The 56695-nt window shown below is 62.0% G+C and carries 51 protein-coding genes and 2 CRISPR repeat arrays (2 of these 53 only partly in view); of the genes, 30 read left to right on the top strand and 21 right to left on the bottom strand.

What is annotated here, in order from left to right; genetic code table 11:
- From SALLO_RS0104110 to folP, 3 genes are all read right to left on the bottom strand, one after another.
- Positions 1–272, bottom strand: the 5' portion of a protein-coding gene (locus SALLO_RS0104110; RefSeq protein ID WP_022835051.1) for a twin-arginine translocation signal domain-containing protein. The gene continues 43 nt to the left of window position 1, outside the view; only the first 272 of its 315 coding nucleotides appear in the window; it begins with the start codon at positions 270–272; its stop codon lies off the left edge, out of view.
- Positions 269–595, bottom strand: coding sequence for a DUF3784 domain-containing protein (locus SALLO_RS0104105; RefSeq protein WP_022835050.1), 327 nt, complete (start codon positions 593–595; stop codon positions 269–271). The genes SALLO_RS0104110 and SALLO_RS0104105 overlap by 4 nt, the downstream gene beginning before the upstream one ends.
- A gap of 300 nt (positions 596–895) precedes the next feature.
- Positions 896–1789, bottom strand: coding sequence for a dihydropteroate synthase (gene folP / locus SALLO_RS0104100; RefSeq protein WP_028566879.1), 894 nt, complete (start codon positions 1787–1789; stop codon positions 896–898).
- 134 nt (positions 1790–1923) lie between these two features.
- On the opposite strand from folP, the gene SALLO_RS15120 reads away from it, so the two are divergent.
- The 12 genes from SALLO_RS15120 (at position 1924) to SALLO_RS0104040 (ending at position 15039) form a co-directional block, all read left to right on the top strand.
- Positions 1924–3492, top strand: a complete 1569-nt coding sequence (locus SALLO_RS15120) for a GH3 auxin-responsive promoter family protein (protein ID WP_022835048.1) — start codon at positions 1924–1926, stop codon at positions 3490–3492.
- 226 nt (positions 3493–3718) lie between these two features.
- A complete protein-coding gene (locus SALLO_RS0104090) occupies positions 3719–4555 on the top strand; it encodes a sigma-70 family RNA polymerase sigma factor (RefSeq protein ID WP_022835047.1) in 837 nt (278 codons plus the stop codon).
- Positions 4556–4572: 17 nt separating this feature from the next.
- Positions 4573–4794, top strand: a complete 222-nt coding sequence (locus SALLO_RS18870; protein ID WP_022835046.1) for a sigma factor-like helix-turn-helix DNA-binding protein — start codon at positions 4573–4575, stop codon at positions 4792–4794.
- A gap of 171 nt (positions 4795–4965) precedes the next feature.
- Positions 4966–5232 (top strand): hypothetical protein, encoded by a 267-nt coding sequence (locus SALLO_RS15115; RefSeq protein WP_022835045.1) that lies wholly within the window; start codon positions 4966–4968, stop codon positions 5230–5232.
- A complete protein-coding gene (locus SALLO_RS15110) occupies positions 5229–5807 on the top strand; it encodes a TlpA family protein disulfide reductase (RefSeq protein WP_051141289.1) in 579 nt (192 codons plus the stop codon). Before SALLO_RS15115 ends, SALLO_RS15110 begins: the two co-directional genes overlap by 4 nt.
- On the top strand, positions 5797–7314 hold the full coding sequence (lnt, locus tag SALLO_RS15105; protein WP_084696147.1) for an apolipoprotein N-acyltransferase: 1518 nt from the start codon (positions 5797–5799) through the stop codon (positions 7312–7314). Before SALLO_RS15110 ends, lnt begins: the two co-directional genes overlap by 11 nt.
- 66 nt (positions 7315–7380) lie before the next feature.
- On the top strand, positions 7381–7974 hold the full coding sequence (locus tag SALLO_RS0104065) for a Maf family protein (protein WP_028566878.1): 594 nt from the start codon (positions 7381–7383) through the stop codon (positions 7972–7974).
- A gap of 104 nt (positions 7975–8078) precedes the next feature.
- Positions 8079–9275, top strand: a complete 1197-nt coding sequence (locus SALLO_RS0104060; protein ID WP_022835041.1) for a pyridoxal phosphate-dependent aminotransferase — start codon at positions 8079–8081, stop codon at positions 9273–9275.
- Between the two features lie 26 nt (positions 9276–9301).
- Positions 9302–9658, top strand: a complete 357-nt coding sequence (locus SALLO_RS0104055; RefSeq protein ID WP_022835040.1) for a hypothetical protein — start codon at positions 9302–9304, stop codon at positions 9656–9658.
- A 27-nt stretch (positions 9659–9685) separates the two neighbouring features.
- Positions 9686–10832, top strand: a protein-coding gene (gene prfB, locus SALLO_RS0104050; RefSeq protein WP_157621235.1) for a peptide chain release factor 2 whose coding sequence is annotated in 2 segments (ribosomal slippage) — positions 9686–9754 and positions 9756–10832 — 1146 coding nt in all. Because the reading frame shifts where the segments join, the coding sequence is not laid out codon by codon here.
- A gap of 73 nt (positions 10833–10905) precedes the next feature.
- The gene (locus tag SALLO_RS0104045; protein ID WP_169577881.1) at positions 10906–13956 is read left to right on the top strand and encodes an AAA family ATPase; all 3051 of its coding nucleotides are present in this window, start codon (positions 10906–10908) and stop codon (positions 13954–13956) included.
- 96 nt (positions 13957–14052) lie between these two features.
- A complete protein-coding gene (locus SALLO_RS0104040) occupies positions 14053–15039 on the top strand; it encodes a helix-turn-helix transcriptional regulator (protein ID WP_022835038.1) in 987 nt (328 codons plus the stop codon).
- Positions 15040–15065: 26 nt separating this feature from the next.
- Here the strand turns inward: SALLO_RS0104040 and SALLO_RS18395 are convergent, their stop codons facing one another.
- Entirely contained in the window at positions 15066–15863 is a 798-nt protein-coding gene (locus tag SALLO_RS18395; RefSeq protein ID WP_157621229.1) for a hypothetical protein, read from the bottom strand.
- A gap of 180 nt (positions 15864–16043) precedes the next feature.
- On the opposite strand from SALLO_RS18395, the gene SALLO_RS0104030 reads away from it, so the two are divergent.
- The 6 genes from SALLO_RS0104030 to SALLO_RS0104005 all read left to right on the top strand — a co-directional run bounded on the left by SALLO_RS0104030 (position 16044) and on the right by SALLO_RS0104005 (position 22100).
- Positions 16044–16550, top strand: coding sequence for a GIY-YIG nuclease family protein (locus SALLO_RS0104030; protein WP_022835036.1), 507 nt, complete (start codon positions 16044–16046; stop codon positions 16548–16550).
- Positions 16551–16776: 226 nt separating this feature from the next.
- A complete protein-coding gene (locus tag SALLO_RS0104025) occupies positions 16777–17295 on the top strand; it encodes a hypothetical protein (RefSeq protein WP_022835035.1) in 519 nt (172 codons plus the stop codon).
- A 96-nt stretch (positions 17296–17391) separates the two neighbouring features.
- Positions 17392–17991 (top strand): hypothetical protein, encoded by a 600-nt coding sequence (locus SALLO_RS0104020; RefSeq protein WP_022835034.1) that lies wholly within the window; start codon positions 17392–17394, stop codon positions 17989–17991.
- A gap of 166 nt (positions 17992–18157) precedes the next feature.
- A complete protein-coding gene (locus SALLO_RS0104015) occupies positions 18158–19759 on the top strand; it encodes a long-chain-fatty-acid--CoA ligase (RefSeq protein ID WP_022835033.1) in 1602 nt (533 codons plus the stop codon).
- Between the two features lie 1035 nt (positions 19760–20794).
- On the top strand, positions 20795–21115 hold the full coding sequence (locus tag SALLO_RS18390; protein WP_157621226.1) for a hypothetical protein: 321 nt from the start codon (positions 20795–20797) through the stop codon (positions 21113–21115).
- 40 nt (positions 21116–21155) lie between these two features.
- Entirely contained in the window at positions 21156–22100 is a 945-nt protein-coding gene (locus tag SALLO_RS0104005; protein WP_022835031.1) for a TolB-like translocation protein, read from the top strand.
- Positions 22101–22229: 129 nt separating this feature from the next.
- Here the strand turns inward: SALLO_RS0104005 and SALLO_RS18385 are convergent, their stop codons facing one another.
- A complete protein-coding gene (locus SALLO_RS18385) occupies positions 22230–22820 on the bottom strand; it encodes a BamA/TamA family outer membrane protein (protein ID WP_157621223.1) in 591 nt (196 codons plus the stop codon).
- 295 nt (positions 22821–23115) lie between these two features.
- On the opposite strand from SALLO_RS18385, the gene SALLO_RS0103995 reads away from it, so the two are divergent.
- The 4 genes from SALLO_RS0103995 to SALLO_RS0103980 all read left to right on the top strand — a co-directional run bounded on the left by SALLO_RS0103995 (position 23116) and on the right by SALLO_RS0103980 (position 28258).
- A complete protein-coding gene (locus SALLO_RS0103995; protein ID WP_022835029.1) occupies positions 23116–24171 on the top strand; it encodes a CNNM domain-containing protein in 1056 nt (351 codons plus the stop codon).
- A gap of 584 nt (positions 24172–24755) precedes the next feature.
- Positions 24756–25409, top strand: coding sequence for a hypothetical protein (locus SALLO_RS0103990; RefSeq protein ID WP_022835028.1), 654 nt, complete (start codon positions 24756–24758; stop codon positions 25407–25409).
- 288 nt (positions 25410–25697) lie between these two features.
- The gene (locus SALLO_RS0103985) at positions 25698–27317 is read left to right on the top strand and encodes a BspA family leucine-rich repeat surface protein (RefSeq protein WP_022835027.1); all 1620 of its coding nucleotides are present in this window, start codon (positions 25698–25700) and stop codon (positions 27315–27317) included.
- A 305-nt stretch (positions 27318–27622) separates the two neighbouring features.
- The gene (locus SALLO_RS0103980) at positions 27623–28258 is read left to right on the top strand and encodes an EcsC family protein (protein ID WP_022835026.1); all 636 of its coding nucleotides are present in this window, start codon (positions 27623–27625) and stop codon (positions 28256–28258) included.
- 54 nt (positions 28259–28312) lie between these two features.
- On the opposite strand, the gene SALLO_RS0103975 is transcribed toward SALLO_RS0103980, so the two are convergent.
- Entirely contained in the window at positions 28313–29407 is a 1095-nt protein-coding gene (locus SALLO_RS0103975; protein WP_022835025.1) for a hypothetical protein, read from the bottom strand.
- Between the two features lie 234 nt (positions 29408–29641).
- Here SALLO_RS0103975 and csm6 point away from each other — a divergent pair, with 234 nt between their 5' ends.
- A complete protein-coding gene (gene csm6, locus SALLO_RS17635) occupies positions 29642–30844 on the top strand; it encodes a CRISPR-associated ring nuclease Csm6 (RefSeq protein WP_022835024.1) in 1203 nt (400 codons plus the stop codon).
- Positions 30845–30872: 28 nt separating this feature from the next.
- On the opposite strand, the gene SALLO_RS0103965 is transcribed toward csm6, so the two are convergent.
- Complete coding sequence (locus tag SALLO_RS0103965; RefSeq protein ID WP_022835023.1) at positions 30873–31190, bottom strand: DUF4258 domain-containing protein; 318 nt, start codon at positions 31188–31190, stop codon at positions 30873–30875.
- A gap of 221 nt (positions 31191–31411) precedes the next feature.
- Here SALLO_RS0103965 and SALLO_RS0103960 point away from each other — a divergent pair, with 221 nt between their 5' ends.
- From SALLO_RS0103960 to SALLO_RS0103935, 6 genes are all read left to right on the top strand, one after another.
- Positions 31412–33460 (top strand): nuclease-related domain-containing DEAD/DEAH box helicase, encoded by a 2049-nt coding sequence (locus SALLO_RS0103960; RefSeq protein WP_022835022.1) that lies wholly within the window; start codon positions 31412–31414, stop codon positions 33458–33460.
- Positions 33461–34036: 576 nt separating this feature from the next.
- A CRISPR array of direct repeats spans positions 34037–34389; the repeat unit is 37 nt; unit sequence GTCGGAAGTCTTGCCTCCATTCCAAGAGGATTGAAAC.
- Positions 34390–34912: 523 nt separating this feature from the next.
- Positions 34913–36022 (top strand): CRISPR-associated endonuclease Cas1, encoded by a 1110-nt coding sequence (gene cas1, locus SALLO_RS15095; protein WP_022835021.1) that lies wholly within the window; start codon positions 34913–34915, stop codon positions 36020–36022.
- A gap of 43 nt (positions 36023–36065) precedes the next feature.
- Complete coding sequence (gene cas2, locus SALLO_RS15090) at positions 36066–36344, top strand: CRISPR-associated endonuclease Cas2 (RefSeq protein WP_022835020.1); 279 nt, start codon at positions 36066–36068, stop codon at positions 36342–36344.
- A 1035-nt stretch (positions 36345–37379) separates the two neighbouring features.
- Positions 37380–38363, top strand: a complete 984-nt coding sequence (locus SALLO_RS0103945) for a hypothetical protein (RefSeq protein WP_157621220.1) — start codon at positions 37380–37382, stop codon at positions 38361–38363.
- Between the two features lie 158 nt (positions 38364–38521).
- On the top strand, positions 38522–39391 hold the full coding sequence (locus tag SALLO_RS0103940) for an adenylate/guanylate cyclase domain-containing protein (protein WP_022835018.1): 870 nt from the start codon (positions 38522–38524) through the stop codon (positions 39389–39391).
- A gap of 153 nt (positions 39392–39544) precedes the next feature.
- Positions 39545–39820 carry a hypothetical protein gene (locus SALLO_RS0103935; RefSeq protein ID WP_157621217.1) on the top strand — a complete coding sequence of 92 codons (276 nt, stop codon included), beginning with the start codon at positions 39545–39547 and terminating at the stop codon, positions 39818–39820.
- A 69-nt stretch (positions 39821–39889) separates the two neighbouring features.
- On the opposite strand, the gene csx2 is transcribed toward SALLO_RS0103935, so the two are convergent.
- From csx2 to SALLO_RS0103875, 14 genes are all read right to left on the bottom strand, one after another.
- Positions 39890–41194: a TIGR02221 family CRISPR-associated protein gene (csx2, locus tag SALLO_RS0103930; protein ID WP_040605718.1), complete on the bottom strand. Its 1305-nt coding sequence runs from the start codon at positions 41192–41194 to the stop codon at positions 39890–39892.
- A 41-nt stretch (positions 41195–41235) separates the two neighbouring features.
- A complete protein-coding gene (locus SALLO_RS0103925; protein WP_028566874.1) occupies positions 41236–42444 on the bottom strand; it encodes a TM1812 family CRISPR-associated protein in 1209 nt (402 codons plus the stop codon).
- 99 nt (positions 42445–42543) lie between these two features.
- Entirely contained in the window at positions 42544–43575 is a 1032-nt protein-coding gene (locus SALLO_RS18090) for an RAMP superfamily CRISPR-associated protein (protein ID WP_084696144.1), read from the bottom strand.
- 48 nt (positions 43576–43623) lie between these two features.
- Positions 43624–44181 (bottom strand): calponin homology domain-containing protein, encoded by a 558-nt coding sequence (locus SALLO_RS18380; protein WP_157621214.1) that lies wholly within the window; start codon positions 44179–44181, stop codon positions 43624–43626.
- 47 nt (positions 44182–44228) lie between these two features.
- On the bottom strand, positions 44229–45152 hold the full coding sequence (locus SALLO_RS15085) for an RAMP superfamily CRISPR-associated protein (protein ID WP_022835013.1): 924 nt from the start codon (positions 45150–45152) through the stop codon (positions 44229–44231).
- Positions 45153–45197: 45 nt separating this feature from the next.
- Positions 45198–46058, bottom strand: a complete 861-nt coding sequence (gene csx7 / locus SALLO_RS0103910) for a type III CRISPR-associated RAMP protein Csx7 (RefSeq protein WP_084696143.1) — start codon at positions 46056–46058, stop codon at positions 45198–45200.
- Between the two features lie 38 nt (positions 46059–46096).
- The gene (locus SALLO_RS18375; protein ID WP_157621211.1) at positions 46097–46522 is read right to left on the bottom strand and encodes a hypothetical protein; all 426 of its coding nucleotides are present in this window, start codon (positions 46520–46522) and stop codon (positions 46097–46099) included.
- A gap of 38 nt (positions 46523–46560) precedes the next feature.
- The gene (locus SALLO_RS0103905; protein WP_022835011.1) at positions 46561–47115 is read right to left on the bottom strand and encodes a hypothetical protein; all 555 of its coding nucleotides are present in this window, start codon (positions 47113–47115) and stop codon (positions 46561–46563) included.
- 43 nt (positions 47116–47158) lie between these two features.
- A complete protein-coding gene (locus SALLO_RS0103900) occupies positions 47159–48184 on the bottom strand; it encodes a type III-B CRISPR module-associated Cmr3 family protein (protein ID WP_169577880.1) in 1026 nt (341 codons plus the stop codon).
- Between the two features lie 300 nt (positions 48185–48484).
- On the bottom strand, positions 48485–49309 hold the full coding sequence (locus tag SALLO_RS0103895; RefSeq protein ID WP_022835009.1) for an RAMP superfamily CRISPR-associated protein: 825 nt from the start codon (positions 49307–49309) through the stop codon (positions 48485–48487).
- Between the two features lie 46 nt (positions 49310–49355).
- Complete coding sequence (locus SALLO_RS0103890; RefSeq protein ID WP_022835008.1) at positions 49356–50993, bottom strand: Cas10/Cmr2 second palm domain-containing protein; 1638 nt, start codon at positions 50991–50993, stop codon at positions 49356–49358.
- A gap of 192 nt (positions 50994–51185) precedes the next feature.
- Entirely contained in the window at positions 51186–51989 is an 804-nt protein-coding gene (locus SALLO_RS17630) for a hypothetical protein (protein WP_157621205.1), read from the bottom strand.
- A 55-nt stretch (positions 51990–52044) separates the two neighbouring features.
- On the bottom strand, positions 52045–53670 hold the full coding sequence (locus SALLO_RS17625) for a hypothetical protein (RefSeq protein ID WP_022835006.1): 1626 nt from the start codon (positions 53668–53670) through the stop codon (positions 52045–52047).
- Entirely contained in the window at positions 53654–54730 is a 1077-nt protein-coding gene (locus tag SALLO_RS0103875) for a hypothetical protein (RefSeq protein ID WP_028566873.1), read from the bottom strand. Before SALLO_RS0103875 ends, SALLO_RS17625 begins: the two co-directional genes overlap by 17 nt.
- 986 nt (positions 54731–55716) lie before the next feature.
- A CRISPR array of direct repeats spans positions 55717–56229; the repeat unit is 37 nt; unit sequence GTCGGAAGTCTTGCCTCCATTCCAAGAGGATTGAAAC.
- Positions 56230–56412: 183 nt separating this feature from the next.
- Between SALLO_RS0103875 and SALLO_RS0103870 the strand changes: the two genes are divergently transcribed.
- Positions 56413–56695: the start of a D-alanine--D-alanine ligase family protein gene (locus SALLO_RS0103870; RefSeq protein WP_022835004.1), read on the top strand. 965 nt of this gene lie beyond the right edge of the window; the window shows 283 of its 1248 coding nt (coding positions 1–283); its start codon is at positions 56413–56415; the stop codon falls past the right edge of the window.

Raw genomic sequence — 56695 nt, 5'->3', positions numbered from 1 at the left:
TCGGTTACGTAGAGGCCGTTCAGGTTCACCAGGCGCCCCGCGGCCCGATCCGCGGCATGGCGGCGCCGGAGGTACGCGGCCGGCGGGTGGGCCTGGCCGTGTAGGGCACGTACCACGGAGGCGTGTGTGTGGCCGGTCTGGCGGACGTAGGCCGCACCCAGCGACTGCAGCGCGGGCGACGCGGCGGCCCGAGCCTCGCGGACTCCAGCAGCGCCGAGCACGGCGCCTCCGGCCGCAGCACACAGCATGTGGAGAAACGAGCGTCGGGTCATGGTGCCTCCGTCGGTTGTCGGGGGCCCGACGCCCGCGGCACCGGCGCAACGGTAGAGGGCATGTGGTCGCCCGAAGGCTCCGGGGCGGCGGATGACGCATCAGCCGAGCGGTCGTGGGCTGTCGCTTCTTGGAGCAAGCACAGTACGCGGCTCAGGGTGTACAGGAGTCCGAAACTGATCCAGGCACCGAGGAGGACCAGAATCCCCAAAAAGATGCTAATGCTGGCACTGAGCAGGCTCGCAGTCAAAAATGCACTGCCCATGAAGAGGACGATCCATCCAGACCACAGCAGCAGGCGTTCGATAATTGCATCAGTCGTCATGGGTAGGGGGCGGTACGGTGCTACAAGGGGAGGCGCGCATTCACCAAGGGGAATGAAGCGCACCTACACTATACCCATCCCGCATCCGTCGTAACATCGTCTTTTGCTGATGGAGCGGCAGAGGTTTGGCGCATTTACTGCGCCAGGATAAGCCAATGGAAGAGATGGAAGGGGGCGACGAGCAGTGGAAGGCGCTCGTGTAGAACATCAATTGGAGAGGCGCCTGCGTTCTAGAAAGTGCTGAGGCGTTTGCATCCACGGTGCCTGAGGGTGGGAAGCACCCCCAGCGCGTCTACGCCGTCAGGCCTCGCCAGACACCAGCGTTTGCCCCAGCACGCGCAGAAAGTCGACGGTTGCCGCCACGTCGTGGGTACGCACGAGGCCCGCGCCCCGCTGAACGGCAACGGCCGTAGCGCCCAAGGTGCCAAAGAGCCGCTCGGCAACGGGTACCGGCTCGTCCTCAGTCCCAAGCGCCTTCCCGATGCTGCTCTTGCGCGAGACGCCCACCAGCACCGGCCGTCCCAAGGCTACAAAGGTATCCACGGCGTGCATCAGGCGGAGGTTGTCGCGCGTGGTTTTTCCAAACCCAAAGCCAGGGTCGATGGCGATGTGCTGCACCCCGGCCGCGTCGGCCCGCGCAATGGCCGACGCCAAGCCGTCGCGGACGGCGTCTACCACGTCGTCGTAGCGCTGCGGAGCCGTCAGCCCGCCGGGCGTGCCCACCGAGTGCATGACGATGAGCGCGGCATCGTGGGCCGCCACCACCGCGGCCATTTCGGGGTGCAGCCGCAGGCCCGTCACGTCGTTGATGATGTGTGCGCCGGCCTCCAGGGCCGCCGCCGCCACGGACGGCTTGTAGGTGTCAATGGATAAGCGGGCGTCGGGGAAGCGTTCGTGCAGCGCCTCCACCACCGGCACCACGCGGTCGGCCTCTTCGCCGGCGGATACCGGGTCGGCCCCGGGCCGCGTCGATTCGCCGCCGATATCGATGATCGCAGCGCCGTTGCTGAGCATCGCCGCCGCCCGCGACACGGCCGCCTCAACCGAAACGTAGCGCCCGCCATCGGAGAACGAATCGGGCGTGACGTTGAGGATGCCCATCACGTGGGCGCCGTGCGCTTGGCCCGGTCGTGCATCAAGGCCACCGGCGCGTCCGCCCAGCACAAACGACGGCGCTGCGTAAGAATCTGACATGGCTTTGCAGTAAATCAACAAAAAGGCCGAACAATCAACTTGCATAAGGTATACACGTCGCGTGCTTTCCAACAGATCGCCGGGCACTTTTGGCACAATCTTTCCCGCGCCGTTCCATCTGCTCCATTGCGCATATGAAGGATTTCTTGCGGTCTCTGATTCGTCGCCTCGGTCCGCTGCGGCGCGTCGATCGCTTTCTGCAGCACCCGGTAACAACGCAGGAGCGCCTGCTGCGCCGGTTGCTCACCACGGCCGCCGATACGGAATGGGGGCAGCGCTACGACTTTCGCGCTATCGCGCAGGCTAGCGACGTGGTGGGGGCCTATCAAGAGCGCGTACCCCTGCACACCTACGACGACCTGCGGGACGATGCCAAACGCATCCGGGCCGGCGCCCCCGACGTGACGTGGCCGGGCCGCATCGACAAGTTCGCGGTGTCTAGCGGCACCGTGTCCGAGGGCAAGGTCATTCCGGTCAGCGACGAGATCATTGCGTGCGATCGGGCCTTCAGCATGGGCACCGGATTCAACTACATTGCCGAGACGCTGAATTGGCGGCTTCTGCTGGGCAAGCACCTGACGCTTCCGGGCCGCATCGAGGAGGATCCGAACTACCCTGGCACCATGGTTGGGGAAATTAGCGGGCTGTTGGCCGAGGCCGCCCCCGGCTATTTCCGCCGCTTGCTGCAGGCAGTGCCCAACGACGTTGCGTTCCTTCCGAACTGGGAGCAGAAACTCCGCGCCATTGCCGAGCGCACCGTCGATGAGGACATTCGCCTCCTCGTGATGGCCCCCACGTGGGCGCTCGTGCTGTTTGACGTGCTCCTGGAGGTGTACAACGAGCAACATGCCGACACGGCCCATACCGTTGCCGACGTGTGGCCCAACCTGCAGCTTTTCATTTCGGGCGGCGTTGCGCTGCGGTCGTATCGCACGTTGCTGGAAGCCCAAATTGGCACGCCCATCGACTTCATCGAGACGTACGGCGCTTCGGAGGGCTTTTTCTCGTTCCAAAACACCGTCGACGATCCGTCGATGCTCTTGCACCTCGACAATGGGCTCTTCTACGAGTTTGTGCCCATGGACGAGAAAGACGACGAGGAGCCCACCCGCCACACCATTGCGACCGTGGAGCCCGGCGTGCGGTATGCGCTTTACATCACCTCGTGCAGCGGGCTGTGGAGCTACGACGTGGGCGACGTGGTGCGCTTCACGTCCACCCAGCCGCACAAGATTCAGGTGGCTGGGCGTACCAGCGAGATGATCGACAAATACGGCGAAGCGGTGTACGGCGACGAAGCCCGCGCGGCTTTGCGGGCGGCATGCGAAGCCACCGGCGCCCACATGAAAGACTACCACATTGCCCCGCAACGAACGCAAGAAGGCACGCTGCCCGGGCTGGAATGGATCATCGAGTTTAAGCAGCCCCCTGCCGATGGGGCGGCCTTTGCCAAGCAGATCGACGCCTACCTGCAAGAGGTGAACCGGCACTACCAAATCCGGCGCGAGGCCCAAGCCTTTGCGCCGCCCGAAGTGACCGCAGTTCCCGAGGGTACGTTCTACGCCTGGTTAAAAAAGACCAAAGATAGTGTAAGCGGACAAACCAAAGTGCCGCGCATGAGCGAAGAACGCAATATCGCCACGGGCATTCTGGAGATTCCCGCGTCAACTATTGACTTTGATCGGCAGAAAGTCGTTGATTAGTAGGTTTACCCTGGAACAAGGGTTAAGCTCTGCCGTGAGGAAAGGCGGTAATGACAATTGCAAGCCCGACGCGCACTTATAACAGTTGCGTAACCACGTTGCTTCCACTGTCTGTTGCCGCCTTCGCCATATGCAACACACCCTGTGCGTAAACGGCGCACCGTGCATGTAGCGTGGCGCTCATCTTTATCGCTTTCCGCTGCCATCACCAATCGTTCGGAGTCTTATGTACGTTCCCCGCGAACAACGCATGCTCGACCAGTATCTTCAAGAAATCGGCAAGGTCGACCTTCTAGAACCCGAAGAGGAGGTAGAGCTGGCGCAACGCATCAAGGAGGGCGACGAGGAAGCCCTGCACGATCTCTGCGAAGCAAACCTGCGATTCGTCGTCTCGGTCGCCAAAAAGTATCAGGGCCAGGGCCTGTCGCTCTCCGATCTCATCAACGAGGGCAACTACGGCCTCATCAAAGCCGCCAAGCGCTTCGACGAAACCCGCGGCTTCCGGTTTATCTCGTACGCCGTGTGGTGGATCCGCCAGGCCATCTTGCAGGCCCTTGCCGAGCAGAGTCGCGTGGTGCGCCTCCCGCTGAACCGCATCGGCACCATCAGCAAAATCCGCAAAGCCAGCGCGCGCTTGCAGCAGGAGCATGAACGCAAGCCCAACATTGAGGAGCTGGCCGAGGAGCTCGAAATCGACGTGCAGAAGGTGCGCGAAGCGATGCAGCACACCTCGCGTCACCTCTCGGTTGATGCGCCGTTTAGCGAGGATGAGGACAATAGCCTCCTCGATGTTCTCCCCGACGACGAAGTTGAAACGCCCGATAACGAAATGATGGGCGAGTCGGTGAAGATTGATATTGAGCGGGCGCTGAGCACGCTGCAAGACCGTGAGGCCGAGATCACGCGGCTGTACTACGGGCTGGGCCGCGAGCACCGGCTAACCCTCGAAGAAATTGGCAAGCGTTTCGACCTGACACGTGAGCGGGTGCGGCAAATCAAGGAGAAGGCCCTGCGCAAACTGCGGCAGCGCCACCGCCGCGAAGACCTCGAAACGCACATCTAACACAACGCCCAGAGGATATGAGAGAGGTTACGCTTCAGAAGCAAGTTAAGAAAGAGATTGATCACAGGCTGAGCACGCTGCAAGACCGCGAGGCCGAGGTCATGCGGCTGTACTACGGACTGGGCTACAAACGCAGGCGGAGCATCAGAGAAATTGGCAGGCGGCTTGAGATTGCAAGCCAGCGTGTGCGGCAAATCAAAAAACAAGCCATGCACAAGCTCAGACGTAGCGCCACGTGAGTGTGCGCGACCAACACCAATCGCTGCCGTCGGTCTGTGAAACACACTCCAACCAAACCCTGCGTCTAAAGGCTGCATGATCCGCGCCACTCATTCGTGACTGATGTGCCTTGAGGCTGCTCGGCGACGGGCAGCCTCAACTCGTTTCGTTTTCCCAATCGTTGTGCCCGTATGGCCAATCGTCTTACCCTTGCGCAGCGCAAGCGCGTTGCCCGTCACCTCAACACGCGTGCTAGCGCGCCCCGATGTCCCATGTGCAACGCCTCGTCGTTTCGCGTGCGCCCCGAGGTGTCGGTGTTGGGGCCGTCGGACGCCGCCGATGACGCGCCCCTGCGCGCCGCAAACGTCGTTTGCGGATACTGCGGGTTCGTGGTGCAGCTCGATTGCGATGTGATTGGACTGTTCGATGCGTCTGATACTTCCGCCGCTGCCTCATGAGTACACCCGCATCTGATGCACCGTCAGGGGGGAAGCGCGTGTGGCGCGCCGTTCGTGCGTACTGGCATTGGCCGGTGCTGCTGGGCGCCCTGATCTACCTGTACTTTCAGGTCCTTCCACCCATCGACGTTACGCAGAAAGGCCGGGCCGTGCCCGATGTGCAGGCGACAACGCTGGCCGGCACCACGCTGCGGCTTAGCGACTATCGCGGGCAGGTGGTGGTGGTCAATGTGTGGGCCACGTGGTGCGCGCCCTGCCGCGTGGAGCTGCCGGGCTTCGTGGCGACACAGCAAGCGTTTGCGGATCGCGGGGTGCAATTTGTCGGCCTGTCGGTCGACCACGCAGCTTCGGTCGTTCGGCCGTTTGTGGACGAATACGGCCTCAACTATCCGCAGATTGTGAGTCCGCAGCTGGCGCAGCGCGCGTTTCCGGGGCGCGTGGTGCCGCGCACCTACATCATTGGGCCGGAGGGCCACGTGCGCTACCGGCACACGGGCGTGTTGCTTGGGCCGGCGCTACGCGACGCGCTGGAGGAGCTCGCGGCGCACACATCTTCGCCGGCCGATGATGGATGAGGTGCGGGCCGTTCTGCGACACCGTGCGTGGCTGACGGCCGCTGGCGCAAGCGCGTGGGCCGCGGTCTGTCTCGCCCTCAGCCTGCAAGCGAGCGGATGGGGCGCGTTGGCGTGGACGGCCTGGGTGCCGCTTGCGCTGTGCTCCGACCGCATGGCGCCGGATCGCGTGTTTGCCGCGGCGTGGGCCGCGTGGAGCCTGGGGGGCGTGTGGGCCTTCCGGTGGGCGCTGCAGCATCCCATGGGCCAACCGAGCGTGGCGGCGGGCGTGGCCCTGGTGGGATGCGGGGCGCTGCTTGCGCTTCCGTGGTACGGTGCGGCCCGGATGAGGCGGCGGTTGGGCTTCGGGGGGCATCTGGTGCTGGTGGGGGCGGGGTCATTGGCCGTCGAGGCCCTGCTGCGGTACGGACCGTGGGCGCTGCCCGGGGTGCTGATGGGCCACACCCAGCCGGTGGCAGGCGTAGGGGGCGTCCTGGCGCCATGGGGCGGCGTGCCGCTGGTGAGTGCGTGGGTGTGGGGCCTGAACGGCGGCCTCGCCTACGCGGCGCGTGCCCAGACGTGGACCGCCGGCGTGGCGCTGGGGGCCTGGCTGCTTGTGCCCTTCGCATGCGTCGGCGCAGCGGCTGCCCCGATCTCTGCAGGCGCGTTGCACATGCGCGTGGTGCAACCGGCCCTACCGGCCACACAGTGGGCCGATGGATCGCCTCGCGAGCGCCTACGCACCCTCAAGCGTCTGACCCTGCATGCCGGCACCACGCCCGGCACGCGGCCCGATGCGGTGGTGTGGCCCGAAACGGCGCTTCCCCCCAACGACAGCCTCCGCGCGGCCGTCTTCGCATGGGCGGCCGCGCAAAACATCCCGTTGCTGACGGGCGCGATCACGTCGAGTGACACCGGTGAGCAGCAGTATCGCAATCAGGCGTTGTGGATGACCGGTCCCGCGCCGCCCGCGTCGTACACGAAGCGGCATCTGGTGCCGTTCGTTGAGCAGGTGCCGTTGGCATCGGTATGGCCGGCGCTGGCGCAGTGGAACCTGCCCGCCGGGGGTGTCGCGGGCTACGTGCGGGGGGCGGGGCCTCGGTCCTTTCGCATCGACGGCGCTCGGGTGGGACCGCTCATCTGCTTTGAGGTGCTGTTTGGAGCCTATCTGCGCCGGTACGTGCGCCGCGAACAGGCGCGGGCGTTCGTTACGGTGGCGCAGATGGGGTGGTGGCCCCTGCGGGGCACGCGTCACCTCCAGCGTCTGGCGGCGCTCCGGGCCCATGCGGTGGGACGCGCCGTGCTGCTGGCGGATGTGCGCGGGCCCTCGGGGGTGATCGATCCCTACGGCCCCGATCCGCGCCTGGCACCGGCTGCCGCCCGGGGAGAGGTGGTCGCGCTGCCGCTGTACACGCACCGCACGCCGTTCGTCCGCTGGGGCGACTGGAGCACCGTGGGGGCCGGCGCGCTACTCCTTGTGCTGCTTGTGCGACTGATCGTGGAAACACGACGATCCACAGCTATTTTGTAGCAGTTGAGGGGAATGTATGGTATCATGGAAAGCGTTGTACGCGTCTTTGCACCCACCAACAGCCCCATGCAACTCACCGCCCCGCTGATCCTGGCCTCGCAGTCGCCCCGCCGCCGCACGCTCCTTGCGCAACTGAACCTGTCGTTTATGGTGCAGGTGAGCCCGGCCAACGAGTTTATGCGCGAGGTGCCGCCGCCCGCCGACTACGTGGAGGAGCTGGCGCTCCGGAAGGTCCGACCCGTCGCCGACGACCATCCCGAAGCCCTCACGCTGGCCGCCGATACCGTGGTGGCATTGGACGACGACATCCTCGAAAAGCCCGCCAATCCCGCCGCTGCCCGTCAGATGCTGCGGCGCCTGAGTGGAGAAACCCACACCGTGTACACCGGCCTGGCGCTCATGCACCGCGCCTCGGGCCGGGTCGATGCCGAGGTGTTCTCCACCGACGTCACCATGGCGTCGCTCTCCGACGACGAGATTGACGCATACGTCGCAACGGGGTCGCCGCTGGATAAAGCCGGCGGGTATGGCATTCAGGACGCGATGGGGCCGCTGTTCGTTGAGCACATCGCTGGCGACTACTACACCGTCATGGGGTTGCCGCTGCGTGGACTGTATCAGCTGTTGCGTCGCTCGTTTGGAGATTTGGTGGCGTGGTAGTGGGCCGGTGCCCGCGGGCCTCTTCTGCAAGGGGTGGGATCCCATCCGGGCGTGCTTCGGTACACGGGCACGACCGTAGCGTACCCATCAACCGTTCTGGCTGTATGTCGGCATCAAGCACGTTGGAGTTGCAGCACCGCCTGTCCAAGCGCGTCCGTTCCACCCCACCGAGCGGCATTCGGCGCTTCTTTGAAATTGCCGCGACCATGGACGACGTCATATCGCTGGGTATTGGCGAGCCCGACTTTGTCTCGCCGCCCGCGGTGATGCAAGCGGGCCACGCGGCCCTCGAAGCCGGCGCAACGAGCTACACGGCCAACGCCGGCCTGCGGGAGCTGCGCGACCTCATCGCCGACGACCTCGACACCCGCCACGGCGTGCGCTACGATCCCGAGCATGAGGTGCTGGTGACGGTGGGCGTCAGCGAGGCGATGCAACTGACGATGCTGTCGCTGCTCGATCCGGGCGACGAAATCCTAATTCCTGAGCCGTGCTTCGTGTCGTACGGCCCAACCGCCACGTTTGCCGGGGGCGACGTTACCTACGTGCCGACCTCTGTAGACACCAACTTCCAGGTCACTGCCGAAGACCTGCAGCCGCACATCAGCGACCGCACGAAGGTGCTCTTTCTTGGCTACCCCAACAACCCGACGGGCGCGGTGCTCCGGCGCGAGACGCTGGAAGACATCGCTGCGCTCGTCATCGAACACGACCTGCTCGTCATCTCCGACGAAATTTACGACCGCCTCGTCTACGGCGACGCGCACGCCGCGGGGCACGTCTCGGTGCCGGCGCTCGACGGGCTGCGCGAGCGCACGGTGCTGCTGGGCGGCTTCTCGAAGGGCCACGCCATGACCGGCTGGCGCGTGGGGTATGCGTGTGCGCCGCGTCCGCTGCTGCGCGGGCTCTACAAGGTGCATCAGTACATGGTGATGAGCGCGCCCACCATCAGCCAGCACGCTGCCGTGGCTGCCCTCCGCGACTCCGGCGACGATGTGGAGGCCATGCGCCAGTCCTACGACGAGCGCCGCCGCACGATTGTCGATGGCCTCAACGCCATGGGGCTGCCCACCTTCGAGCCGGAGGGCGCGTTCTACTGCTTCCCAGACATTACCTCCACCGGCCTGTCGTCCGAGCAGTTTGCCCAGCAACTCCTCGAAGAAGAGCACGTGGCCTGCGTGCCGGGCGATGCCTTTGGGCCAAGCGGCGCGGGGTACGTCCGCTGCTCGTACGCCACCGGGCTCGACGACATCAAAGAAGCGCTTGTGCGCATGGAGCGCTTCGTGGCGCGCCACCAATAGTCCCTTGCTCCTCGCTTGCTGCTGGTATGCTGCTTCCTTTGCTTGGCACCACCGCCCTGGCTGCATTGCTGCACGGATGGATCGGCTGGCCCATGACCGCCGTCGCGGGCCTCGCGGGCGGCGCGTGGGTTGTTGACCGCGGCTGGCTGGTGGGCGGCGGCGCGGGGCTGCTGTCGTGGAGCGGCTGGGTCGTGTACACGTTTGTGGTGGCCCCGGCACCTACGCGCGAACTGCTGCGCATTCTGGGCACGCTTTTTGGAAACATCCCCGGCGCGGCGGTGGTTGGGGCGACGGTTTTGCTGGGTGCCGTTCTGGGCGCCACCGGCGGATGGATCGGCAGCGAGACCGCCCGCTGGATGAAGCACCGATCCGTTGCGGCATAGTCCTCTCACTTTGTATCCGTTATTGCAATGAAAAAATACTCCGATAGCGACCTGGCCACCCTCATCGAGCGCGTCGATGCGCTCGGGGGCTATCTTTGACGTCTCCGGACGCCGGGACATCATTGAAGAGCTGAACCACGAACGCCTCGATCCGACCTTTTGGGACGATCCCGACCGCGCCCGTACGGTGGAGCAGCGCATTGCGCGGGAGCAGGAATGGATTGACGCGTGGGAAGCGCTCAAAGAACAAGCGGAGACCATCGAGACGCTGCAGCTGCTTGCTGCCGAAGAAGGCGAAAACCTGAGCGACGAGATTCAGGCGGAGGCCGAAGCGCTCGAACGCGACTTGGAAGCGCTGGAGCTGAAGAGCTTGCTCGACGACCCCGACGACGAGCGGGACGCCATCCTCACGATCAATCCAGGAGCGGGTGGCACCGAGAGCCAGGACTGGGCCGAGATGCTCTACCGCATGTACGCGCGCTGGGCCGAGAGCCACGGCTACGAGATGGAGCTGCTGGACCATCAGCCGGGCGACACGGCAGGCATCAAGAGCGTCTCCCTAAGCATTGCAGGCGACTACGCGTACGGCTACCTGAAAGGCGAGAGCGGCGTGCACCGGCTCGTGCGCATCTCGCCGTTCGACTCCGAGAGCCGCCGTCACACCTCGTTCGCCAGCGTGTTTGTCTACCCGGAGGTAGATGACAGCATTGAGGTGGATTTGAGTGCCGGCGAGATGGAGCTACAGACGTTCCGTTCGGGCGGCAAAGGCGGCCAAAACGTGAACAAGGTGGCAACCGGCGTGCGCCTCATCTGGAACGGACCGCTATCGAACGGCGAAGAAATTGAGGTGGTGGCCGAGTGCACCGAAGAGCGTAGTCAGCTGCAGAACCGAAACCGCGCCGAGACGATGCTAAAAAGCCGCATCTACCAGGCCGAGCGCGCGCTGCAAGAGGAAGCGAAAGCCGAGCGCGAGAGTCAGAAGAAGAGCATCGAGTGGGGCAGTCAGATCCGCTCGTACGTGCTGCATCCGTACACGATGGTCAACGACCACCGCACGGAGACGAAAGTATCGGACGCGCAGGCCGTGCTCGATGGCGACCTTGATGCGCTCATTCAGGCGTGGCTTACGCACGGACGGAAGGACCGCGCCCCGGCGCCGGTGGGCACGACTTGAGAAGTGGCCGGCGCGCTGCGTATGTTGTACCGGCGTTTCTTTCCGTTCTCCCACTCTCGAAGTGCCGCCCCTCATGCCTCAGGTTGCGCTTTCCAGTCATCTTGTGCACCTTTTGCCGTCGCTCCCCGAGCAGCAGCGGCAGAAGGTGGTGCAAGCGCTCAAGAAAATTCATCATGATCAGTTCGATAGCGGGCTGCGGGTGAAGAAGCTGCAGTCGCGGCCGGAGGTGGCCGTGTGGGAGGCCCGCGTGAGCGACGCCGGGCGCTTGCTATTTACCTACGGACGCCATGCCGACCGCCGCTCGGAGGAGCCCACGCTAACCGCTCACTGCTGGACGGTGGTGATGGATCACGACGACGTGCCGCGGGAGCTGCGCCGCAAGGCGTTTGACGTGCCCGAGGCCATGCAGTGGATCCTGGCTGACGAGGTGGATGCCTGCACATGGACGGACACGCTGCCCGACAATCCTGCGGCCGACCTGGAGGCCATCGAGCGCGATTTTTCGGCCGCGGAGCGCTGGAACGCGCTAGGCGCCCTCTCGGATGAGTACGACCCGACACTCACCGCGCCCCCCGAAAATCTCCCCTGGTACCTGGAGAGCCCCGCCATTTTTGAGGAGTGGGCCGATGCGAATGAGATTCCCGCCGAGCTGATTCTCTCGGATGAGCAGGTGCACCTGCTGCATCAGCCGCTGCCCACATTTTTGAACGGGCCGGCGGGGAGCGGCAAAACGACGCTCGCGCTGTACCGGCTGTTGGTGCTTCAAGAAGAAAATCCCGACGCGCCGCTCGCGTTTGTGACGCACAACCCGCGGCTTGTGGTGCATGCGCAGGAGCTGTACGAGGCCCTCCCCGAACGACCGGCCGATGCACGTCCGGTTGACTTTAGCACCTACCAGGCGCTGGTGGCTGAGAGCCTCGGGTGGTCCGATGACCAGCTGCAGCGTCGCATGGCCCATCCGAATCGGCTTCGGTTTTTCCTCTCGCACTTTCCACTGAGTAGCACCGAAAAGCAGCTTTTTGCGCAAGACATTCGGGCTGTTATCAAGGGAATGTTGCCGCTGCAAGACACGCCGGCCCGCGCATCGGACGTGTCGCCGCTGCTGCCGCGCGAGGTGTATCGGTCGATGCCTGAGGGCTGGGCCGCGGTGCCAAAGGCGCGGCGCGATGAGGTGTACGACCTGGCCAATAAGTATCAACAGGATCTAGCGGACCGCGAGCAGTGGGACGACCAGGATGCGGCGACGCATGTGCTGTGCCGGTTGTTGGACGGCACCGCGCAGCGGCGCTATCGGGGGCTTGTGCTCGACGAGGTGCAAGACTTAACCGAGAAGCAGTTGCGGGTGGCGCTGGCTACGCTTCAAGAAGGCTATCGCGACCGGTTGCTGCTGGCGGGCGACCCCACACAGACGCTGGGCGGATCGGGCTTTGGCTGGCGCATGCCCCGTGCCATCTTTCACGAGCGCGGGTGGCCGGTGCCGGAGCCGTACACGCTGCATCGGTCGTACCGCGCCACCGCGCCCACGCTTCGTCTTCCGCAGGCGCTGGCCGAGCTGCTGAAGGCGCAGGGCGGCGAAGTGGTCGCGCTCGATCCCGAGCAAGCCCGCGCGCAGGGTCCGCCGCCGGTGCGCACGGCCCCGAGCGAAGCGGTAGACAAGGCCCTGTCGGAAGAACGCCCCAACGTCTTGATCCTTACGGACACCGAATTGCGGGCGGCGCGGCTGCGTGAGCGGCTGGGGCATCCGTTTGTGTGGTCGGTGGCCGAGGCGAAAGGCCTGGAGGCCGACCACGTGGTGATGTATCGGATGGACGATCAGCTGCAGGATCAAGCGGGCGCCGCACCGGCCGACCGGGAGTCCATCCGGCAGACGAACCGGCACATCTTGCGCCTGCACTACGTCGCCGCGACGCGCGCGCGAAGGAGCGTTACGGCGGTGGTCGATCCGGACCCCGTACACTCGCTGTGGGACACCGACGCGGTGGCGCCCACCACGAGCACGCTGGCCGACTTCCGGCCCCCGTGGGCGGGCGACCCGACCGGCGAGGAGTGGCTGGAGCGCGCCCGCTACTACCGCGACCGGAACCAGTGGGCGCAGGCGGCCGAGGCGTACCGCAAGGGCGGCCGCGACGACTGGGCGACCATCTGCACGTGGTTTGCGAGTCAGCACCAGCCGAGCGAGGAGGCCTCCCGCGATGCGTCGGTAGCGATGACGCCCGCGCAGGCCGAGACGCTCTCGCCCAAGCAGGCGGCGTTTGTGCTGGAGCACGGCGGCGGGGCGGCCGATCGTCCGCTACGGATTGCCTTGCTGCGGCGCGCCGGACGCACGGCGGCGGCCGACCGGCTGCAGGCGGCCCTCGACGAAGACGAAGGGCGCTTCGCCGCGGCGGCCGCGTATTATCGGGCCCAGGGCAACCACATCCGGGCGGCGCGCCTGTGCCAGCAGGCGGGTGCCTACGAGGACGCGGCCCAGTGCTACGCCGATGCCGGACAGTGGGCGCGGGCGGCGGAGTGCTATCAGACGGTGGAGGACTGGCGGGCGGCGGCCGCGTGCTACCGGGCCGATAGCAAGTGGCTCGCGGCGGCTCGGCAGTTCGAGAAAGCCGGGGCCTGGCACGAGGCCGCCACCGACTACGAGAACGTGAGGCAGTGGGACGCGGCGGGGCGCTGCTATGAAAACGCCGAGGCGTGGCACCTCGCGGGCGACGCGTACCGACGGGCGGCGGCATGGGATGCGGCCGCGACATGCTACGATGCCGCCGATGCGCCGCGTTGGGCCACCATCTGCTCGGCGCTTTCCACCCATGGCCCCACCAACGAGGCGCTCGAAGCCATCCGGCACGCTCACGAATCCCTCACGCCCAAGCAGGCAACGTACCTGCTCACGCTCGACTGCTCGGCCGGGGCGGTGATGCGGGCCTGGCTGCGCGCCTGTACGGGCGCGGCGGTGGAGAGCGTTCGGGTGGGCAACCTGCGTTACAACGGCGGTGGCTGGTACGTGTACGACCGGTGGGATCCGGATGAGGGCGTGGTAGAGGAAAAGGTGCAGGGCGCCGACAACGTGCCGGACGTGCTGGCTGCCGATGCCCCGCGCGCCCGCCGTCGTCACAGCCGCCGCCGCGCGTAACACAACCCGGTCGTTGCGTGTCTGCTTGTATGCAGGGCGTGTGTAGATTGGCGACGGATCAACCAACCATTGTATCATCACTCCATCCTATGTACCATGCCATTAGCTGAGCGAAGCATCGACCAGCTCCACAACTGGCTCAACGCCGGTCACGAATTTACGCTCGATGATATTTCCGAACGCCTTGAGGTGTCACGCCGCCACGCGCGCCGGCTGCTGAGCACACTCGACGACATGGGCTATACCGTGAAGGAGCGCCGCGAGGGCCGTAGCAAATACTTTTCGTACGCCTCGTCGGCCCGCAGCATGACGACGAAGGTGGACCTTCAGGAGCGCGAGCTGCAAGCCCTCATCATCGCCGCGTACGCCGCGCGGCCCTCGCTCCGAAATACGCCGTTTCTTGCCGACTTGCAGCATGCCATCGAGCAGCTGGTGGAGGCCGCCGGGCCGGTGTACAGCTTCGAGCCGGAGTTTCAGAACGATCTGTGGCACTTCGATTCGAGCAATGCCAGCACGTTCGATCCGGACATTTGGGCAACGGTGGTGCAGGCGGCCAACGAGCGCAATACGCTGGCCATCGACTACTACTCGGCGTCGTCGCGCACCCTATCGGAAGGCCGTCGCATCGATCCGCTGGTCGTTGCCGAGCAGGGCCAAACCTGGATGGTGACGGCGTACTGCCACAAGCACCAGGCCGTTCGCGACTTTGCGCTGGCGGGCATTCGGGCGGCCGCGCCTACCGGGGCATCGTTCATGCCGCCCCGCGACTTCGATCCCGAGACGCATTTCGCGGACCGCTTTCACGCGCTGAAGGGCGAAGGCACGCACCGGGTGGAGCTTACGGTGGCCGCCGACAAGGCGCCGTACTTCCACCGCAAGCAGTACCACCCGTCGCAACAGATTGCGCAGGACACCACGGAGGAACCGGCCACGGTGACGTTTGAGGTGTCGAGCCTCGACGACATTGCGGCCTTTATCCGGTCGTGGGGCCCTGGCATAACGGTAGAAGCCCCCGCGGCCCTCGCCGCGCGCCTGAAGTCCGAGGCAGCAGCCATGCATGCGGCCTACAGCGACGCGTCGTGACCCGGCCCTGCGATGCGCCTCGCCGATCAGTTCAGAATCCTGAAGCAGCGTTCCACAAAGCGGGTGCGCTCCGGTAGGTGATTGGGCATGTAAGGCGAGCCGTCTTTGTTAAGCTGCCGGAACCAGTCGTCCGCGAGCCGCGGCTTTCCAACGTCGTCGAATCGTTCGACCTCGTCATCTTCGTCCTCCAGCAGGGCTCCCTCAACCTCGATATCAGCATAGAGATCGACGTATCGGTGCAGTTGAAGGCGCCGCAAAAAGACCCACTGCTGCCGAACCGCCCGGCGCCAACGGTGCATGTGGCGCAGGTAGATGAGCGCGCCCGCCCGACGCACTTCCACCGCCCACCGGCGATGAAAGGGCGCAACGTGCCGCTCGCGGATGACAAAAGAGAAGTCATCGCATAAGAGGGTACGCGGGTAGGGAGACGGAATGGGCTGATCGACATCCGGCAGCCAGGCGGAGGTCTTGAACAGCTGATAGAGCGCTAGCATCTGTGCACATGCGTGCTCCAACGACACTTTCGGTGTTATAGGCCGTAGGGCTCTCGACACGCACCACTGGTCTTCCGCGCAGGGGTCTTCTATAGAGCCTCCTGTACGATTGTATAAGGTCAAGCGATACAGCGGGTCGCGGTCGCAGTTGAAGGGCAGCACGATCACTGTGCCAACAATGGCGTGCGCCAGTGGAATGCGCCCGTAGGTTCCTGAATGGGTGTAGCCAAGCATCCACGGTTCGTGATCCCAGCACGCCCCGGCGCGGCGCGAGAGTTCTTTCAGGTAGGGGTCGCTAAATTCGTACAGGTTGCGGCTTATAAATCCCATAGCGGTGCGGGGGGTGGATAGATAGCGTACGCACCATCCAACATAGCAGCGCTTGCGGGCCCACCGGACCCAGTACGTCTGGTGTCATCTCGCCCGTTCGTTGATTATCTTCTAATTAGGCCCTGTGGGACATCCTATGAGGGCCGTTTCATTCATTGCACACCTAACAGCTATCGATCTATGCTCATCCGCGCGTACGGTACATTTTGGAACCCAGAAATTGTGGACTGGGGAAGCGTTGGCCGCTCGAATAAAGGATCGCTGCCCGGGGAGGTCCGCATTGACGGCGAAACCTACACGATCGACTTTTGGGAAGGCAAAGGCATTTACGTCTTGCACGACAACTTCCAAACGGTGTACGTGGGGAAGGCCTTTGGCACGGATCTGGGCAAGCGGATTCGCGATCACCTGACGGATCGGCTGACGGACCGATGGGATTCCTTTTCGTGGTTTACGCTGTCGACGGTGAACAAGACCTACGCAAACTTGCGGGCCCCGGGGAAGCGGCATCTTGCGCCCGAGACGGTGAACGACACGCTGGAGGCATTGGCCATCTTGATCACGGATCCGCCGCTGAACCGCCGCATGGAGGGCATTCCGGACGCGTATGAGGCTGAGCAGGTGGAAGACGGCGCGCCGCGCGCGCTCCGCTCGTACCTCGAAGAAATCCTGGAACGGATGGATTGAGCGCCGCTGGAGACGTCAGCGGGAGGCGAGCCGCTGATGGTTCAGGTGATTCTTTGGGTAGGTGCGCACCTGCGCGGCCAGCGTGCCCCATCAGCACACACGATCGTGTCAGCGTGAAGACCGAGCGGGCGTCGTGCATCGGACGTTTGGTGTCTGGTGGGCGTCGGGGGAGGCGTATCCTCCGGGTGTACTTCGAGCAATTGCTTGCACCAACCCCCGCATGCGTATGTCGACCGCCCCCGATGCCTCCACGCCCAACGCCTCCTCCCCTGATGAATCGCTGCCTCCCGATGACGCACCGACCGACGAGCCAACCGACGACGAGTCGCTCCCGGACGGTTGTCAGAAGAACGGGTGCTTTACCAATGGCTGTGCCACCATCTTGGCGCTTTTGGTCGTTCTTGCAATTATTGGCCACCTGACCGAAGACAGCGAGTCGTCCGCTGACGCCTGCGCTACCGTGGAGGGCGTGTACGTGGGGACGTACAGCGGAACGTCGGCATATGGGATGGAGCGCGGGGATGTGGGCCTGATGGTGGAGTCGGACTGCTCGTACATCGTCACGATGGATGGGCAGCAAATGGGCGACAACACGCTCGACAAGCTGTCCACCGACCGCTACGCGTTTGCAAGTGACGTGACGGTGCGCTTCTCCGGCGGATCGGGCGGTGCCCCGACGGCGGCGTCCTGGGTCGAGTCCGGGAACGGCTACCGGGTGCGCTACACCCTGCAGCGCGTAGAGTGATGGCTGCTTGGTGCGTCAACTGTGCAGCCCGGCACACGAAGCCCAATGGCTGTCCGAATCATCGAAGCTTCTTTTTCACCAAACCAACGATTTGCCATGAACGAAAACTTTATCCCCGTCGGCGAGGAGTATCCGCACCACAATCACCTTGTGCACCGGGTGCTCCGCGACGTAGCGCTCGACGATCCCGGGGCTACCATCGACCGGCTGGCGCACTTCGACGACGCCCTCGCATTCCTCGGATCCCTCTGCCAGCGCGTTGAGCAGGTGTGCGGCCTGCGCCGTCCCATGTTCTTCCATCCGGCGTTCATGCCTGCTCAGCCGCAAACGATTGCGGGCCGCCGGGCGGTCACCGTGCTGATGCCCCCGGCCTGCTTTCCCACCGAGGCCCACTTCGTGGCGATCGTGGAAGGTCGTCCCGAGGACGCCGATGCCCCTGACACCGAAGCGCGCGCCTCGGGCGGCGCCTCCCCCAGTGTGCCAGCAGTGCCCGATGAAGGGTGGGGCGACGCGCCCCAGGCTACGTCCGGCCGGTACTTCACGCTAGAACACGTGATGGCCGTCGACGATGCCCCGCCGGACACCATGCTGTGCGAGTGGCGCAGTGGAGCGCATGTCAATTACGGCCCGGGGCCCGAGCCCTGCCACGACGCGTTTGCCGAGGCCATTGCCCGCGTGCTGTCCAACGAGAGCTAACGCCCGCAGCAATCGCCGGATCTGCACCGGGCCATCCGCTACACGGTTGACGAAAGGATTGGTCCGTTGTATACTTCACCGTATCATCATCCATGAAAGCGCTTTTCGTTCGCTCGTTATAGGCGGCGGAAAGCACGTGCCCCCTTCAACCAGCGCTGCAGGTGCCATGAAAATCGAAATGACGACGCTCGACTTTCTCGATCGGGCGGTTGAACTCTACCCCGATGTGCCGGGCATTATTGCCCACGACGGCACCACGTACACGTACGAAGCGGTGCACGCGCGCGTCAATCAGCTGGCGCATGCGCTGGCCGACCGCGGCGTAGGGCCCGGCGACCGCGTCGCGCTGCTAGCGCCCAACACGCACTACTTCATCGAGACCCTGTACGCCACCAACACGCTGGGCGCCGTGTTCGTACCGCTAAATTACCGCCTCACGCCCAGCGATTATCGCTACATCCTGAACGACTGCGCGGCGCACACCATCATCGCCGACTACGACTACGCGGACAAGGTGGAGGCGGTGCGCGAGGAGGTCCCCTGCAACACCTTCATCGGCTACCGCGCCGATGCGATTGATGGGGCGTGGGCAGACTACGAAGACGTGTTGGAGGGGCAGCCGACCACCGCACATCCGCGTCCCAACATCAGCGAGGACGACGATGCGTCGATCAACTACACCTCGGGCACCACGGGCGACCCCAAGGGCGTTGTGCGCACGCACCGCACCGAGCACTGGCATGCGCTTGTGCTGGCACATCACATGGAGATTCGCGGCGACGACACCTATTTGTGGACGCTCCCCATGTTTCACTGCAACGGATGGGGCCACACGTATGCCATCACGGGCGTGGGCGGCACGCACGTTTGTCAGCGCACGTTCGATGCGGCCGGCGTCTTTCGTCGCATCCAGGCACACGACGTATCGTTTTTGTGCGGCGCGCCCACGGTGCTTAATGCCCTCATTCAGCACCACGAGGCGGCCGAAGAGGCGGTGGAGACGGAAGGAGCCCGCGCGGTGCGCATCGCCACGGCCGGTAGCGCGCCTGCGACAGCCACGCTGCAAACCATCGAGGAGACGTTTGGCTGGCGCGTGATCCACATCTACGGCCTTACCGAAACCGCGCCCATCATCACGACGAGCAACAGCCCGCGGCGCCTGGCCGAACGGGGCCGGACGCTCAAGGTGAAGCAAGGCGCGGCCACGCTGGGCACCGATATTCGGGTGGTGGACGCCACGGGCCAAGACGTACCCGCCGATGGTGCAACCGTGGGCGAGGTGGTGGTGCGTGGGAATCAGGTGATGGACCGTTACCTCAACAAACCCGACATCACGCGGGAGGCGTTCAACGCGCTGGTGCCGGGCTACTTTCATACCGGCGACCTGGCCACCATCGACGGCGACGGCATGATCGCGATCCAAGACCGAAAGAAGGACATCATCATTTCGGGCGGCGAAAACATCTCGTCCATTGAGGTCGAAGATGTGTTGTACGACCATCCCGCGGTGCAGAAGGCGGCCGTCATCCCGGTGCCCAGCAAAAAGTGGGGCGAAACGCCCAAGGCGGTCGTTGTGCCGCGGGCGGGCATGCACCCCACCGAAGACGACATCATCGCGTTTTGCCGCGAGCACCTGGCGCACTTCAAAGCGCCCACCAGCGTGGATTTTGTAAAGAAGCTACCGGAAACCGCCACCGGCAAGGTGCAAAAGTACGAACTGCGCGAGCAGTACTGGGCCGATCACCAGTCGCGCGTCGGGCAGCAGTAGGGCTTCAGCCATGACCTCCGGCCCCATCGTTCACTTTGGACCCATGGCACGACCAAGGCCCTTCAATCCTCGCGATAATTAGAAGCGTTGAGCTTTTTTGGGACGTTGGGCGTGCAGATGGGCACACCACCCCGAATAGCCTTCGGAACCATCGACGCTCCGTTTTTCATCAACCACTGTTGTCATTGCGAGCGAACGCAGTGAGCGTGGGGGCCGTTAGGTCATGCCGTAGGTGCAATCTCCGCAACAAGGCGTTTCTGCCTGTACACGGAGATCGCCACGTCACTCCCTCTGGTCGTTCCTCGCGATGACAAGAGAGGAATTTGCTGCTTTGGGGCGTTGGGCGTGCAGATGGGCAGACCAACCCGAACAACCATCTGAACCATCAACGTTCGTGCTTTCATCTATCCATTCATGTCATTGCGAGGAGCCAGAGGCGACGCGGGGGCCCTTGGGTCATGCTTGAAAGCGCAATCTCCGCAGTCGAGCAATTTCCGTAACGAGATGTTTGCCTTCGTACATGGAGATCTCACCACGGGCATGACCTCCGGCCCCATCAGAGATATGACCTTCGGCCCCCGCGTCATTCCCTTCGGTCGTTCCTCGCGATGACAAGAGAGGAATTTGCTGTTTTCGTGCGTTGGGCGTGCAGTTTGATCACACCACCCCGAACAGCCATTTGAACCATCAACGCGCGGCTTTTCGCGGACCCTGCAATGTCATTGCGAGGAGTGAGCGGATGCGAACGACGCGGGGGCCTTTAGGTCATGCTGAAAGCGCAATCTCCCCAGCCGGGCACCCTCTCACGCCTGCCAGCCCACCGCACAGAAAAAGCGGGCCGCCGCGCTTGACATTCTCCAGCCGCTTATATACCCGGCAATTGCGTGGTGTTGAATTCAGTGCACAGCCGTTGAATTCAACGCGCATTGCAGACCTAAAATGTCCGCTCAAGGCGGGGGGGCTGCGGCACACGCGTAAAGTGTTCTTTTACATAGGGTTGCGCAAAACGCCTTCATGGCAAATTCATGAAAAGCCATGAAGCAAGCGCGCGTCAGCACAGGGTCTGCGGAAATAACGTATCCGAGCTACGACCAACGGCCTGCAGCGGCCGCACCCGCAGCGACGGGCCTGGCGGCCTCCGGCTTGCCACGCGGGAGTGGGGCGACTACAGCGCCCACTACCGCGCCCCCGGCATGGGCGTCCGCGCCGCGCGCACCGCACCTTCGTCGCAGTAGCGCGCTGCTCGTCTTCCTTGGCGTGGGGCTCGGCGCGCTGGCTCTCGCCGTGAGTGCCGTGTCATGGCAATCGCTGAAGGCCGCGCGGGTCGATCCGGCCACGGTGTTGCGCGCCGAATAGATCTGTCGCTCTTTCCCATCATCCATCCATCTACCCAATCATGACCATTACGCTTCGCTACGTTCACCGGCTGCTCGTCGCATCCGCGCTGAGCCTCCTCACGGTGACGGGTTGCGCCCCTGCCGATGAGGCGCCCACGCCCTTCGCCTGGGCCGAGGCCACCGATTCGCTGACGATCGTCGGCGAGGGCACCGTCTCCCGCACGGGGGCCAACGTGTACGGCACCGCCTACACGCCCGGCGGCGACACGCTCTTCTTCCACACTACCGACCGCGGCGACGGGCAGAGCGGCATCGCCATGACGACGCGCACGGACACCGGCTGGACGGCACCGTGGCCCGCCCCGTTCGAAACGGACGACCATGACGAGGGTCATCCCTCCATTACGCCGGATGGGCAGTACGTTCTGTTCACGTCCGACCGGGCCGGGGCGCCCAACAACGCCGATGAGTTCTACCGCGCGTCCCGGGCCTCGGGCTGGACGGACGTGACGCGCATGACGACGACCGAACGCATCAGCGAGAAGCGCGGCGGTGTGGCCAACGACGGGACGATGTACTACTGGACGTACACCCGCGGCGAAGGCATGGGCTTCTATAGCGGCCAGATGGGCCCCGACGGCGCGATCCGCGACACGGTGGATGCCGATCCGCTGCTCTTTCCGAACGATGGCGGCGAGAACAACCCGTACATCGACCCCGAGAAGCGATTCATACTCTTTGCCACGTGGGGGCGCGACGACGGCTACGGGAAAGAAGACCTGTACCTGTCGACGCGGGAAGGCGACGGCTGGTCGGCGCCCGTGAACCTCGGCCCGGCGGTCAACTCGGACGGCAGCGACACGCATCCGTACGTGACGCCCGACGGCGAGCGGTTCTTCCTCACGTCGACCCGCCTGCGCTCGCCCGCGGACACGTCCGACAACCGGAACCACTACGTCATCCGCACCGACGCCGTGCCCGCTCTCCGCGCGGCGCTGCAATAACGCTCTCTGACCCATCCCCCCACAACCGACCGCTATGCGAACCTTCACTTGCGCCATCCCGCTTCTTCTCACGCTTCTGCTTCCGGTAACGGCCGCCGCACATGCGCGGGCTGCAGTAGGTAGTAGCCGTTACAGCCCCAGTGACAGCCCCAGGTGCACGCGTCCGTTGGCCGGGGTGGCGTCGTCGGTGCTGAGGGCATAGCTGGCCTTCACCAGGCCCAGCGCCGTGTCGAACTGGATGCCGATGCCAAAGCCCGGGTGCCAGCCGCTCGATGCCGCGACACGTTCGATGGCCGGGCGCTGCACGTAGCCCAGATCGCCAAACGCAAACGCATACGAGCGGCGTCCGAGTTGGAGGCGGTGCTCTAATAGCAGCCGCGCGACAACCGTCCCGGAAAAGCGATCCTCGTCGTATCCGCGCAGCGACGACGCCCCGCCGATGCGAAACAAGTCGCTTGGGTCCACGTCGGAAGTCTTGCCTCCATTCCAAGAGGATTGATTGCTTCCGGTAGTGACGCCTGACGGACATTTTGCGCAGCACCCTACATGTACACACGAACGCCTGTCCGCTGCTGCGGGCAGGCGTTTGGTGGTTGGGGGCGTCGCGTGCGTATCTGCTGCGCGGGGTACCCTTTGCAGCGGGCCGTTCGGCTTCGTACATGGAGACGGTATCTTCGGGCAGTGGCATGCATGACCTTCGGCCCTCACGTCCTTTACCATGTTTGGGCTTCGCGATGGCACGGAGGAGTAAGGTTTTTCGGTGCGCCGGGCGGGTAGTTGCGTATACACACTTGGTCGCCCCCCGAATCATGGCAGCTCGTGTTGGCAAGTAGGCGGGACGGGGCACGCCCGGCGCTCGCCGGCACACCCCTGTCCGGGCCTCATATCATACGCTCAGGCAACTGCAGATCGAACGTTGGGCGCTCCAACCGATATAAACCGTTTGTCCGCGCGCCCCGGCTCGTTCAGCCTGCTGCAGTCCCTCGGTTCCCTCCTCCAGAAAGCAACGATTTATATGAGCGTGTTGGACATCATCGCCCGCCTAACCGCCGGTCTTGGCCTGATGCTGGCCAACGCCTTTTTTGTGTCGGTGGAGTTTGCCCTGACCCGTCTGCGGCAGTTCTCCGAAGCGGATATCGAAGACCATGGCGGCCTAGCGCGCGCCTGGGAGATGACCAATCGCCTCGAAATCTATCTGACCGGGTGCCAGTTGGGAATCTCGGTAAGCAGCATCCTGCTAGGTGTTGTCGCTGAGCCGGCTCTCACCTTTCTGCTGCAGCCGGTCTTCGCACGGGTTGGCGTGCCGGCGCCTTACGTTGCCACGGTGTCGGTTGTATTGGCCGTTGTGTTTATCAATCTGGCCCATAAGATTTGGGGGGAGCAGGCCCCGACGTATCTGGGCGTTGAGCGGCCTCTTGACGTTGCACGCGTGCTTGCGCCGATTTTGTACTGGTGGACGAAGGTCACCTATCCGTTCATCTACTTGGGCGATGGGCTTGCCAAGCGCACGCTCGGACTCCTCGGCGTGGACGTCACCCGTTCGTGGACGGAGGACGGCGGCGAAGACGATGAGATCGAGTCACGACACGATATGAAACGCAAGGTTGCCGAGATGCTTGGGCAGGGCGCCCTGAGCGAGGAGCGCCGCCGCGAAGTGATGAATGCGCTTGAGATTGGAGAGCGGCAAGTCGGCGATATCATGATTGCGCGTGATGCGGTTGTCGCGGTTGACGCAAACGCGGCCCCCGGGGGACTGCTTGATACCCTGGCTACGCATGAGTTTGTGCGGTACCCGGTGGTGGAAAACGATGAGCCGTTCGGAATACTGTACGCGCCGGGGCTCTTTCGCCACCTGGAGGCTCTCCGCGAGGGTACGGCCTCGATCGATGCCCTCGTTGCCGAACCGGTAATTGTGGCAGAGGATCTGTCGATCAGTGCTTTTGTCGACCGGCTGCAAGAGGCCAAGCAGGAAGCTGCTTTCGTCTCACGCAATGGTGCGTGGGTTGGGTTTGCAACGGTAACGGACGCCTTTGAGGCGGTGCTTGGCGATCTGGAAGACCCGTTTGACTAGGTGCTGCCGGGGAGGCATTGCAGAGGCGTCCCCGGCCGGGCCGGTCCTTCCGTCGAGCGCTCTACGCACCTGTACGTATAGCCAGCCGAAGCGAACCAGCGGTGGGGGCCTTTAGGTCATCCCGTGGGGGCAATCTCCGCAGCCGGGCAATCTCCGCAACAAAGCGCTTTTGCCTGTACATGGAGATCTCACCACAGGCATGACCTTCGGCCCCATCATAGATATGACCTTCGGCCCCCACGTCACTCCCTCCGGTCGTTCCTCGCGATGACACATTGCTTTTTGTTGCTTTGACACGTTGTGCGTGCAGATGGCCAGACCACCCCGAATAGCCATCTGAACCATCAACGCTCCGTTTTTCATCAACCACTGTTGTCATTGCGAGCGAACGCAGTGAGCGTGGGGGCCGTTAGGTCATGCCGTAGGTGCAATCTCCGCAACAAAGCGTTTCTGCCTGTACACGGAGATCGTACCAGTGGCATGACCTTCGGCCCCATCATAGATATGACCTTCGGCCCCCGCATCCCGCCTGAGACGCTGTGCTGAATAACTACACGCTCTAGTACGTCGACACTTAGCATATTATGCCCTCTCTTACGCCTCGCGCCCGATGGGTCCTCGGTTTGGTTGGTGGATTCGTTCTTGTAAGCATCCTTCTCATCAACACGGTTCCGTTTTTCGGAATGGTCTGGGGCGCGCTCTCGGGGGGACCAGGACTTGGCTTGATCCGCGACATCCGAAGTGATCTGTTGGCGCAGGATCCCTTTGTGCAGACCCTCGCAGCGCACGAGCACGCGGCCCTCCAGCGCTACCGGGCCTCCGGTACTACGGCCTACCAACGTCGGTACCTCGTCAAGGTGAATTTGGCGCCGTTTGGCCTCCCCGGCTTCCATGACGTTTTCGCGGTTCGCGTGCGCACCGACATCGTCAAGACGCAGCCCTACACCGCCTTTCTGGTGCGTCCAGGGGTCGCGCCAAGCGAGAACGATGCCCCGTTTTTCTCTAGACAGTGCGACACGGTCGTTTGCAAGAAGGTCATTCGCGGCCTGGTGGCGTTTGTGCACGGCCTCGTCAATTGGGGTATTCTATCAACGTACCGACTGAACATCACCGAGAGCGATGCTACCTCATCCGTCATGCTTGGCACGACGCCAGTTTCAACAAGCACATGGGCACGTCAGTCCAGAGCGATGCATCGCAATGAAAGAGGAATCTCGTTCACGTCACCCACGCCGTAGCCCTGTACCACATCGCTACAACTGAAGCAACGCGCCCTCCAGGGCGTGGCTGATTTTCTCGTCCTTGCAAATCGCCGTTGCGGCTGTTATCGTATGCTCATGCCTCCGCAAGGCCTGCCCCTCTTCGGAGCGGCCCCCGGCCGTCTGCTGTGCTCCTGCGTAGGGCTGTCATCGCGCTTGTCTCACGTTCCTGTGCTTTTGCCCATGCCGCATCGTTTCACGTTGCATCGTTTCGCGCCGAACCGTCTCGCGCGACGCCTTCGTTCCTGTGCCCGCTCCGGTTGGCACGTGCCCCTCGCCGCGGCCCTGCTGCTTGTGGGCCTGTTACTCGTCGGCCTGCTGCTTCCCATACCTGCCACTGCGCAGAGCAACCCCGACTTCAAACTCGCCTCTAACGGGGTAACGGTAACGTGCGACGCAGCAGACGTGGGCGACACCGGCGAGGTAAACGGCACCGTCTACACCAAACGCCGCGCCTACGAAATCACCACCGACAATGCCGCCACGACCTGCACCAGTGGCATCACCGATATGAGCTACATGTTCTATGGAGCCGACGCGTTCAACCAGGACATCGGCGGGTGGGACGTCTCCAGCGTGACGGATATGGGGGCGCTGTTCTTTGGAGCCACCTCGTTCGACCAGGACATCGGCGGGTGGGACGTCTCCAGCGTGAGGTATATGAGCGGCATGTTCGCTGAGAACGCCGGCCTTTCCACGAAAAACTACGACGCGCTGCTGATCGGGTGGGCCGGGCGGGATGTGAATGCAGACCTTTCCTTCGGCGCCGATGGCCTTCAGTACTGCAATGCCGGGCCGTTTCGCGATCACCTCGCCAATGAGAAGGGCTGGGCCATCAGCGATGCCGGGAAAGCGGCAGACTGTCCTGATAATGCGTTTCCCGCTTCAATCTTTAGCGGACCACTTTCCGGTTCAGGCGTGGCCGATGTCTCGTCCAACGGCACCGTCCTCCTCGGCACCACCGGTGTACGTATTGCCTTCGATGGCGTAAGCGGATCGGGGCGCGTGATTGCGGGGCGCTTCAGCGACGCGCCGCAAAACGCCGACGACATCACCGAGGCCAATATCAGCCCCTACCGGGTGGTGATTGCCGCCGATGCGGGCCTCACTGTCGGCTCTGGCACCGAGGTGCGCTTCGACGTAAGCGCCTTCGGCGGCATCACCGATCCAAACGGCGTGACCGTCTACTCGCGCGCGAACGTCGGTACCGGCACGTTTACTGAACTTCCCACCTCCGTCGAGACGACGGGCAGCACCACCGAACTTGTTGCCACCGTGGATGGATTCAGCGAGTTCGTGTTTGCAAGTAGTACCAATCCGCTCCCGGTGGAACTGTCGGCGTTCGACGCCCGGGCCAGCGGGGAAGCCGTTGCGCTGACCTGGCACACCGCCTCCGAGCAAAGCAACGCGGGCTTCGAGGTGCAGCGGCGCTCGAGTAGCGCGTGGGAAACGCTCACGTTCATCGAGGGCGCAGGCACCACGTCGGCCCCGCAGAGCTACCGCTTCCGCGATGCGGCCCCGCCCTTTGCCGACGTGCTCGTCTACCGCCTCAAGCAGATCGACACCGACGGCAGCGCGGCCTTTTCGCCGGAGGTGGTCGTCCGCCGTGGCCCCGGAAGCGAGGTCCAGCTTGCCGCGCCGTTTCCCAACCCCACGCGGCAGCAGGCCACCGTGCGCTACGTTGTGCCCGGCGGCTCAGCGCAACCGGTGCGGCTGACGGTCTACAACGTGCTGGGGCAGCACGTGGGCACCCTCGTGGATGAAACGCAGGCCCCTGGACGCGAGGAGCTGATCCTCGACGCCTCCGGCTGGGCCAGCGGCGTGTACTTCCTGCGGCTTCAGGTGGGCGAGACCATGCGCAGCCAGCGGGTGACGGTGGTGCGGTAACCAGGCGAGCGGCGGTGCGCCCGTGAGACGGGCAGCGCAGGACACACCAGACCTGTCAGGTTTTGAAGACCTGGCAGGTCTTTGTATGCACCACCAGGACGGCCCTCTTTGCAACCGGAGGGTCGGCAAGGCCGCTGCAGCATCGGTTCGGAAACGCTGCACTGAATTCAGCACCTCCTTCCTGAATCTATGCGTCTCCAACGGGGGCGGTATGGCGGGTTATACGTCGCTGCTTGTGCATGGGCGGTGGATCATGGCTCATGCCTCGGCCTCAACCCTTCGGATATACAGTGACTGAAAAGATCATGGCAGATTCTACCCTTACCCAAAAGGCTATCCTGACGACCCTCGATCGCCTCTACGACTACGCTGTGAACGGTGGCGCGGCGTCCATTGGTCTGGCAACCGCCCCCGACCTCGCCAGTAGCTACCGCACACAGGCGGGTTCCGCCGATGCGGCAGCCCGCAAGCTCGTGCGCTGGCAGACCGGCAAGGCGGCCACTGCGGGCTTCGTGACCAACCTGGGCGGCATTGCGACGCTTCCTGTAGCCGTTCCGGCCAACCTGACGAGCGTTCTCTATATCCAGCTTCGGATGGTGGCAGCCATTGCCGACCTCTCGGGACATGATCTGCAGGACGACCGCGTGCAAACGCTCGCGTTTGCCTGCCTCACAGGCAAGAGCACGGCCGATCTGTTGAAGAGGGCGGGTGTTGTCGCGGGCAAGAAGCTCTACGTGGCAGGCGTAAAACGCATCGCGGGCGCTACGCTGACTAAGATCAACAAGGCGGTGGGCTTTCGGCTGGTTACCAAGTTTGGCAAGACCGGCGTGGTGAACCTCGGCAAAGGCGTGCCCCTCATCGGCGGGATTGTGGGCGGCGGGTTCGACGGCGGCAGCACGTATGCAGTTGGCAAGGCGGCACGGAACCTGTTTCGTCCATAAGCGGCTCTGTACCCGCTTGAGCACTTGCGCGATCGATCCGGTGCGATGGCTGGCTCATGCATCGGCGGGAGCGCCCGCAGGCACCGGCTCCACAGAGCCAAGCCCCAGCGCCGTTTGGGTGCCCAGGTGCAGCGGGGCCACCGCCTCAGCCAACAAGCGCCAGCTCCGGTTTACATCCGGCGTTCCCTCCAAGCGAATCGACCCAACGAGCCCGCCGGTGGGGTGGCGCGTGCCCTGCCGGGCGCTGTAGCGCGAATCCTCGGCCCAGCGCACATCGGTGGTTACCGTTGTGGCATCGCCCAGGGCAAAGAACGCGTCCAGGAGCGTCGTCGCCTGCTGGGGGCTAGGGGGCATGGGGCTGTAGCACACCGCCAGCCCCACGAGGCGACGAAAAAACGCCGCCCCCAGCGCCGGCACCGACACGTCGCCCGGCCCCACCACGCGGCGGCGATGCGTGAGGCGGAGCGGCGTCCAGAGGGCCAGCGTTACCGGGGCATCGGCGTCTGGGCACGGTTGCGGCATCACCACATCGGGCAGGAGGTCGGTGGAGCACGACGGCGGCAGCGTCCACGATGAGCCGTCATACAGCGTCGTGGTCGTCCCGCCGGTATCGAGCACCGCCGCGGTTAATACCGCTCGGCCGCGCCGCCGGCTGCCGCCGGGCTGCTCGGTCCGCGACCCGATGCCGTTGGTGGCGAGCGACTCGAAGGCCGCGCACAGCGCCGGCACCGTCTCAAGCGCCGCCTCCATGAGCGTCAGTTCGATGCCCACTGCATCGCCGGGCGCCACCTGCAGCGGTTGGCCCGGCACGGGCGCCGAGGCCATGCGCATCACAAACGGATGCGGCACGTGGTCGCCCGCCAGGCCCAAGCGCCCCAGCATCCGCTCGTCGTACCCCTTCGGCAGATCCACCGCAGCCCGCGGCGTACGAAAGAGGCGACGATACAGCGACAGGTTGTTGTCGTGGTGGTGCGTGGGCGCAATGCGGTGCAAAAACTCCCCCAGCTGCCCGCGCCACACGCTCGCGGGCGGACTCTTGAGGCGAATCGTCCCCTCGGCCCGATAGGTGAGCCGCAGCGTTGCCGTGCGTGGCGGGGCAAACGACCGCAGGCGTGACAGAAACGAGGGGGAAGCATCGGAGGCAGACATGCAGACGAATCGAATAGACGAAGAGAACGAGTGAAGAACAAACCGCCCCGGCGCAGATCTGCACACGATGCGTTGCGGGCGATCGCAGCACGCGGGCGATGGGGCATCCAGCGGTTCTGGTATGGCTGCCCATGCCGCAGAGATTCGCAAGGGCGCGGCTTGATCTCCGGCGTTCCACGCGCTATTTTGTAAGCATATACGCCTCTCACATTCCCACCCGTCCCGCAGCAGCCTATGGCCACCCCGCAGCCCTACGTCATGCTCATCGCCGTCGGCTTTTCGCCGGCCGTCCTCACCGAAACCGTCTTTGCCATCTACGAGCGCAACCGCGACGTCACGCGCGTGCCAGCGACCGTGCACGTCATAACGACAGGCAAGGGGGAAGCCTTCGTGCGCGCGCTGCTGTTGGGGGAAGACATGCGCAACCCACTCACGTCGCAGCCCTTCGAGGACGCCGCCGACCGGTGGACGCCCTTCTGCACGGAGGTGTTGGGGCTACCAAACGCGGTGCCGCTGCAGATTCATGTGCCCACCGTTGACGAGCAGCCGCTGCAAGATGTGCTGGACCGGGGCGACGATACGCGCTTCGCCAACTTGTGCTACGAGCGCGTGCGCGCCCTCACGGGCGACGACGCGTTGCCGCTGATTGGATCCATTGCCGGTGGCCGCAAGACCATGAGTGCGCATCTCATGACGGCCTTCAGCGTCTACGGCCGCACGGAAGACCGGCTCACGCATATCCTCATGGCCGATACGACGCTGGAGCGTTCGCGCGACTTTTTCTATCCGGTGCCCGGCACGCCCGAATACGCACGGCAGGTTGCGGCCCTTCACTTGGTGGAAATTCCGTTTCCGCGGCTGCGGGGCACGTTGGGCGACGACGTGTTGGACGTGGCCGATGAAGCAGACGACAACCACTTCGAGGCCCTGCGCGATGCGTTGCAGCCGCAAGCCCTCAGGCGCAGCGACGTAGACGCGGTGGAACTGAAGATACGCGACCGCGAAGCGCCGGTGCTTGTCTTTAAGGATGCGTCGGGCGAGGTGCTGGCCCGCTGCCCGCTCACCCCCAAGCATGCCGCCACCCTGGGCGTATTTGCCGAACTGCACGCCCAGCACGCCGGTCCCGTACCGGCGCCCGCGTTCTATGCGGCAGAGAACCGGTCGACCATCGCGGCCCAGCGCAGGGCCCTCGCCGAGCAGTGCGGGCGCTACGAGCCGCTGGCGCCCTGGCACGACACGACCGATGTGAGCCAGGCCCTTAGCGACCTGCGGAACCGCCTGCACGCGGCGCCCATCGCCGAACGCATGTTTGCCATTGAAGGCATCACCGGGGCGACGCATCGCTACGATTGGCCGGGCGCGCCCCCGCCCTTTGCGGTTGACCTGGCGCGGCCCACGGCGGGGCGCTGGCCCTTCAAGCATCTGACGCACACGTAAGCGGTTGGCCGCGTACCGGCGGCGGACTTCAGCAGCGGGGCAACTGGTCGGGGTTGCGATAGCAGGTGAGCACCGTGCCATCCTCTAAGGCCGCCACCACCACCTGCACGCCGTTATCGGTGGCAGGCACCGCGGCAAAGCGCTGCACCTCCTTCCGCCCCAATACGAAGTGAACAGCGCCGCGGGTGTGCAGCACGCGGCCGTAGCGCAGTGCGCGCACCACCTGATCGGTTCGTACCTGGCGCTCGTACATGCGGGTGATGGCGTGGCTGCTGAGGCGATAGGTGCCGGAGGCCTTGGGGTAGTAGGCCCGGTCGATGGTCCAGCGTGTCGTAGAAATGTGCATGGCGTATTGCAAGCTATGGGGAAAGAAAGCGGAACGGCACGGTCGGTTGTGCCGCATGCCCTCCCACGGGGGCAAGCGTGCAGGGTCGCACGCGCTGCAATCAGCCGGCCGCCGTTGAATTCAGATCGGCCCTTCTGAATTGCCAACCGGGCGACTCGGGCGGCTCGTGCCCATATCCCTTCCCGATCGTAGCCCACACCACCCCAACCTATCCGATTGTTATGGCCCACTGCTACCCCGCCCCCGACGACTGGAACATGCTGCGCACGCCGCTGACCACCGGCGAGCGGTGGCTGGCCGAAACGCTCATCGAGCGGCTGCCGGACGACTGGAAGATTTACCTGCAGCCCCACGTGGGCGGCACGCGCCCCGATGTGGTGCTTGTGCATCCGCGCGCCGGTGTGCAGGTTCTTGAGGTGAAGGATTACCAGATGAGCGCGTACAAAATTACGGCCGACGGATGGTACGTAAAAGATGGGACGGAGCGTCATCCCATCGGCGACCCGGTCGATCAGGCCGATGGGGCGCGCCGGGCGCTCTTCCAAACGCTGCTTCCGCCGGCGGGGCAGGCCCAGTCGGAAAATACGAAACTGTTTGGGTTTGCGCGGGCCGGGGTGTTTCTCACGCGGGCCTCGCGGAAGGCCATTGAGGGCGTGCGCGACCGGATGTACGAACGGCATGGATCGCAGGCCCGGCATTACGGACTGGCCAGCCGGGCCACGTTGGCGACGGACGACCTCTCCACCCTCATTCCCATTCTGGGGTACGCCGTGGGGACTCCCAGCCAGCACGTACGCACGATCGAGGACGTCTTTGCCTCCATCGGCATCGAGCGGCCCTGGCACGAGGTGCTACACCAGCAGTTGCACCCCACGCCCGACGAGGTGCAGCAAAACCGTCCGCTACAGCTCACACCCCAGCAGCAAGCAGCGGCTCGCAGCACAGCCCATCGCCTCCTGATTACCGGCCCTGCGGGCAGCGGCAAAACCTTGGTGTTGGCGCGCCGCGCCGCCCGCGCTCTCCTGCGGGAGGATGCCACCGTGCTCATGCTCGGCTTTAACATCACCCTGTGGCATTATGTGCGCGACATGGTGGCCCGTGCCGTGCGAGGGGTCGTTCGTGAGGGCCAGGTGTTTACCGCGTCCGAGCGCCGCGCCATGGGCAAAGCCGAGCTGCGCCGCCGCATCAACGATGAGCTGGCCGCGCGCTACACCCGCGCCATGAATGGGCTCATGATAATCCACTACCATCGCTTCGCGTACAATCTGCTGAAGTCCATTGGAGTAAATTTTGACAACGAGGACGAGGATGAACGCGCGTTACACGAGTACCTGCTTGAGCCAGAGAACGCAAAAAATATTCGCCATGCCGTAGAAAAAGGCGAGATATTTGGGCCTTACGACGTGCTGCTCGTTGATGAAGGGCAGGACTGGGGCGCTGATTGGATGCGAAGCCTCGATCCGGTGCTTACGGATGATGTACGCGTGGCCATGGCAGCCGATGCCCGGCAGCGCATATACGGGCATGCCGTGAACGCGGCCGCCGAGCACTTCCGTGAAGCCCCCACCACGCACGCGCTAGAGGGCACCGCCCGGGTACCGCCGGCGCTGCACGATGCCCTGAACGCGGTGGCGCATACGTGGCCGCCGCCCGAGGGCACAGCGCCCGTGCTTACCGAAGCCCAGCAGCTAGCGCTCGACTTTGACGACCGTCCGACCCCAGAAGCCGTGTGGACCGTCGCGGCCCCCGATCGGCTGCTGGATACCGCCGTTGCCATTGCGCGCAAGCACATCCATCACGGCATCAACCCGAGCCAAATTGCCATGTTGGTGGATACCCACGCCACCGGATTGGTGCTGGAAGAGCGCCTGCAAACGGTGAACCTGGATCCTTGCACGGTGTGCGTTGAAAATCCGGACGAAGACAAGTCGCGCAAGCACGCCTTTTGGTCGCTCGACCCACGCCTGAAGGTGTGCACCGTGCACAGCTTTAAGGGCTGGGAGGCCGACGTGGTGATTGTGGTACTTCCCGCGGTGCCGCCCGCGCCGCGCGATCGGAAGCGCCTGCACGTAGCGCTTACCCGCACGCGGGCCGTCGTGGAGGTGGTGGCACCGGGCCCGTCGCTGAGCGATGCCGTAGGGTCGTTTGTACACGAAGCCAACGGGTGGACGTACCGGCAAGACGTAGAGCTGATGCCCCACCTGCCGCCGGCCCTGTGCCCGCCCGCTCGCCGGCGCCGCCCGCCGGTGGGCCTGCGAGCGGTCCGCTAACTTGCGTTGGAGGGCCAACCAATGCCAAGAGCAGAGGGGGCAGTCTGGATGCGTTGCGCGTGCAGATGGGCAGACCACCGCGAACAACCATCTGAACCATCAACGCTCCATTTTTCATCAACCACTGTTGTCATTGCGAGGAGCGGAGCGACGTGGGGGCCTTTAGGTCATGCTGAAAGCGCAATCTCCGCAGCCGGGCAATCTCCGCAGCCGGGCAACCCTCTGCGCCCGTCAGCCCACCGCGCACAAAAAAGCGAGCCGCGGCGCTTGACATTCTCCAGCCGCTTACATACCCTACTCTCGTGTGATATTGAATTCAGTGCACAGCCATTGCATTCAACGCGCATTGCAGACCTCAAATGTCCGCTCAAGGCGGGGGGTCTGCGGCACACGCGCAAGGTGTTCTTTTACATAGGGTTGCGCAAAACGCCTTCATGGCGGCTTCACCAAAAGCCATGAAGCAAGCGCATGCTAGAACAGGGTCTGCGGAATTAACGTATCCGAGCTACGACCAACGGCCTGCAGCGGCCGCAACCGCTGCCTTTCGCACCGGTATTCACCTCTCCTTCAGGTACCGTCGGAAGTCTTGCCTCCATTCCAAGAGGATTGAAACCCATTACGGCGCTGGTCGCGACGCCGCTTACTACGGCGGCGTGTCGGAAGTCTTGCCTCCATTCCAAGAGGATTGAAACCGCCATCTTCAAGGCCATTGACCCGATCAAGGAAAGATGAGTCGGAAGTCTTGCCTCCATTCCAAGAGGATTGAAACACGGTGATGTCCTCCTTGGCGGAGAACAGAGTTCCTTCGAAGGTCGGAAGTCTTGCCTCCATTCCAAGAGGATTGAAACGCGTCTTTAGGAGCGTGCTCTTTGTACCACTGCACTGCTTTCCGGTCGGAAGTCTTGCCTCCATTCCAAGAGGATTGAAACGGATCGTGCTGGCCCTGAAACTGTACAGTAGCTATGCCTGAGAGGGGTGACGGCTGCGACCTAACAGTCCCCCAAGGCGCTTATTTGGCTACGATGCGGCCTGGTACTGTATGTATTTGACTCGTCACTCGTATCCCAAAAACTTTTCACCCCTCATAAAACCGTTATTGCAAAAAATAAATGCTCGGACGTTTGGGTCGTCTATCTGCGCAAGACATGTGCGTGAAGAAGCGTACGAGCTGTTCTAATTTGCAGTGATACTCTATTGCGTCAAGCACAGCGGCGACGCGTTCAGGGGCATTGCCTACCTGCTACTCACAGTCCTGTGTAACTGGGAAGCAGCGCTTAGGTAGTGGTGTTGGCTTTGTACATCTGGCAGCGCAGCCCCCAGGGTGCGTATCGAATTCAGCGCACGACGTATGAATGATGCTGCTGCCGCTTGAAAATCAGCGACACGATCGGAGAACTCGTCGCCCCGTAGGAGGGCGTGATCGTTCGTTGACAGACCATCGCCGCTCGCGCCATGTCGCACGCCCCTGCATCCCTTGCGCCCACCCCGTCGCCCACTCGTTCGCGCACCGCTGCCAATAGCACCGTGCGGCCGAGCAAAGGCATTCGTCGCACCCTCTACGTTGACACCGCTGGGGCCGTTGTGCGAAAGCGCAGCCAGCACTTCATCGTTGACGTGCATACCGCTGAAGGAACCGAGCAGATCGCGCAAGTGCCCATCCCCGAGATCGATGCGTTAGCACTTGTGGGGCGTGTTCATTGCACGATGCCCGCTCTGCGGCTGAGTTTGCAACGCGGCATTCGCGTGGTGCTTCTGTCTCGTTACGGAAAGGTCAAGGGCTACCTCACCACGCCTCAAGCGGGCCACGTATCATTGCGGCTTGCCCAGTACAACGTGCAGCAAAACGACGCCCAGCGTCTGCATCTGGCGCGGGCCTTCGTTGGTGCCAAACTTCACAACATGGCCCACCGCCTCAAGCGGCGTCACCGAAAGGCCCCTTCGGCAGCGCTCGATGCCGCGGTGCGCTCCATCCACAGCTTCCAGCGTCGCCTCGGAGCCGCTACGACAGACGACGAGCTGCGCGGGATGGAGGGGGCTGCCACGCGCGCCTATTTTTCGGTATGGCCCGATCTGTTGCAATCCGACGATCCCGCCTTTTGCTTCACAAAGCGTACGCGCCGTCCCCCTAAAGATGCCGTCAATGCACTGCTCGGCTTTACCTACAGCTTGCTACAAAACGATGTAGCATCGGCATGCAGCATCGCCGGATTGGATGCGCAGTTGGGATTGTTGCATCGCCCGCGCCCCTACACACCGGCGGCCGTGCTTGATCTCATGGAAGCCTTTCGCCCGGCGGTGGCCGACTCGGTGGTGCTTGCTCTTATCAATCGTGGAACGGTGCGCGCCAACCATTTCCATCCCAAAAATGGCGGCATTTACCTCACGGGTCTGGGACGTAAGGCGGTATATAAAGCATACGGACGCCGCCGCGCCCAGTCTGTTACGCTTCCGGGCATGAAGCAAGCGCTGCCTTATCACCGGGCGTTTGAGGCACAAGCCCGCCGCCTAGCGCGCGTGCTTGAAGATCCGTCGATCCGCTACCGTGCATTCCGCCTGCGCTAGCACACGGCCGGTTCTGTTTTATTTCCTATGGTACTTTTTCGATATGCTTTGGCTTGTTGCGTACGACATCTGCGACCCCAAACGATTGCGCCAGGTGGCGACGCTGTGTGAAGACTATGGACGCCGCCTGCAATACAGCGTGTTTCTGTGCGCGTGCTCGTTTCAGGCCATTGATCGGCTCCAAGGACAGGCCCGTTCGGTCATGGATCTCAGCTGCGACCGCCTTGTGACGCTGCCCATCTGTAAAGGGTGCCTCGATCAAGTACGCCAGCATGGCCCGTCCATGGCATTGCCTGGCACAACCGATACGCTCATCGTGTGAGCGCGTAACGTTAAGCGCCCCCTAAACGTTTGAGCTCATTCCCGAAGAGAAGCTCATACTGAAAGCCAGGCCTTTCGGTCATTCCGGAAGGGGGCGCAAGGTCATGCCGTAGGTGGGGTCTTTCGGTCATCCTGGAGGGGAGGCCGAAGGTCATGCTGAAAGCGCAATCTCCGCAACAAAGCGTTTCTGCCTGCACATGGAGATCGCCGCGTCCTTCACTTCGCACCAGTGGCATGACCAAGGCCCTTCAGTCCTCGCGATGACAAGAGAGGAATTTGCTGTTTTCGTGCGTTGCGCGTGCAGTTTGATCACACCACCCCGAACAACCATCTGAACCATCAACGCTCTGTTTTTCATCAACCACTATTGTCATTGCGAGCGAACGCAGTGAGCGTGGGGGCCTTTAGGTCATGCTGAAAGCGCAATCTCCGCAGCCGGGCAACCCTCTGCGCCCGTCAGCCCACCGCGCACAAAAAAGCGAGCCGTGGCGCTTGACATTCTCCAGCCGCTTACATACCCTACTCTCGTGTGATATTGAATTCAGTGCACAGCCATTGCATTCAGCGCGCATTGCAGACCTAAAATGTCCGCTCAAGGTGGGGGGCTGCAGCACACGCGTAACGTGTTCTTTTACATAGGATTGCGCAAAATGCCTTCATGATGGCTTCACCAAAAGCCATGAAGCAAGCGCATGCTAGAAAAGGGTCTGCAGAAATGACGCCTCCGAGCTACGACCAACGGCTTGCAGCGGCCGCAACAGCTGTCTTTCGCACCGGTATTCACCTCTCCTTCAGGTACCGTCGGAAGTCTTGCCTCCATTCCAAGAGGATTGAAACGGGGCGGGCATGAGCGTTTCAAGCTCCGCGATGAAATTCTCCTGTCGGAAGTCTTGCCTCCATTCCAAGAGGATTGAAACCTCAAAATTCACGGTTTGTCCTTCGTTAATTGTGAGGGGTCGGAAGTCTTGCCTCCATTCCAAGAGGATTGAAACCGGTGGCATTTTAGCATCTCTTTGCGAGCATCAAAACGAAGCTCTTGCAATTCCGCTCGACCAATGCGATGGTTGTTTTACCGAAAGGACGGCAACTGGGGTTGTATCGGTGGATCAGTAACGACCTTGCCTACCTAGCACCCCTGGATGCTGACGTGGACGCAATCGTGCACATCGATCAGGAGCGATCCGTCATTTCTGCGCTCACGCAAGCGGGCAAGAAGGTGAAGACGTGGACCCTCGCCGGTGAGAAGCTAGAGCCCGTGCGTAGCGGTCCGCACCTGCCGAAGGGGTGTCGCGGCCACTGCGTCAACGTCATTGGGTCGCAAGTATACGTTGGCGGTCGGGCCAAGAATGACAAGCGCGCGCTGTTGTGGCGGTGCACGCTCGGAACGCCGCATGCTAGCTGGACCCAAGTCGCGGTGCCGCCCCCTGTGTGCAAATCTGGTAAGACCGTAGATGCGCTCTTCCGCGACGGCAACCGGCTCTTGGCGGTCGATGATCTTATATTGCCAAAATGGATCCTCATCTACGATGCCCGTGATCCAACCAAACCGAACTTCCAGAAGGCCGAAAAGCTCAGGTTTCACACCACCTACGAGCAGACTTTTTGTGCTGCCGCAAATAGCCGTTGGATGGCACTCGGCTCCAAAGGAGTTAATCACGGAAACGTCGGCTACTTTCTAAGTCTCCTGGATAAAAAGACGCTCAAGGAGCGATACCTATGGAGAAGCTCCGCCAAACGTGAGGACGATAAAACACCGCCTCTGCATGACGTGTCGTTTGGTGCCGACCGGCTATTTGTCGCTGGTGGTTCGCGTGGCGTCGGGGTTGTGGAGCTGTCGGGGCGTTCACGCGACAAAAGCGCCGGCGGAAAAGAACCGGCCACCTTGGCGACGCTCAAATATTGGAAGCCTGCATCAGGCGCACCGGTCGTGGGCGTAAAAACCGTGGCTGGATACAACGGTTGCTTTGCTATCGTTGCCGAGGACGACGACACACGTCAATGGGAAAAGGTCGACGGCTGACGTTTACATAGCGCCCGCCACATCGAACGTCATTCCCTTCAACTATTTCCGTTGCACCTTAAAGGCGTGGGACTAAGACTAACGTGCTGTATACCGCGGGCATGAATCTTGCTGGTTAAATAGGTCGCACCATACAAGCAACAGTCTGTCTGCGAATCATGTCCTCCTCTCCCCCTGCGGCCGCGTCGTCTACAGCCCATGCCACCGTACTCTTTGCCGACCTTTGCGGCAGCACCCAGCTTTACGAGACACTTGGCGATGCAGCGGCGCAGGCTCGCATCCAGGAGCTTCTGAATGCAATGAAAACCATCACCCGTCAGCACAACGGCACGGTGGTGAAGACCATTGGCGACGAGGTGTTGAGCACCTTTCAGCGGCCGTTTGATGCCGTCGATGCTGCGCTTGTCATGCGCAAAGAGTTGGATCATGCCATCTACGTGGGCCTGCACTACGGCCCGGTGGTGCAGGCCGAGGACGACGTGTACGGCGACTGTGTAAATACGGCCGCGCGGCTCGTGGAATGGGCCAAGCCGCAGCAGATCATTACAACGCAAGCCGTCCTTCGGCAACTGCCCGCTGGGCTTCAGGCCCCCCCGCACCGCGTGCTGCCCGAAACACGTTTGAAGGGCAAAGCCGATGGTCTGGAACCGGTTGAGCTGCTTGCAAACGAAAATCAAACAGGCCTCACGGTCATCCAACGCAGTGCGCCCACGGCAACGCCCGCGCTGAAGTTGTCGATGGGAGAAACCACCGTTACGATCCATGGACCGTTTACCCTGGGCCGTAGCACGCGCAACGACTTGCAGGTACAAGACACCCGCGTGTCGCGGCACCACGCAACCATCGAGCCGAAGGGCCGCTCGTTTATTCTGAAAGACATGAGCTCGAACGGCACCTACGTGCGCCTCGACGGGGGCGTGCCCATCTTTGTGCACCGCGACACCCTTCCGCTGCAATCAGCAGGCGTCATCAGTCTGGGGCGTCCCTTCTCCGACAGCACCCGCACCATCTCGTTCGCTCAACCGTAACGCGGCGGCTGGGCGGGTAGTTAGCGCCACTGCCCACAAAAGCATCTCCTGAATTCAAGAGCAGCCGTCCGTATTTCAATGCCAGGCACCGCCGCGTGGTGCGCCCATAGCAGGGACTCGAACGATACTCACGCCAAACAGCCGATGCCTGCCATGCCCATGTGCCCCCACTGCGACATCTTTTACGACGACACAAACGACACCCAGCCCTGCTGTGGGGCGTGCGGGCATCCCATCAGCTGTGGGTGCTTAGCCTACGATTCCTATGGCTACGACGGTACGTCATCCAGCTTCCGGGGGAGCACTGCCTGGGACGACTTCGACGCATTTGGTACCGATACCGATAACGCATCTGATACCTCGGACAATGACGGGGCTACAGATGCTACAGACGACTCGTTTGCTCCGGACGACGATTTGCCGTTTTAACACCGGAGAACGCCGGGTACGCACGCACCAAATCTCTGGCTATAACCGCCCACTGCGCGTGCATCCCCGCTACAACGACACCGGCTTATCGTCGGGCAACCGATCCAGCACGACGCTGCCAAGGTGCTCCTCAAAGTATGACAGCAGCCCCGGAAAGTGATCATACACCTCCGGCGGCTCATAGTCTTGCTCGCGTGGATGGGCAATGCCGTTGCGATATTCGCGGAGCTGTTCGGCACGTTTGGGAAAACGCCCGAGTCCTTGCTGCTGAAACCAACGGGTGGTGCCTTGGCCGCAGGCAATGGGCCGGAGGGCCCGGTACGTCTTTGTTGGATCTGCGTCCAGCAGGTCGTATGCCAGGGCGAGTCGGTCGATAATAGCCTCCCAGAGCGCCAACACAGCCGATCCGGCCCGGTACGATGTCCAGTGTTGCCGGGCAACGGTAAGCATGGCCTGCCAGCGCGGTACGCCCTGAAGGGCTTGCGGGAGCGCGCGCAGTTTGGGACGAATCATTGCTAACAGCGGCGAGGCCTCGTCCTCTACAGCATCGAGCAATCCAATGAGCTTGTGCGTGTTGGTTTGCACTCTCGAAAGGGTATTGAGCTGTAGGACCTGAGAGACAAATGTGGCCCGTTTGGCCAGATCCTCGAAGGCATCGCCCGACTGAATGAGGCGTGCGATAGGAGCCGCGTCGCCGTACCGTTCGAAAGCCGTGGCCGCTTCTGTCCAGTCCAGGAGTTTCACCATGGGCCGAAGGTCGAAGATGGGAGTTTTCCCATCAAAGTATTTGTTGGTAAGCGCAAGTGCTCCGTAAAAGACCGATCCAAGCTCCAGGCTCGAATGGAGCGAGCGGAGGTATACCAGCGCCAGCAGTAAAAACAACGGATGCGATCGCAGGGAGTGCGTGATGTCGATGGACACCGCTCCGCCTGTAATGTTGAGCGCCGTCAGCCGCTCCAGGATGTCCCAGTAGGCTGCAGGTGAAGTGCCGATGGGTATGAGGTGCGTTTCGATGCGCGTATCGAACGCCACGCCCACAGCGTGCTGGATGCGGTCTCGCAGCGGAGAAGGCAAGGCTGTGGGCTGCTGGTCTTCCAGTGCGAGCAGCTGCTCGATTAGCTGTTCGTCCTCCAGAGTTCCGTCGTAGTGTTGGAGGAGCACGTCCCACATGGCGTCGGGGGTGCCCAGGATGTGAATGGTGTCAAAGCGATCCGGATAGAGGCTCGCCAGTGCTTCCCCCACAAAAGGTGTTTGAACATTCTCGCCGGGGTACTCGGACCGAAAATACGTCGCTTGCCGGTAACCGCCGGTTTGGACGGTTGCAACATCAGCGGGGCCCTTGCCCAATAGCAAAAGGAGTTGTTCTGTTGCCATACCTGTGGGAAAGCGAAGTGAGCGGAACGATGTAAACGTGCTTAAGCGGGGTGGTTCTGGAGGTACGTTTGCACATCCTCAACAACGGCCTTGGCATTGCGGGCGAGCGTCATGGCCTTTTTGGGTTGTGCATTCATGCCCGCATGGTTGATGTCGTTGCGAATGCCGGTGAGGCGGGTCCACAAATCCCCAAGGGATTTTTCTTCCGCGGATCGCCCCGTGTGCTGATCTGCCAGGGCTCCAAGATAGTCGGTGGCGCGGTCTCGACCGCAGCCGTCCCATGCCTCTTGCGGCACGGGCTCAGGGCTAAGCCCCATCTGTAGGGCCTGGTGCGAGATAAGCGCTTCACGGGCCAACGTAACAGCCTGTTGCAACTGCTGGGTTTGCAAGAAGAAATCCATCATCTCGCGCTGGGCCATGAACCCTTCACGGGTGTAGAGCGAGGCGGCCTGCATGGGCGCAACGCGCTCCTGGATCCGCGTAAGAAGAAACGACAGCGGACGCAGCGCCTTAATGCGTGCCACATCATCCTGCAAGTCTTCAAGCGCTGCGTGCAACGCGGAAGCCCGCTCCTGGGCAATCTCGGCAGGACGCACAACAGCAAACGCAGACGTTAGGCCGTCCAATTGGTTGCCGGTACGTTGCGCGTGCTCAGGCTTCACGTCGGCATCGGTTTTATGGGCTTGCGCCTGCGCCTCTTTCAACAGGCGGGCCAGTTGCGCAGCACTTCCGTCACGGAGAAACTGCCGGGCCGCCACGCTCCACTCAATCAGGTCGAGGAACGGCGTAAGATCGAGAATGGGGGCGTCTTTGTGGGCGCCGCGGAAGGAGCCATACACAATGCGCTCAACCGTAACATGGGTGGCTGCTTCCAAGTAGACGGCAATCGCGAGTGCGATGAGCGGTTGCGACCGGAAGCCGTGGGTAACGTCGATGGTTAGGCGCGCATCGGATGGAATGGCGTCAACAATGGTCTCGAACATGGCCCACCACTCGTCTTCGTTATTGCCCGCAGGAATCGTAAGGTCCTGCAAGGCAACGCCCTGCTCTGCCATACACGACGCAAGCGAATCGCCGTGTGCCGCGCGGGCGCTCTCCGTCATGGCAACGGCAAATCCATCAAGATCAAAGGTCTTCTGAACAGCGATTTGTACATACCGCGTCTTGATAGGCGGTGCATCGTGCCACTGATAGTGTGCCACTTTGTAGTCACCTGTTCCAAGAAACGCGAGGCCGATTGACTGGGACATAAAATGAAAGACTAAGATGAAAAATTACAGGGAAGAGCTGCTGGGCGTTCGCTGAGGGCTTTTTCGCAGATGTGCGTCACGACAGCTTTCCAACAAGGCTCACCCAAATGCTCCCTTGTCATACGCATACGTCACATCTTCGCGGGGCGGGTACCGCAGAATGCGTGTGAGGTGCTGTACGGCTCGGCTGGGATCCCCAAAAACCAACTGCTGCCGTTTTGCAATCCATTTCTTGAGCTCGCTTGAGCCTTCCTGTAGGACCCGAGGGGAACGATCGAACGAGGTGTACGCCTTGCGGGCGTTCGATTGCAGCTCGACATCGGTGAGACGAATCGCTACGGAGCCGAGCCCTGCCGGCTTACCGTAGCCCAATTTGTGTCGTACAGCAACCGTATCACCGGTTTCCGGATCGGTGGCACGGTCCGTTAACACAAGCGCAGCTACGAGTGCATTGAGTTCCCGGTCCGTCAGGTTTTCGAAGGTAACCGAGAAGGTAAAGCAGGTGCCGGGCTTCAGCGGTGTGATCCATGTCCCAAACTTTTTGTCATTGTCCTGATTTGCTGTTTTGACCTCTTGCTGATGAAAGTAAAACTTGTATCCTTTGGCATGTCCGTTCCTGTTGTATTTTGCCTCCTCCGGATGTGGTCTGAACAGTCCGATAAGCTGCCGGTCTGTTCCTAGTTCGGGCGTGCCCACGGCATGCGCTGTTCCGATGTTGACCTTTCCCTTTAGCACGGTGCCGCCATTCAGGAAGCCAAACACACGACACGCAGGACATACCTTGTGGTGCGACCGGCATGGGCGAAACGCGGAAGGAACCTTCGTTTTTCCTCCGCTGATGCGCGTGCACGACGGATAGAGCACTTCAAACACGCTCCGGACCAAGCCTTTCAGGGAAGTGCCGGGTACCACATACGTACCGCTTCGGTTTTTTTTAAACTGCACTGCGGAGTTCTGACTCGAACCGTCTCGGAGTTCGCTATCCATCACCAAAAATGGGCTCAGGGCCTCCAGTTCGCATTCCAGCCGGCCAGAGCATCCCTGGAAATGGTCATGTCCGGTTGCTTTGGTGTAGTCAATGGCATTGCCGCTGGGATACGGCACGAAGTCAAAAGGTTCGATAGTAGGCATAACAGACAGGCGTCAGGGGGACAGGCAGTGAGGGGGCGCAAAGTAGCGCTACGAACCCGCTAGGGGGGCAAACGTCTTGTCTTCAGCATCGGTCTCGGCATATGCGACACCGGTGTATCGTTGGAAGCAGGGGCGTCCGTTTCGTTCGTAGCGAACGATGGTGAGATACCGACGGATCATGCGATTTCGGTGCGCCGCATCGTGTCCTTGGGGATGCAAATGATTGCTGGGGGTCATGAGATGCGGGACACGCAGTTCAAGCCATAGGGTCTCGCCCTCGTTTTGGCGCCCCCACAGGATGGCGCGGGCATCGGAGGACTGTGCATCATCCAGCGATTCTTCTGAGTGCGGAGGTCCCCAGTCTTCAAGGCCCGGTACGGCTCCTGCGGCTACAGCGCGTACCTGCCCCCCCATCCGGCGCACGCGCAAGTTCCAATCCTCAGTAAACGCATCGATGCGCGTCCACGGAAACTTAGAACCGGGTCCGTCGCCGATACGACAAAACACGACAGTATCAGGCGATGCAGCTAAGAAAAAAGCATCTTCCGGGGTGGAGTCAAGAAGCAACGGCTCATCGGCGGGCCGCGTCCAACTGCGAAGAGTCATAAGTAGAACCGTGAGAGTTAAGGAATATCAGAACATGGACCGAAGCCCTACGAGCGCCGCTCGGGGACGGAGGGTATAGCCGCTAGGTAGTCGTTAAAGGCCGGGGCTACAGCAGCCAGAAAAGCCATTTGCTCTTCCTCATCTGTCATGCGAGCGCGTGCCCGCAGCGACCCGGCCGAGCGCTGTGGCGACAGAAACGCTGGACTCTCAACACGGTCGTTTTGAACCAGGCCGTACGCTTGGCGATCTTCGTTTGTCGTCAGTGCGCCAAGGCCCAGGATGTGCGTGTCAATGCCGTCAGGGGCTCCAATGTAGTCGAGCGTAACGGCGTCAAGCGCTCCACGGATGCGCCCCAAGCCGCGCGACGTGCCCGTCCCAACGCGCAGGTTCGCCTCCATAAGGTCACGCATGAGGTAGGCCATCCAGCCCAGTTGCCATGTCTCGAAGTTTATAATCTCAAGTCGCGTTTCAAACGTCACATCTGCCGGCATGACCTCCAGGTCAAACTTCGCTGTACCCGCTACGCCGCCGCTTACACGGTCGATAGCGATACCGTCCCGTAATTCGGGTTTCACGTTGCGGTCACTCTCGATGAGGTAGGCATCTCCAATCCGGAAGCGTCCTTTCCACCGCAAACTTCCAAAAAGGCGACAGGCCGGGCACGACCCAGCGTAGTCGGAAGGGGTTTTGGTATCATCAAGCGCCCAGCTGCACCCTTCCACATTTGCCTTTTGGAAGACGCCACACACGCTTTTATCTTTCAGGGTGCGGGCAATGCGCTCGGCATGGCTTCGCAGCGTACCTTTTAGGCTGCTGCCAGGAAGAAACGGCTCGGGTTGGCCCTTGCGGCGGGTGCGCACAAACGTCATGTCGGGTCCGCTGACCACGGCATCACCGCTTTTCACAAGGATCGGCTCCTCTGTCGTGATCTTGAGATCAAACGTGCATTGGTTGACTAGTTTTTTGAGCATAGATTCAGTTGTTCTTGAATGAGAGAACGTGAGTATGAGAAGGCATTAAGACGAAGGCAGTAGGGCAACAATCCATTGATTGATGGTGTCGTTTGGATCGTCAACCTTCCTGTCAGACGTTCCGTTGTCAGCTCTAGAATTGAAATAGTTAGCCATTTTTTCAATTGAACTGAAATCGTCATCCTGAACGGCTATGTTCGACAGCTCGCAATGGCCGAGCCCACGCGTCGTTTTGCCGCCAATGGATATCCGGCCCTCTTGCAATTCCCGAATGGCCACAGCTACCAGTCCACGCTCAACAGCATCGGGGCTATCCACATCAAGCGTAAACGCGAAGGCCGTCCCCGATGGGATGACCTCGTAGTCAAACTTCACGCCATCTACAGCGCGCCCCGTATCGCGGTTGATACCTACGCCATCCCGTATTTCCACGTCCCCGTTGTAGGTCTCCTCCACTACCTCCAAGTCGCCAATACGTATCTTGCCAGCCAAGATGGGGCTGCCAAACAACGTGCAGGTGGCGCAGAGCGACGAGAAATCCTCTTCCTTTGCAGCGGTAGCGTCCTTCTTGTTTTCAATCCACCCAGGTGTGGGGCATGCCGGTGCAGTGGGGGTCCATGAAGGGCCCTTCTTACCAGGGGCATAGAGCAAGCAGCTGTTGGCTCCTGCTTTGGCAAGCGCTTCAACCTGGCACAAACGTTCTAGGTGGCTTCGGAGCGCGCCCTTGAGGCTACTTCCGGGAATGTATGGGCGGCCGTCGGCATGACGCACCACACCGGCGTCGGTTATCGATGTAGTGCCCACGCCACCGCCAACATGCAGCGCGCTGGTCATGCGCAACCGTCCAGTGATGCGAATGCGACGTGACATCTGAAGCGTCCATTCGTGACGAGGTGTGTCAGACATAAGTGGTTGGTGTTTAAGTGACGGATTGAAGCAGTGACTTAATTTTTCGATCGAAGCTGGCAGTGCGCTACGAGATGATCAACGTACGAAGCCACAACGCGCATTTTATCTGATGCCGAGAGTGTCCCTACCTCTGACTCTGCCGCTTTCGCATGTTTTTCGGCTTCTTTTATTTGCTTCATAAGTCCACCCCAGAAAGCCGCCTTTTTCTTTTTGTCGTCTCGAGCGCGGCGTTGCTTGCGTTTTTTTAGGAAGCGCCGGAACGTTTTCGGATTACCGCAGAGACTTGCGGTATTCTTTATGGCTTGAAGCTGCGACCTGCTGACAACCGGCACGCCTTCTCGGAGCGCTTCGACGGTTTCTACTGCATCAGACGCTTCTTTATGCAGCGTCCAGTCGGTGCGCGTGAGCCAGCTGTCTAGCGTTGCGTCGGGTGATGCCTGTAAAGCAGTTGGACTGGGCATGAGGCGTATGCGGTTGAGGGGAGAATAACGCGTGCACGTTACTTCGACATCTCGAAGCTCTTGGCGTAATTATAGTGGGCCACCACATGGCTGATGTACGCGCGGGTGTAGCCGACACGCAGTTGGCGGCTGATTTCCTCTTCGAGGCGCTTTATGCCATCCTTTTTCTTTTCATCTGGATGGAATAGTGGCTTGAGCAATTTCCCCTTTTTTAGGGCATCAATCACATCGTTGGTATTTGAGTCTACCGTGCTGATGACCTTTTCACTGAGCCTTTTGTAAAGGAAGGGGCCAAACGATTCGCCAAACCGAGGCAGCGGTTCACGCCAGTCGTCTCCAATACTCGTTGTGCGCCCGCATTGCGACTTGATGAAGTTCGCAATCTCACTGAACGTAGAAGCGCTAAGCGCCAAACGCTCCAGGCCATTCATCTGGGTTTTGTCAAAGATCTGTGCGGCACTTTCACCGAGTTCAGCCACGTTGTAATGCTTAGACATGTACATCGCATCACTGCGCGTTGCGATTTGTTCGTCAATGAGGCGCCGCAGATATTGGCGCGCATCGCGGTAGGTGGGCTGTTTGGAATCGGGCATGGCAAGAGGAAGTTGGCGTTGAAAGAATGCGTATGACCAGATGTTAACGAGCCGTAGCGGAACGCGCGGTGTGCTCATGAACGTCGGTGTGGAGCGGCAGGCACACGCGGGTGCGTCCGTACCCTAGGTGTCGTTGCAAGCCGATGCCATGCGTCTCGATATGCTCCAGTGCACGGAGAAGGGGCTCGTCGATATTGTGCGCACGGAAAACGAGAACGCTTCCGGCTTGCAAACCCTGTGCGCTAGCATGGGGGAAGCGGGCGAGGCCATTCCATCCGTGGACCGACACGGGGCGCGCGATTTGATGGACCGGTGCCAGCGCTTCCAAGGCTTCAGCCGCTTCCGATGCGCTGGGTTGAGCCGCTTGCAGCAGGTCCGCGCCGTCAGGCGCAAGATTGGGGCGGAGCATGGCGTCAACGAAGAGCGCGGGGGTTTCGAGTGTTAGCACGACAAGCACCCCGTCTTTCGGCTGGTGGTTGGTTCCCTCAAATGATGCCTTCCAGGCGGCATTGAAGTCCTCAATACGATCCCTGATGGCTGGCATACGGGCGGATACCGTGTCGAAGTGTTCAACCGTGCAGCGCCCAAGCCCACGGGAGCGATCGCCGCCAATGCGAAGGATCGTTCCGGGTGTTAAGGCATCGCTAAGGGTCGTTGCGTGGGCCTCGGGGATCGCCACGTGGGCTTGCATGGTCGTAGGATGCAGCGCGGGCGAATCGCCATGGTTTGTAGTCGTCTGCTCACTCAGCACCTCACGTGCATAGAGGATGCCCGACGCTGCGCCGCGCCGCCGCCGGTCGAGGCCCACATGTGCTTGCATTCGGGTGTCGCTTGCTCCTTGCTTGTGCCAGGTGTTTGCCTCCGGATTGTACCGGGTGAAGTTGCTCATAGCTTTCAGCACATGGGTGCATTCCGGATGCCGGCACTGACGGGCATCCGACAGCCCCCCGCCATCGTCATGCAGTGCAAAGTGCAGCGCCGCCACCAACACGTCCTCAACGCCATGTTGGCCATCGGCGCGGAAGCCGGGTTTGAACTTGCAACTCCGCACGGTGAGCGGCACAGGCACGACGGATGCTTCCGTAGGCGCGTGGGGAGCGATGGGGCAGAGCGCACTCGTTCTGCACCCGGTCTCTCCAAACAGTGCGTTCATCGTCGTTGCGTCTGTCTCATGCTGTTTCATCACAGCGGCAAGTGCCCCGCGAAGGGTGGCCGGCGGCACCGAGCGTTCCGTTTCATAGCGATTCGAGTTGTCTCGGCTGCTGCTTACCGTTAGGGGCGACGTTAAGGTGAGGCGAAGGCAATACGTTTTCATACTCCAGAGAACCGAGAGAGAAATAAGATGAGCAGGCGCTCCCAGACGAACGGACTATATGAGACGCGACCAGGCGAGCTGTTCGAGCGCTTCCTTGGCTAACAGGGCATCGACACCGTAAGACGGTGCTGTACCGTCGACCTTGATCGTTTCAGTTTTAATTGTACAGCGGCCATGCCCGGTGCTCGCTTCACCACCAACCTGATCAGTGGCAGCCAACGTGGCGGCGAGCAGCACCAGCTCAGCGGGCGCCCCATCTTCCCCAAGGGGATGCAGGGGAATGGAACCTTCGATGCGGGTTTCGAAAGGCATTTCGGGCCGGCTGTATTCGCTGGTGAATAGCGCACCAGACTTTGCACCCTTGCGGCGCCGGTCAACGGAAAGCCGCGTGATGACGTCGACCGTACCAAACCTGGACCGTCCCGCAGAGGCGCCATCATTCTGGCGCTCACGTAATTTCTGAAGGCTCTTTTGGAAAGCGGTGGAGACGGGATACGCGTCATCGACATGGAGACGGCTGCCCGTAAACACATTTCCAAACAGGCGACACACAATGCAAGGCGTCTCGCTCTGGCACATCTCTTCAGGGCGTGGCCCGCGGCAAGGCGTATCGAGGATAGCGTCCCCGCGCCGCTGATAGCCCAAGCGCTCCGACGGCGAAAGCCCCGGTGCATGCAAGCAGTGGTTTAACTGTTGGGTGATGCGTTCAGCAGTCATGCGAAGTGCGCCCTTGAGCGCCGATCCCGGGACATAAGGTTGCCCGTTGGCGCTGCGTGACACGGTGCGGTTGAGCAATCCCTCGGCCCGTCCGGTGCCAAGGTGCGTGGCACCGTCAAAGGCGAGCGTCAGCCCTATCGAAACGTGATGGAGATCAGACATAGGCATCGGTTAGGCGAAAGGTATGGGGGCACTGGGCGTCTGAGGACTAGAGAAGCGCGTGGATGTCAAGCACATCCAACAAAGGCGTAGCAGCCTCCAAGCACTTCTTATCGCCATTTGCGCTGTTTTCTGAAGCGCCGTCCGTCGCCGTGATCACAAACGGAGGCCGTATGCTAGTAGCGTCATCAGCGGACTCCAATAAGCGATGGAAGTCCATCCAAGCCTCAGCATGTTGGCTTGAACTGCGGCCGACGGTGTGGGTCCAGGTACGCATCGCCTCGGATGGGCTCTCGAATACGCTTTGCCGGAGCGCGTGCAGCTTGTTGTTTGGCAGGCCTGCAGACTTCCACGCATTTGCAACTGCTACAACGTCTCGTAACTCTTCCAAAGTAAACGGCCGTTTCGTCAATTGCACCGCCTCGTATGTTGCGGCGCGCTGCGGCGTAAGGGCCTGCGTCCTAATTTTGTTGATGGAGGCACTTCCCGAACCTGTGATTCGGTGAAAGTCAACTGTGCTGATTTCAGCATCGGCTTTGCTTTCGTTCTGACGCCTGTACGTTCGTTTTTTCGCTTCACGTTCCAGGTCGTGGGCCAGCGTCCGCAGGGTAGCAATGGGAACGTGGGCGTCGGCAACAACGAGCCCGGCACCCACCGACAAAAACGACCGGTCGAGCGCATCCAAGGGCGGGGCTGCAAAAACCTCGCGTGTTCGTGTCTCAATGCTTTGTATAAGCGACGAGATAACGTCGACAGCAATGGTATCGGCGGTTGCAATCAGGATGTCATCGCCGCCAAGGAATAGAATCTCCCACGGAAGCACGGCTTTTCCGTTTGCTCTGGGCTGAGGGCCGTGCTGGGCAAGCGTCTCGAACACGGATTCCTCTACAGCGCGTGCAATGCGGTCGGCCAATGCTTCATACTGCGCAAGAGATGTAAGGGACTGTACGGTTTTGCCAAGGCTGTTTCCATCTGCTTGAATGAGAGCAAGCGCATCTCCGGTTTCCGCGATGGCGTTTAAGTCATCAGGCAGGTTCGAGGCTATGTGCTTAGGCTGTACCCGGAAACCTGCGGCTGCGTCTTCGTCTTGCGTCTCCAAATACCGTTGGAAGCGCTCTAGAACGCTCGCCGATGCGTCTCCCCGGCGCACGTTGCCCCCGTACCGCCCTTTGTGGTCGCAGATGGTACAAACCAAACGCCCATCGTCTGCAATTTCAGTAGCCACAGCAGCCGGCCGTTCTCCACAGCTATCGCATGGACGCTCCATAGGACCGAGAAGGGCACCGTGCATATCAGGTGCCAGGCTTACCCCGCGATTGCGCTCCACCGCAAACGCCAGTTTCGAAAGTGCTGCTTGCACTTCTTTGGCGGTGGTGCCGGACAGCGGTATCTGCGCACCATACACATCGGCGCCAGGTGCTGCGCGGCGATAAGCATCCGTGATGGCTTGTTGTACCCGAGACGGATCGCCGCCAGGATGCACACCGATCACCACAACACCGCCCCCCTGACGCAAAATCGTTGCTTGGTCAGACAGATCCGCTATGGTTGTCGAAATGTCGACGCGCTCTGCCTTGTCGAGCAGTGCACTGGCCCCCCGCCACTCTCGGAGCCGGCTTCCATTGAAGATGTATGATTGTACACCACCAATTTCGACTTGTACAAGATGCGAAAATTGCTCGTCCATAATTGGAGCAGGATAGGGGAAGCGGTAACGAGATAGGAAAGACTACTTCCACGTGCTTTAACCCTGTGAGGCTACGGAAACACGTACAAAAGGCTATTTGGCAATAAAACCGGTAATTAATTTATGCCGTAGCATCTGGAGTGTCAAGAAAAAAATGCCCATGACCATTGCTGCGGCGTGCGTGCGCGCTCGTCAGTTGTAGGTGGCCTGCATGCCCAGCGCCTCAAACAGACGCATCCAGTACATCTTGACGGCCAGGGCGTGGTCTTTGGCAGCCAGCGGGCCGGGCAGGACGCGCACCTTCACGTTCCGAAGCACCGAGGGCTGCAGCGACAATTGCTGCTTGATGCGCTCCGCGTCGCGCGCGGCCCACCGCTGGGCTTGCGCTTTGTTTGTGGGCGGCACACGCTCAAAGTTGCGACGCTTGGCGCCGGGTACGCTCTCAAACATATCGCTGAAGTAGTACACGCGTACGGGGCCCTTCTTGGGCTGCGCTTCTTCGCTGATAACCTGCAGCGTTCCCCACAGGTCGGTCCATTGCTCAAAATTGCGGTCGGTGTATAGGGCACGGGCGTGCCGGACGGCCTGCTCCTGGGCGCGTTTGAGAAAAGACTGCACCTTGCTTTCGTACATCAGCTTGCGCGACCGCCGGTCTTGCGCAAAGGAAGACCACTTCGGGCGACGTACGGTGTTGCGCATGTCCCACCGCCCCACCTTGCTGGTCGTCTTGGCGTGCACAGGAAAGATGCTGATGCGGTCGCGGGGCTCGGTAAGCCGCTTTTTGATCACGGCCCGAAGCGAGTCGCGATAAACGCTGGGCAATGTGGAGACGTTACCGGCGCTTGCGCTTGCGTCCACAAACACCAGCACCTGCTGAACGCCGGGGGTAGACACGTCGATGTGCTCTGGATCGGGGGTGCCGTTGCAGGCCCCCGCAACGAAAAGCATGGCGGCAAGACAGATGAGCGTGCGCATGCGAGACAAAAAACGAGGCATGGTCATCGCTTGGGGAAAGAGAACGTACGGAGTAAAACGGGAGAACCGGACGACCCTATGGGCGGTGGTTGGCGATGGCATCGCGCAGCGCCAGGAAGGGGCGTCGCTTGTTTGTGGTGCGGTTCTGGTCCATGGCCGCGGGTTTGTTGTCTGCGGCTGCATCGTCATCATCGCCGTCCGCAGGTTCCGGGGCCGCCGGATCGTTGGGCGCGAGCGGCGGATCGGTGGCGCTGCCGTCGCCCGCGATGCGGCTCGACGTTACATGCTCTGTGGCGGTGTCGTCGGGGCTCGATGTCTCAAACATGCCGTTTGCCAGGGCATACCCGTTGCGATAGGCGTCGATGCCGGCATTGCTGCGTGCAAGGGCGCGGGCGGCGCGCAGGCGCTCGGCCTCGCGCCGCAGGTCTTTTAAGGACGCCTGCACTTCGTCGAGCGGGGGAAGGGCCTCTAGGGCGGCTTGGGCGCCGGTGATCTCGGTTGTGAGATGCCGCATCTTGTCTTTCAGGGCGTCGCGTGCGGCCTTTGCCGTCTGGAGCTTTTCCTGATGCTGCCGATGGGCCTTTTTCTGCTTACGTTGCATCCACAAAGGACGCAACGATCGGTGGTACCAGTCGCGCCCGTGATGTAGGCCAATGCCCAAACACACGGCCCCAGCGGCGGCAAAGAGTACGCCCGAAAGCACAAACGACAGAAAGCCCCACCAGCTACCGGCAATGCTCTCCTGCAACTGCGACACCTGTTGGCCAATGGCTGTTGCAGCCTCCACGTTGCCCTGCTGTACGACACTCTGCTGCTCGCTTTGCAAGCGGCGAATCGTCTGGTTGGTTTCGAACGCAAAGGCGCGGAAGCCGCCAAGCACGCCGAGCGTTACCGCCGCCGCCAACGCGCCGCCCACAATGACACGGCGGAAGACGGTCGTTCGCCCCTCCCAGTAGGGCTTTTCCACGAGCCGGTCGTAGGCGGGCTTCATGAGCACCGCCAGCATCGCCAAGCCCACGGCAAAGATCCACGGCTCTACCTCGCCCTGTAGGCGCAGCGCCCGCGACACAACCTCCCGCGACATGATTACGTCGCCCGCGATAAAGACGAGTCCGGCGATGCTATACAGCAGCGCATACGCGATGGACCCCCGCCGGGGCGCGTGTTCGCGCGCTTCGGGCGCGGGGTCGTGCGGCGCGGTGGCCTCCACCTTTTCTTGCAGCGCGGCGGCGCGGGCCTCGGCGGCTTCCAGGTCGTCGGTTACGTACGCCAGCTCGTCGGTGGCACGGGCAATGGCCTCGCGCTTCGACCGGTGCGTGTCGCGGTAGGTCTCTAGCGTGGCGCGTCGCTCGCGCAGTGCGTTGAGCGCTCCGGTCAACCGCTGCTCTTCCTCCGAGAGGGTCACCAGCCGCTCAAACGGCGCGCGCTCCACCTGCTCCAGTCCGTCCACAAAGCCGTGTGCAAAAGGCCGCTCGGGGTTCGGCTCGTCCTTTGTACGTAGCGTGTAGGTGTAACCGAGCAACTCGTTGGGGGCGCGTCGCGACCGGTGCGTAAGCGGCGCAGGGTCTTCGGCAGTGGCCGGCCCCGAATCATCGCCTGCTGCGGGCGCCGGCGTCTCCTTGTCGGCGGCCTCCGGCGAGGCATCGGCGGGGGCGTTGCGGCCAACCCAGTCGTTCCACTGGTTCCTAATCCATTCTCGCATTTGTGGGGTTGGGGCTGGTGCGTAGGATCTGATCGGCGGTGCGCGCGCTGAGGATGCCGGCCTCGATGGCCTGGCGCGCTAGGGCGTATTCGCTGCGGAGGGTGGCGATGCATGCGTCGCGCTCTGCGGCTACCGTTGCGGGGGTGCGCAGCCGGGCCTTTTCCTCCTGCAGCCAGGCGTCCTGATCCTGCAACGGGCCGAGCGTTTGCTCGCGGAGCTGGCGGCGGCGCTTGCGGGCCTGCCGGCGCGCCCACCACACGCGCACGTCGTGCCACAGCACCCGGCGGAGCAGCGACAGCCGCGGCAACAGGCTGAGGAGCAGCTGTCCGCCAAACAGGAATGCGAAGGCAAGAAATACAAACACGCTGATGCTCTTTAGCGCGCCAAGGGGTTCGTACGTCCATACGCTCACGAACAACGCTGCTGCTACGGGCAACCCAAACGTTGCCAATTGGGTCTTCCAGGGCTCGGGGGCATCCGATGGGGCCTGATGCGCGGCACGGTTGGTGTACATCCACGAGGTGGGCTGAAAAGCTACAAAGAAGCCTACCCCGCCTACGCTTGCGGTTACCCACCAGGCCCTGGCAAATAAGGGAGCCAGCAGCGTGTGCACAAAGACGAGGGTTGCGCCGCACAGCGCGAGCGTGAGCACGGCTCCCACCACGTAACGCAACAAGGTATGACGCCCCACCCCGTCGGGGCAGTCTACAGCGGGAATGGACGGCGCCTCGATCTGGCGGTCGAGCGTGGCAAGCTGTTCGGTGACGTCGGCTATCTGCTCCTCAATCCGCGCATGGCGGGCTTCAAGCTGGGCATGCCCCCGGCGCACGGCTTCTTCGTGCTGCGCAAAGTACGACCGGATGACGTCAATTTTGTGCGCCAGCTCTTCGCTCATGCCGGCGAGCCCAAGCAACACGCCCTCGTCGCGGAGCAGACCTTCGTTCTCAATCCATCGAATCGGTCGCACGTCGCTGGAGGCTGTTGCGGACGTGCCGGAGACGGAGGGCTCGTCTGCTGGCACGGAGTTGTCGGTGGATGGGCGAGGAGCATCGGTAGGCATGCATGCAACGGGGAAGTGCGCGTGAAGATGAATGCAATACGGAAAATACTACGGCGCGTCTTGGGTGATGTTTTCGTGCCTGAGGCCCCCACACGCAAGCGGCTGGCAGAAGATGGGCCCCCTCGAATTCAAGGGGGCTGTCCTGAATTCGGCGAACGGTGCCAACTAGGGGGGCGGCTTTTCGCAGACCCCGCGATGACACATTGCTTTTTGTTCCTCTGATGCGTTGCGCGTGCAGATGGCCGAACCGGTCCGAACGGCCATTTGAACCATCAACGCTCCGTTTTTCATCAACCGCTGTTTTCATTGCGAGCGAACGCGGTGAGCGTGGGGGCCGTTAGGTCACGCCGTAGGTGCAATCTCCGCAACAAAGCGTTTCTGCCTGTACACGGAGATCGCCACGTCACTCCCTCTGGTCGTTCCTCGCGATGACAAGGAGGGGGTTGCTGCTTTGGTGCGTTGCGCGTGCAGATGGGCAGACCACCCTGAACAACCATCTGAACCATCGACGCCTTGTTTTTGACATCAACCACTGTTGTCATTGCGAGGAGCCGAAGGCGACGTGGGGGCCCTTGGGTCATGCTTGAAAGCGCAATCTCCCCAGCCGGGCAATCTCCGCAGCCGGGCAACCCTCTGCGCCCGTCAGCCCACCGCACAGAAAAAGCGGGCCGCGGCGCTTGACATTCTCCAGCCGCTTATATACCATGCTTTTGCGTGTCGTTGAAATCAGTGCTATGCCATTGAATTCAACGTGCGTTGCAGACCTAAAATGTCCGCTCAAGGCGGGGGGTCTGCGGCACACGCGCAAGGTGTTCTTTTACATAGGGTTGCGCAAAATGCCTTCACGATGGCTTCACTAAAAGCCATGAAGCAAGCGCATGTTAGCACAGGGTCTGCGGAAATGACGCCTCCGTGCTACGACCAACGGCCTGCAGCGGCCGCAACCGCTGCCTTTCGCACCGGTATTCACCTCTCTTTCAGGTACCGTCGGAAGTCTTGCCTCCATTCCAAGAGGATTGAAACAATCATAACAAAAAAAACAAGGAAAGAAAGAAGAACTATTTAGTCGGAAGTCTTGCCTCCATTCCAAGAGGATTGAAACCGACCGACTCTGCTGAGATACCTCGACCGCTTGTCCTCGCGGTCGAGTCGGAAGTCTTGCCTCCATTCCAAGAGGATTGAAACTGTTGTGTACTCCCTGCGATCATTTGTCCGGTCTGGGTGGTCGGAAGTCTTGCCTCCATTCCAAGAGGATTGAAACCTTAATCCTTATGAGTCACCCAACCCCTGTCAACATCCGCAAGTCGGAAGTCTTGCCTCCATTCCAAGAGGATTGAAACGGCCGAACTGGCGCGCGCTCCGCCGTTCTTTCGCGACGGCCTCGTCGGAAGTCTTGCCTCCATTCCAAGAGGATTGAAACTCAACCTTCGGCAGCAGAAGCTTTTTCAAGCTCCACATCAAAGTCGGAAGTCTTGCCTCCATTCCAAGAGGATTGTCCTTGGCGCGTCGTCCCTGTGCCTGAGCGCTACCCTATGTCCATCGCCGTGACAAGACGGCGCGGCGCCCACCCGCGGCCCACATCCTGGGGCGGCCGGTTGCGGTTTACGTACCGCTTACAGAACGCATCCGCCGTCAGGTAATATGAGAGGCCCGTCGTTTGCTCTCATCAACCAGTTGCTGCTGTGGATTCCTCACCAACCCGCGTGGGCGTTGTGCTGGGCGGGGTGGCGCCCGAGCACGAAGTCTCCGTCATCTCTGCGCTCCAGGCGGCGCACGCGCTCGATCGTGACCGCTACGCCCCCCTCCCGCTCTACATTGCCAAAGACGGCACCTGGTACACGGGCGATGCGCTGCTCGATGTGGCCACCTACCGCGATCAGGCGCGCCTGCGCGACGGGGCCACGCCGCTGGTGGTGCAGCCGGACGGCCACGGGCGCCTCGTGCTGTGGGAACGCCCCGATGCGG

Source organism: Salisaeta longa DSM 21114 (assembly GCF_000419585.1).
In the GTDB taxonomy this organism is placed as follows: domain Bacteria; phylum Bacteroidota; class Rhodothermia; order Rhodothermales; family Salinibacteraceae; genus Salisaeta; species Salisaeta longa.
This window is presented reverse-complemented; position numbering and strand designations above follow the sequence as displayed.

Coding starts and splice junctions, on each gene's coding strand:
- SALLO_RS0104105 (WP_022835050.1), bottom strand. CDS start 595: ATGACGACTGATGCAATTATCGAACGCCTGCTGCTGTGGTCTGGATGG.
- folP (WP_028566879.1), bottom strand. CDS start 1,789: ATGTCAGATTCTTACGCAGCGCCGTCGTTTGTGCTGGGCGGACGCGCC.
- SALLO_RS15120 (WP_022835048.1), top strand. CDS start 1,924: ATGAAGGATTTCTTGCGGTCTCTGATTCGTCGCCTCGGTCCGCTGCGG.
- SALLO_RS0104090 (WP_022835047.1), top strand. CDS start 3,719: ATGTACGTTCCCCGCGAACAACGCATGCTCGACCAGTATCTTCAAGAA.
- SALLO_RS18870 (WP_022835046.1), top strand. CDS start 4,573: ATGAGAGAGGTTACGCTTCAGAAGCAAGTTAAGAAAGAGATTGATCAC.
- SALLO_RS15115 (WP_022835045.1), top strand. CDS start 4,966: ATGGCCAATCGTCTTACCCTTGCGCAGCGCAAGCGCGTTGCCCGTCAC.
- SALLO_RS15110 (WP_051141289.1), top strand. CDS start 5,229: ATGAGTACACCCGCATCTGATGCACCGTCAGGGGGGAAGCGCGTGTGG.
- lnt (WP_084696147.1), top strand. CDS start 5,797: ATGATGGATGAGGTGCGGGCCGTTCTGCGACACCGTGCGTGGCTGACG.
- SALLO_RS0104065 (WP_028566878.1), top strand. CDS start 7,381: ATGCAACTCACCGCCCCGCTGATCCTGGCCTCGCAGTCGCCCCGCCGC.
- SALLO_RS0104060 (WP_022835041.1), top strand. CDS start 8,079: ATGTCGGCATCAAGCACGTTGGAGTTGCAGCACCGCCTGTCCAAGCGC.
- SALLO_RS0104055 (WP_022835040.1), top strand. CDS start 9,302: ATGCTGCTTCCTTTGCTTGGCACCACCGCCCTGGCTGCATTGCTGCAC.
- SALLO_RS0104045 (WP_169577881.1), top strand. CDS start 10,906: ATGCCTCAGGTTGCGCTTTCCAGTCATCTTGTGCACCTTTTGCCGTCG.
- SALLO_RS0104040 (WP_022835038.1), top strand. CDS start 14,053: ATGCCATTAGCTGAGCGAAGCATCGACCAGCTCCACAACTGGCTCAAC.
- SALLO_RS18395 (WP_157621229.1), bottom strand. CDS start 15,863: ATGGGATTTATAAGCCGCAACCTGTACGAATTTAGCGACCCCTACCTG.
- SALLO_RS0104030 (WP_022835036.1), top strand. CDS start 16,044: ATGCTCATCCGCGCGTACGGTACATTTTGGAACCCAGAAATTGTGGAC.
- SALLO_RS0104025 (WP_022835035.1), top strand. CDS start 16,777: ATGTCGACCGCCCCCGATGCCTCCACGCCCAACGCCTCCTCCCCTGAT.
- SALLO_RS0104020 (WP_022835034.1), top strand. CDS start 17,392: ATGAACGAAAACTTTATCCCCGTCGGCGAGGAGTATCCGCACCACAAT.
- SALLO_RS0104015 (WP_022835033.1), top strand. CDS start 18,158: ATGAAAATCGAAATGACGACGCTCGACTTTCTCGATCGGGCGGTTGAA.
- SALLO_RS18390 (WP_157621226.1), top strand. CDS start 20,795: ATGAAGCAAGCGCGCGTCAGCACAGGGTCTGCGGAAATAACGTATCCG.
- SALLO_RS0104005 (WP_022835031.1), top strand. CDS start 21,156: ATGACCATTACGCTTCGCTACGTTCACCGGCTGCTCGTCGCATCCGCG.
- SALLO_RS18385 (WP_157621223.1), bottom strand. CDS start 22,820: ATGGTAAAGGACGTGAGGGCCGAAGGTCATGCATGCCACTGCCCGAAG.
- SALLO_RS0103995 (WP_022835029.1), top strand. CDS start 23,116: ATGAGCGTGTTGGACATCATCGCCCGCCTAACCGCCGGTCTTGGCCTG.
- SALLO_RS0103990 (WP_022835028.1), top strand. CDS start 24,756: ATGCCCTCTCTTACGCCTCGCGCCCGATGGGTCCTCGGTTTGGTTGGT.
- SALLO_RS0103980 (WP_022835026.1), top strand. CDS start 27,623: ATGGCAGATTCTACCCTTACCCAAAAGGCTATCCTGACGACCCTCGAT.
- SALLO_RS0103975 (WP_022835025.1), bottom strand. CDS start 29,407: ATGTCTGCCTCCGATGCTTCCCCCTCGTTTCTGTCACGCCTGCGGTCG.
- csm6 (WP_022835024.1), top strand. CDS start 29,642: ATGGCCACCCCGCAGCCCTACGTCATGCTCATCGCCGTCGGCTTTTCG.
- SALLO_RS0103965 (WP_022835023.1), bottom strand. CDS start 31,190: ATGCACATTTCTACGACACGCTGGACCATCGACCGGGCCTACTACCCC.
- SALLO_RS0103960 (WP_022835022.1), top strand. CDS start 31,412: ATGGCCCACTGCTACCCCGCCCCCGACGACTGGAACATGCTGCGCACG.
- cas1 (WP_022835021.1), top strand. CDS start 34,913: ATGTCGCACGCCCCTGCATCCCTTGCGCCCACCCCGTCGCCCACTCGT.
- cas2 (WP_022835020.1), top strand. CDS start 36,066: ATGCTTTGGCTTGTTGCGTACGACATCTGCGACCCCAAACGATTGCGC.
- SALLO_RS0103940 (WP_022835018.1), top strand. CDS start 38,522: ATGTCCTCCTCTCCCCCTGCGGCCGCGTCGTCTACAGCCCATGCCACC.
- SALLO_RS0103935 (WP_157621217.1), top strand. CDS start 39,545: ATGCCCATGTGCCCCCACTGCGACATCTTTTACGACGACACAAACGAC.
- csx2 (WP_040605718.1), bottom strand. CDS start 41,194: ATGGCAACAGAACAACTCCTTTTGCTATTGGGCAAGGGCCCCGCTGAT.
- SALLO_RS0103925 (WP_028566874.1), bottom strand. CDS start 42,444: ATGTCCCAGTCAATCGGCCTCGCGTTTCTTGGAACAGGTGACTACAAA.
- SALLO_RS18090 (WP_084696144.1), bottom strand. CDS start 43,575: ATGCCTACTATCGAACCTTTTGACTTCGTGCCGTATCCCAGCGGCAAT.
- SALLO_RS18380 (WP_157621214.1), bottom strand. CDS start 44,181: ATGACTCTTCGCAGTTGGACGCGGCCCGCCGATGAGCCGTTGCTTCTT.
- SALLO_RS15085 (WP_022835013.1), bottom strand. CDS start 45,152: ATGCTCAAAAAACTAGTCAACCAATGCACGTTTGATCTCAAGATCACG.
- csx7 (WP_084696143.1), bottom strand. CDS start 46,058: ATGTCTGACACACCTCGTCACGAATGGACGCTTCAGATGTCACGTCGC.
- SALLO_RS18375 (WP_157621211.1), bottom strand. CDS start 46,522: ATGCCCAGTCCAACTGCTTTACAGGCATCACCCGACGCAACGCTAGAC.
- SALLO_RS0103905 (WP_022835011.1), bottom strand. CDS start 47,115: ATGCCCGATTCCAAACAGCCCACCTACCGCGATGCGCGCCAATATCTG.
- SALLO_RS0103895 (WP_022835009.1), bottom strand. CDS start 49,309: ATGTCTGATCTCCATCACGTTTCGATAGGGCTGACGCTCGCCTTTGAC.
- SALLO_RS0103890 (WP_022835008.1), bottom strand. CDS start 50,993: ATGGACGAGCAATTTTCGCATCTTGTACAAGTCGAAATTGGTGGTGTA.
- SALLO_RS17630 (WP_157621205.1), bottom strand. CDS start 51,989: ATGCCTCGTTTTTTGTCTCGCATGCGCACGCTCATCTGTCTTGCCGCC.
- SALLO_RS17625 (WP_022835006.1), bottom strand. CDS start 53,670: ATGCGAGAATGGATTAGGAACCAGTGGAACGACTGGGTTGGCCGCAAC.
- SALLO_RS0103875 (WP_028566873.1), bottom strand. CDS start 54,730: ATGCCTACCGATGCTCCTCGCCCATCCACCGACAACTCCGTGCCAGCA.